The organism is Paenarthrobacter sp. MSM-2-10-13, assembly GCF_011605365.1.
Classification (GTDB): domain Bacteria; phylum Actinomycetota; class Actinomycetes; order Actinomycetales; family Micrococcaceae; genus Arthrobacter.
In genome coordinates, this window is record NZ_JAAOXO010000011.1 from 112,604 (window position 1) to 159,880 (window position 47,277).

48 protein-coding genes and 1 rRNA gene (1 of these 49 running past the window's edge) are annotated in these 47,277 nt (G+C 63.3%); 35 read left to right on the forward strand and 14 right to left on the reverse strand.

Annotated features, from left to right (window positions below):
- Window positions 1-181: the 3' portion of a hypothetical protein gene (locus tag HAV21_RS18295; RefSeq protein ID WP_142937217.1), read on the forward strand. Its footprint begins 50 nt before the window's first position; the window shows 181 of its 231 coding nt (coding positions 51-231); the start codon falls outside the window, past its left edge; it ends in the stop codon at window positions 179-181.
- Here the strand turns inward: HAV21_RS18295 and HAV21_RS18300 are convergent.
- The gene (locus tag HAV21_RS18300) at window positions 178-1,239 is read right to left on the reverse strand and encodes a diacylglycerol kinase family protein (RefSeq protein ID WP_166842674.1); all 1,062 of its coding nucleotides are present in this window, start codon (window positions 1,237-1,239) and stop codon (window positions 178-180) included. The genes HAV21_RS18295 and HAV21_RS18300 overlap by 4 nt on opposite strands.
- 113 nt (window positions 1,240-1,352) lie before the next feature.
- Here HAV21_RS18300 and serS point away from each other — a divergent pair, with 113 nt between their 5' ends.
- Entirely contained in the window at window positions 1,353-2,633 is a 1,281-nt protein-coding gene (gene serS, locus HAV21_RS18305) for a serine--tRNA ligase (protein WP_166842675.1), read from the forward strand.
- Between the two features lie 29 nt (window positions 2,634-2,662).
- On the opposite strand, the gene HAV21_RS18310 is transcribed toward serS, so the two are convergent.
- Complete coding sequence (locus HAV21_RS18310; RefSeq protein WP_166842676.1) at window positions 2,663-3,691, reverse strand: hypothetical protein; 1,029 nt, start codon at window positions 3,689-3,691, stop codon at window positions 2,663-2,665.
- A gap of 219 nt (window positions 3,692-3,910) precedes the next feature.
- On the opposite strand from HAV21_RS18310, the gene HAV21_RS18315 reads away from it, so the two are divergent.
- From HAV21_RS18315 to HAV21_RS18325, 3 genes are all read left to right on the forward strand, one after another.
- A complete protein-coding gene (locus HAV21_RS18315) occupies window positions 3,911-4,753 on the forward strand; it encodes an HAD family hydrolase (RefSeq protein WP_166842677.1) in 843 nt (280 codons plus the stop codon).
- 128 nt (window positions 4,754-4,881) lie between these two features.
- Window positions 4,882-5,763: a helix-turn-helix domain-containing protein gene (locus tag HAV21_RS18320; RefSeq protein ID WP_166842678.1), complete on the forward strand. Its 882-nt coding sequence runs from the start codon at window positions 4,882-4,884 to the stop codon at window positions 5,761-5,763.
- Between the two features lie 80 nt (window positions 5,764-5,843).
- Window positions 5,844-6,239 (forward strand): DUF1761 domain-containing protein, encoded by a 396-nt coding sequence (locus tag HAV21_RS18325; protein ID WP_142937211.1) that lies wholly within the window; start codon window positions 5,844-5,846, stop codon window positions 6,237-6,239.
- Between the two features lie 30 nt (window positions 6,240-6,269).
- Here HAV21_RS18325 and HAV21_RS18330 read toward each other — a convergent pair whose 3' ends face one another.
- Window positions 6,270-7,010, reverse strand: a complete 741-nt coding sequence (locus HAV21_RS18330; RefSeq protein ID WP_142937210.1) for a GAF and ANTAR domain-containing protein — start codon at window positions 7,008-7,010, stop codon at window positions 6,270-6,272.
- Between the two features lie 141 nt (window positions 7,011-7,151).
- Here HAV21_RS18330 and HAV21_RS18335 point away from each other — a divergent pair, with 141 nt between their 5' ends.
- Window positions 7,152-7,928 (forward strand): sigma-70 family RNA polymerase sigma factor, encoded by a 777-nt coding sequence (locus HAV21_RS18335; RefSeq protein ID WP_166842679.1) that lies wholly within the window; start codon window positions 7,152-7,154, stop codon window positions 7,926-7,928.
- Between the two features lie 42 nt (window positions 7,929-7,970).
- On the opposite strand, the gene HAV21_RS18340 is transcribed toward HAV21_RS18335, so the two are convergent.
- Window positions 7,971-8,933 (reverse strand): glycosyltransferase family 9 protein, encoded by a 963-nt coding sequence (locus tag HAV21_RS18340; RefSeq protein ID WP_166842680.1) that lies wholly within the window; start codon window positions 8,931-8,933, stop codon window positions 7,971-7,973.
- Between the two features lie 86 nt (window positions 8,934-9,019).
- Between HAV21_RS18340 and HAV21_RS18345 the strand changes: the two genes are divergently transcribed.
- The 7 genes from HAV21_RS18345 to HAV21_RS18375 are packed head-to-tail and all read left to right on the forward strand — an operon-like array spanning window position 9,020 to window position 15,855.
- Window positions 9,020-9,646 (forward strand): HAD-IIIA family hydrolase, encoded by a 627-nt coding sequence (locus HAV21_RS18345; protein ID WP_166842681.1) that lies wholly within the window; start codon window positions 9,020-9,022, stop codon window positions 9,644-9,646.
- Window positions 9,643-10,731: a glycosyltransferase family 9 protein gene (locus tag HAV21_RS18350; RefSeq protein WP_166842682.1), complete on the forward strand. Its 1,089-nt coding sequence runs from the start codon at window positions 9,643-9,645 to the stop codon at window positions 10,729-10,731. The genes HAV21_RS18345 and HAV21_RS18350 overlap by 4 nt, the downstream gene beginning before the upstream one ends.
- Window positions 10,728-11,741 (forward strand): glycosyltransferase, encoded by a 1,014-nt coding sequence (locus tag HAV21_RS18355; RefSeq protein ID WP_166842683.1) that lies wholly within the window; start codon window positions 10,728-10,730, stop codon window positions 11,739-11,741. Before HAV21_RS18350 ends, HAV21_RS18355 begins: the two co-directional genes overlap by 4 nt.
- Window positions 11,738-13,006, forward strand: a complete 1,269-nt coding sequence (locus HAV21_RS18360) for a glycosyltransferase (RefSeq protein WP_166842684.1) — start codon at window positions 11,738-11,740, stop codon at window positions 13,004-13,006. The genes HAV21_RS18355 and HAV21_RS18360 overlap by 4 nt, the downstream gene beginning before the upstream one ends.
- A gap of 14 nt (window positions 13,007-13,020) precedes the next feature.
- Entirely contained in the window at window positions 13,021-13,707 is a 687-nt protein-coding gene (locus tag HAV21_RS18365) for an SIS domain-containing protein (protein ID WP_166842705.1), read from the forward strand.
- Window positions 13,704-15,131 (forward strand): PfkB family carbohydrate kinase, encoded by a 1,428-nt coding sequence (locus HAV21_RS18370; RefSeq protein ID WP_166842685.1) that lies wholly within the window; start codon window positions 13,704-13,706, stop codon window positions 15,129-15,131. Before HAV21_RS18365 ends, HAV21_RS18370 begins: the two co-directional genes overlap by 4 nt.
- Window positions 15,132-15,159: 28 nt before the next feature.
- Complete coding sequence (locus HAV21_RS18375; protein WP_011772894.1) at window positions 15,160-15,855, forward strand: SDR family oxidoreductase; 696 nt, start codon at window positions 15,160-15,162, stop codon at window positions 15,853-15,855.
- Here the strand turns inward: HAV21_RS18375 and HAV21_RS18380 are convergent.
- Window positions 15,821-16,996 (reverse strand): glycosyltransferase family 9 protein, encoded by a 1,176-nt coding sequence (locus HAV21_RS18380; protein ID WP_166842686.1) that lies wholly within the window; start codon window positions 16,994-16,996, stop codon window positions 15,821-15,823. The genes HAV21_RS18375 and HAV21_RS18380 overlap by 35 nt on opposite strands.
- Window positions 16,997-17,155: 159 nt before the next feature.
- Between HAV21_RS18380 and rfaE2 the strand changes: the two genes are divergently transcribed.
- The gene (rfaE2, locus tag HAV21_RS18385) at window positions 17,156-18,733 is read left to right on the forward strand and encodes a D-glycero-beta-D-manno-heptose 1-phosphate adenylyltransferase (RefSeq protein ID WP_166842687.1); all 1,578 of its coding nucleotides are present in this window, start codon (window positions 17,156-17,158) and stop codon (window positions 18,731-18,733) included.
- Between the two features lie 13 nt (window positions 18,734-18,746).
- Complete coding sequence (locus HAV21_RS18390) at window positions 18,747-19,781, forward strand: NAD-dependent epimerase/dehydratase family protein (RefSeq protein ID WP_166842688.1); 1,035 nt, start codon at window positions 18,747-18,749, stop codon at window positions 19,779-19,781.
- A gap of 2 nt (window positions 19,782-19,783) precedes the next feature.
- On the opposite strand, the gene HAV21_RS18395 is transcribed toward HAV21_RS18390, so the two are convergent.
- Window positions 19,784-20,866, reverse strand: a complete 1,083-nt coding sequence (locus HAV21_RS18395) for an aromatic acid exporter family protein (RefSeq protein ID WP_243753372.1) — start codon at window positions 20,864-20,866, stop codon at window positions 19,784-19,786.
- 183 nt (window positions 20,867-21,049) lie between these two features.
- Between HAV21_RS18395 and HAV21_RS18400 the strand changes: the two genes are divergently transcribed.
- Genes HAV21_RS18400 through HAV21_RS18410 form a run of 3 tightly spaced genes read left to right on the forward strand, consistent with a single transcriptional unit; the run spans window position 21,050 to window position 23,012 of the window.
- Window positions 21,050-21,991 (forward strand): hypothetical protein, encoded by a 942-nt coding sequence (locus HAV21_RS18400; RefSeq protein ID WP_208097091.1) that lies wholly within the window; start codon window positions 21,050-21,052, stop codon window positions 21,989-21,991.
- Window positions 21,988-22,419, forward strand: coding sequence for a phage holin family protein (locus HAV21_RS18405; RefSeq protein WP_166842689.1), 432 nt, complete (start codon window positions 21,988-21,990; stop codon window positions 22,417-22,419). The genes HAV21_RS18400 and HAV21_RS18405 overlap by 4 nt, the downstream gene beginning before the upstream one ends.
- The gene (locus HAV21_RS18410; protein ID WP_142937199.1) at window positions 22,416-23,012 is read left to right on the forward strand and encodes a DUF3618 domain-containing protein; all 597 of its coding nucleotides are present in this window, start codon (window positions 22,416-22,418) and stop codon (window positions 23,010-23,012) included. The genes HAV21_RS18405 and HAV21_RS18410 overlap by 4 nt, the downstream gene beginning before the upstream one ends.
- A gap of 79 nt (window positions 23,013-23,091) precedes the next feature.
- Here HAV21_RS18410 and HAV21_RS18415 read toward each other — a convergent pair whose 3' ends face one another.
- The 7 genes from HAV21_RS18415 to HAV21_RS18445 form a co-directional block, all read right to left on the reverse strand.
- Window positions 23,092-23,568 (reverse strand): phage tail protein, encoded by a 477-nt coding sequence (locus tag HAV21_RS18415; protein ID WP_142937198.1) that lies wholly within the window; start codon window positions 23,566-23,568, stop codon window positions 23,092-23,094.
- A gap of 16 nt (window positions 23,569-23,584) precedes the next feature.
- Entirely contained in the window at window positions 23,585-24,184 is a 600-nt protein-coding gene (locus HAV21_RS18420) for a hypothetical protein (protein ID WP_142937197.1), read from the reverse strand.
- A gap of 71 nt (window positions 24,185-24,255) precedes the next feature.
- Window positions 24,256-24,891: a hypothetical protein gene (locus HAV21_RS18425; protein WP_166842690.1), complete on the reverse strand. Its 636-nt coding sequence runs from the start codon at window positions 24,889-24,891 to the stop codon at window positions 24,256-24,258.
- The gene (locus tag HAV21_RS18430) at window positions 24,878-25,513 is read right to left on the reverse strand and encodes an RDD family protein (protein WP_166842691.1); all 636 of its coding nucleotides are present in this window, start codon (window positions 25,511-25,513) and stop codon (window positions 24,878-24,880) included. The genes HAV21_RS18425 and HAV21_RS18430 overlap by 14 nt, the downstream gene beginning before the upstream one ends.
- Window positions 25,514-25,587: 74 nt before the next feature.
- Complete coding sequence (locus HAV21_RS18435; RefSeq protein ID WP_166842692.1) at window positions 25,588-26,394, reverse strand: hypothetical protein; 807 nt, start codon at window positions 26,392-26,394, stop codon at window positions 25,588-25,590.
- Entirely contained in the window at window positions 26,391-27,371 is a 981-nt protein-coding gene (locus HAV21_RS18440; RefSeq protein WP_166842693.1) for a hypothetical protein, read from the reverse strand. The genes HAV21_RS18435 and HAV21_RS18440 overlap by 4 nt, the downstream gene beginning before the upstream one ends.
- Window positions 27,372-27,593: 222 nt before the next feature.
- Window positions 27,594-28,085 (reverse strand): inorganic diphosphatase, encoded by a 492-nt coding sequence (locus HAV21_RS18445; RefSeq protein ID WP_039239147.1) that lies wholly within the window; start codon window positions 28,083-28,085, stop codon window positions 27,594-27,596.
- Between the two features lie 147 nt (window positions 28,086-28,232).
- Between HAV21_RS18445 and dacB the strand changes: the two genes are divergently transcribed.
- From dacB to HAV21_RS18470, 5 genes are all read left to right on the forward strand, one after another.
- A complete protein-coding gene (gene dacB, locus HAV21_RS18450) occupies window positions 28,233-29,678 on the forward strand; it encodes a D-alanyl-D-alanine carboxypeptidase/D-alanyl-D-alanine-endopeptidase (RefSeq protein ID WP_166842708.1) in 1,446 nt (481 codons plus the stop codon).
- 60 nt (window positions 29,679-29,738) lie between these two features.
- Window positions 29,739-30,860: a zinc-dependent metalloprotease gene (locus tag HAV21_RS18455; protein ID WP_166842709.1), complete on the forward strand. Its 1,122-nt coding sequence runs from the start codon at window positions 29,739-29,741 to the stop codon at window positions 30,858-30,860.
- Window positions 30,861-30,973: 113 nt separating this feature from the next.
- Entirely contained in the window at window positions 30,974-32,044 is a 1,071-nt protein-coding gene (gene tilS / locus HAV21_RS18460) for a tRNA lysidine(34) synthetase TilS (RefSeq protein WP_166842710.1), read from the forward strand.
- Window positions 32,045-32,075: 31 nt separating this feature from the next.
- A complete protein-coding gene (gene hpt, locus HAV21_RS18465) occupies window positions 32,076-32,627 on the forward strand; it encodes a hypoxanthine phosphoribosyltransferase (protein WP_011772910.1) in 552 nt (183 codons plus the stop codon).
- Between the two features lie 203 nt (window positions 32,628-32,830).
- The gene (locus tag HAV21_RS18470; RefSeq protein WP_142937191.1) at window positions 32,831-33,658 is read left to right on the forward strand and encodes a hypothetical protein; all 828 of its coding nucleotides are present in this window, start codon (window positions 32,831-32,833) and stop codon (window positions 33,656-33,658) included.
- 13 nt (window positions 33,659-33,671) lie between these two features.
- Here HAV21_RS18470 and HAV21_RS18475 read toward each other — a convergent pair whose 3' ends face one another.
- Complete coding sequence (locus tag HAV21_RS18475; protein WP_166842694.1) at window positions 33,672-34,649, reverse strand: type IV toxin-antitoxin system AbiEi family antitoxin domain-containing protein; 978 nt, start codon at window positions 34,647-34,649, stop codon at window positions 33,672-33,674.
- A 539-nt stretch (window positions 34,650-35,188) separates the two neighbouring features.
- Between HAV21_RS18475 and ftsH the strand changes: the two genes are divergently transcribed.
- The 12 genes from ftsH to HAV21_RS18535 all read left to right on the forward strand — a co-directional run.
- Entirely contained in the window at window positions 35,189-37,258 is a 2,070-nt protein-coding gene (ftsH, locus tag HAV21_RS18480) for an ATP-dependent zinc metalloprotease FtsH (protein ID WP_166842695.1), read from the forward strand.
- A gap of 9 nt (window positions 37,259-37,267) precedes the next feature.
- The gene (gene folE / locus HAV21_RS18485; protein WP_026005412.1) at window positions 37,268-37,903 is read left to right on the forward strand and encodes a GTP cyclohydrolase I FolE; all 636 of its coding nucleotides are present in this window, start codon (window positions 37,268-37,270) and stop codon (window positions 37,901-37,903) included.
- A gap of 5 nt (window positions 37,904-37,908) precedes the next feature.
- Window positions 37,909-38,814, forward strand: a complete 906-nt coding sequence (folP, locus tag HAV21_RS18490; protein WP_166842696.1) for a dihydropteroate synthase — start codon at window positions 37,909-37,911, stop codon at window positions 38,812-38,814.
- Between the two features lie 12 nt (window positions 38,815-38,826).
- Window positions 38,827-39,186 carry a dihydroneopterin aldolase gene (gene folB / locus HAV21_RS18495; RefSeq protein ID WP_142937187.1) on the forward strand — a complete coding sequence of 120 codons (360 nt, stop codon included), beginning with the start codon at window positions 38,827-38,829 and terminating at the stop codon, window positions 39,184-39,186.
- Entirely contained in the window at window positions 39,183-39,728 is a 546-nt protein-coding gene (gene folK, locus HAV21_RS18500) for a 2-amino-4-hydroxy-6-hydroxymethyldihydropteridine diphosphokinase (RefSeq protein WP_142937186.1), read from the forward strand. The genes folB and folK overlap by 4 nt, the downstream gene beginning before the upstream one ends.
- Window positions 39,725-40,246: a DUF3180 domain-containing protein gene (locus tag HAV21_RS18505; protein WP_142937185.1), complete on the forward strand. Its 522-nt coding sequence runs from the start codon at window positions 39,725-39,727 to the stop codon at window positions 40,244-40,246. Before folK ends, HAV21_RS18505 begins: the two co-directional genes overlap by 4 nt.
- The gene (locus HAV21_RS18510) at window positions 40,227-40,739 is read left to right on the forward strand and encodes a PH domain-containing protein (RefSeq protein ID WP_166842697.1); all 513 of its coding nucleotides are present in this window, start codon (window positions 40,227-40,229) and stop codon (window positions 40,737-40,739) included. The genes HAV21_RS18505 and HAV21_RS18510 overlap by 20 nt, the downstream gene beginning before the upstream one ends.
- Window positions 40,736-42,304 (forward strand): PH domain-containing protein, encoded by a 1,569-nt coding sequence (locus HAV21_RS18515; protein ID WP_166842698.1) that lies wholly within the window; start codon window positions 40,736-40,738, stop codon window positions 42,302-42,304. Before HAV21_RS18510 ends, HAV21_RS18515 begins: the two co-directional genes overlap by 4 nt.
- Window positions 42,297-43,205 carry a DUF2520 domain-containing protein gene (locus HAV21_RS18520; RefSeq protein WP_166842699.1) on the forward strand — a complete coding sequence of 303 codons (909 nt, stop codon included), beginning with the start codon at window positions 42,297-42,299 and terminating at the stop codon, window positions 43,203-43,205. Before HAV21_RS18515 ends, HAV21_RS18520 begins: the two co-directional genes overlap by 8 nt.
- Window positions 43,206-43,210: 5 nt before the next feature.
- Window positions 43,211-44,113, forward strand: a complete 903-nt coding sequence (gene panC, locus HAV21_RS18525; protein ID WP_166842700.1) for a pantoate--beta-alanine ligase — start codon at window positions 43,211-43,213, stop codon at window positions 44,111-44,113.
- Between the two features lie 106 nt (window positions 44,114-44,219).
- The gene (locus HAV21_RS18530) at window positions 44,220-45,737 is read left to right on the forward strand and encodes a DHA2 family efflux MFS transporter permease subunit (protein WP_166842701.1); all 1,518 of its coding nucleotides are present in this window, start codon (window positions 44,220-44,222) and stop codon (window positions 45,735-45,737) included.
- Between the two features lie 962 nt (window positions 45,738-46,699).
- Window positions 46,700-47,277, forward strand: a 16S ribosomal RNA gene (locus tag HAV21_RS18535); the annotation flags it as partial.

Here is a 47,277-nt window from a genome sequence, read left to right on the forward strand (position 1 = left end):
GAAGCCCACTGGCGATAACCAGGACGACTGGAATGGCGATGAAGCTGATCGCGCTGACCGACTCCGCTTTGAAGAAGAACAAGCGATGATCAAGGAGCAGGCTGAGGCCCGCGCTGCTGCCAAAGCGGCCACTGAGGAAGCCGAGAGGGATGCTGCAAAACCGGACGTCGGCGCTCTCTAAACGGTTTTGGCTTTCGGCACCCGCACCAGCAGGGATCCCGGCTCCACTTGCACGGTGACGGTTGTCGCCTCGCCTGAGGGGTCGCCGTCCAGCTGGGTGGCCATGGGTTCCTGGCTGCGGATGATGACCTTCCCTGAACGGTAGAAGCTCATCATCGGCAGGTTCGCTTTGTGCTTGAACAAAACCTTCGTGTACATGGCGAGCCAGCCGAAAGCACTGCGGGGACTCATCACCACAATGTCCAGCATTCCGTCGTCAATCATGGCCTGAGGGATGAAATCAATGCCGCCGGGAATCAGGCCACAGTTGGCAAACAGTACACTGCGGATCTTGCGTGCCTGCTCGGGCTGGTCGTCCATGGTGATGGTGACGCGTTTGCGGCGCCCGGGCAGGTGGCGGACGCCTGCCTCCGTATAGGCGAGCCAACCAACGCTCTTCTTCAGGTCTTCCTTGGTGTCACCCACAACCTCGGCGTCCAGGCCCATGCCGGCGATGACCAGGAACGTGTGTTTCGCTGACTCGCCCGTGTTGTCGTTATCCACGCCCATGGTGGCGGTATCGATGTAGCGCTGGTTGCCGAACAACGCCACTTGGATGCAGTCAGCGAGGTCGGTCACGTCAAGATCCACGTTGCGGGCCAGCAGGTTACCGGTGCCCAGCGGGACAAGGCCCATGGCAACGTTCTTGTGCGCCAGCGACTCTGCCACAACGCGCACTGTACCGTCGCCGCCGCACGCCAGAACGACGTCGGCCCCGTACGCCAGCGCTTGGCGCGACTGACCGTAACCGGGGTCGTCCACGGTGGTTTCAAAGAACTTGGGCGGGTCCCAGCCGGCTAGATCGCAGGCGTCGATGATGGCTTGGCGGGCCTCTTCGGCGTTGTTTTTCACCGGGTTGAGGATGACCGCCACGCGCTGGTCCCCGGGGCCGGGCTTGTGTGAGTCCTCCCGGACCGCGCTCCTGATGTGGCGGGCTTTCAGTCGGCGCACACCCCACCAACTGGAGACGGCAAAAACCACGCCCCCAGCGAGAATCAGGTACAGGATCCAGTCGCTCATGGTGCTCCCACACTATCCTCCCGGGCAGTCTCCTCCTTGCCTCACGCCCGTGACGGAGGGACTTTGCCCGCTGCGGGCCGGAAAACCGCGGCAGATTCGAATACTCTTGTCTGGTGATCGACGTAAAAGACCTCAGCGAAAATCCGGACAAGTTCCGGGCCAGCCAGCGCGCCCGTGGCGCCGACGAGTCCGTTGTGGACGCGATCATCTCCGCTGACTCCGATCGCCGTGCCGCGCTGATTCGCCACGAAACCCTGCGTGCCGAGCAGAATGCTTTCGGCAAGAAGGTGGCTCAGGCCAAGGGCGAAGAAAAGCAGGCCCTCCTGGCCGAGGTCAAAGAGCTGGCCAACTCGGTCAAGGCCGCTTCCGCCGAGGCTGCCGCAGCGCAGGCCAAGCAGGAAGAGCTGCTGCGGGTCATCCCCAACCTTGTTGTTGACGGAGTCCCCGAGGGCGGCGAGGACGACTACGTTGTGGTCAAGACCGTAGGCACTCCCCGCGAGTTCAAGGATTTTGAGCCGAAAGACCACCTGGAAATCGGTGAGCTGATCGGCGCCATTGACATGGAGCGCGGCGCCAAGGTGTCCGGCTCGCGTTTCTACTTCCTCCGCGGCGTCGGTGCCCGCTTGGAAATGGCGCTGCTGCAGATGGCCATGGAGCAGGCGATTGACGCCGGCTTCGTCCCCATGATCACCCCCACTTTGGTGCGCCCCGAGACCATGCAGGGCACCGGTTTTGATGTAAAACACGACGCCGAGATCTACCGTCTCGCCGAAGACGACCTTTACCTCGTGGGAACCTCGGAGGTGGCCCTCGCGGGCTACCACGCAGACGAGATCCTGGACCTCTCTGCCGGCCCCATCCGCTACGCAGGCCAGAGCTCCTGCTACCGCCGCGAGGCCGGCTCCCACGGCAAGGACACCCGCGGCATCATCCGCGTGCACCAGTTCAACAAGGTGGAGATGTTCATCTACACCACTGTGGAGGAAGCCGCTGCCGAGCACGAGCGCCTGCTGGCTTGGGAAGAGGAAATGCTGGCAAAGTGCGAGCTTCCTTACCGCGTGATCGATACGGCTGCCGGTGATCTGGGCATGTCCGCGGCACGCAAGTTCGACTGTGAAGCCTGGGTCCCCACGCAGAACGCCTACCGCGAGCTCACTTCCACCTCCAACTGCACCACGTTCCAGGCGCGTCGCCTCAACATCCGGGAACGCGTGGTCAACGACGAAGGTGTTGCCAAGGGAACCCGAGCCGTTGCCACGCTGAACGGCACGCTGGCCACCACACGCTGGATTGTTGCCATCCTTGAGCACCACCAGAACCCGGACGGCTCCGTCAACGTTCCCAAGGCATTGCAGAAGTACCTTGGTGGACTTGAGGTTCTCCCGGTTCTCTAGTTTCCACTTGTCACCCTCCTACGGACAATTCACCCTCGAGTGCGCGGGTGAATTGTCCGTAGGAGGGTGTTTCGTTGCGGGGTCAGCCCAGCCGCGAGGAGTTTTGCCGTGAACAAGGCGGGATTGTTGGCCGTTGCCCAGTCCCATCGCACTACTTTGAACCCGAGAGCACGCAGCCTGTCCTCACGCTTCTTCTCGGCGAGGACCGCTTCCCTGGCGCTCTGTCCACCCAGATATTCGTCCCTCAAGTACTTTGCATCGCCGTCGAACTCTCCGATTACTCGTTGGTCCCGCCAAAAGAAGTCCGTACGGGCAACGAACCCCATGGCATCGCGGAACTCGCACTGCAACTCCGGAGCAGGGAAGCCGAGAAGGTGCATCTGGGCGCGGCTAAGTGACTCACCCGCGGAGCCGGAATTCTCGTCAGCGAAGCTCAGAATGTGCTCGACGCGTTGTCTCTTGGCCTCGGAAGCAAGGCCCTCGGCTGCCGCGCTAAGTGCCGCTTTGCTCATGAAAAGCGACGGAAACCTTGCTGCACTGATCGCGTGATCGGCCAAGGTGACGCCCTTGGTGAACGAACCCCTGGCCAGGACATCAACGGCCGTTCGCGCCAGTCCTGTGAGTCGCAACCCGCGCAGGTACACGGTGTCGGCTGAATAGTAGTGCCGGTAGATGCCATATCCGCGGATCCGCTCCAGACCGCTGGTTCCCGAGGAATCCAGGGTGGCTGCGCTGGTGCTCGGCTTTCGAGCGCCGGCATGCCCGCGCGAGGCGTTGGCAAGGTGGATGTGCGATGGAACGCCGACCATCTGCAGTCCCCAGAGTAACGCGGCTGTTTCGAAGCAAAACTCCGCGGAAGGGTTCTCCGCTGCCACGGCCCGTGCGGTTGCGGCGTATCGATCCCAGGGTTTGAGCGCGAGCCAATGCTGTTTGTCCACGTATACGCCCTGGCGTACCCGGACAAGTTCGCCCTTCTTGTACCGTCTGCTGAGCTGCCGCGATGCACCTGTTTCCAGTCCATGCCGGGCAGCCACTATGAATTCGTTCTGGTAGTCCATGAACCACTGTTGCTGCATAGGGATTCACGTGACTCCCGCTCAGTAGGGCTATGTGGAAAGGGTTCGGTTGTTCACCGTTATGTGGACAATTCACCGGCGGATGCGGGGGTGAATTGTCCGGTAGAGGGTGAAACTCGGAACAGGTATTCACCGTGCGTTAACGCGCAGCTGTGGCGCCGGTCCTAGTTCAGTGTCCGGGGTGTCTGCTCTACTGTAAGCATGACTATTTTGACTGATACTCCAGTTGCTGGCATCGATGACCAGCCAAATAACAACAAGTACATGGTGGCATTGGACGTGGACGGCACACTCGTGGACCACGACGGCCACATGTCGGAGGGAGTTCGCTCCGCCGCTCAGGCTGTGGTTGCAAGCGGCCACGACGTCATGATTGCCACCGGCCGCTCGCTCAATGCGACGCTTCCCATCATCCAGAAGATCGGCCTCGAGCGAGGCTACGCCGTGTGCTGCAACGGTGGTGTGACCCTCCGCCTTGATCCGTCGTTGGAGAAGGGTTACGAGATCATCCATAAGGCAACGTTCGACCCCGCTCCGGCTCTGAAGGCCTTGCGGGAACGGCTGCCCAACGCCAAGTACGCCCTGGAGGATGAGGACGGAAACTTTCTCTCCACGGAGCGCTTCCAGGATGCCAGTTTCGGTGTGGAGTCCATCGGCGTCGACTTCCAGACCATGTTGGATGCCACGGCAGTCCGCGTAGTGGTCTTCAGCAGCGAGAACACCTCGGATGAGTTCAATGAGGCCATCAGGCACATCGGACTTTCCGGCGTGACGTACTCGGTGGGATGGACCGCCTGGCTGGACATCGCAGCCGAGGGCGTCACCAAGGCCAGTGCCTTGGAGGTTCTGCGCCACAAGCTCGGAACGGACCAGGCCAACACGGTTGCCGTGGGCGATGGCCGCAACGACATCGAGATGCTCACGTGGGCCGGCCGCGGCGTTGCCATGGGGCAGGCACCTGACGAGGTCATTGCCGTCGCGGATGAGGTCACCGCTTCAGTGCTCGACGACGGCGCGGCACAGGTTTTGCGCAGCCTCCTGTAACTGCCGCTCGTCTTAGCCGGGCGAACCGCTGTGGCCAACACACCTCCGGTTCGCAACCCTCACCGCTGAGCGGCGGGGGTTGCGAACAAAGGCGGGCTCCGAGGCGTTGAGCTGCCTAGACTGGGCCTGTGTTCTATGAAGAGTGCCCACCATCTCCCGGGCTCCAGCCGTTCGTCACCGGGCTGTGGTTTCTCCGCGCTGAGCCGCAGGCAAGGTACGAGAAGATCCTCCCCGGGCCGTTTGCGCACCTGATCCTGAACCTCTCCGACCCTTACAGGCTCATCAGCCCGCCGGAAACCGGCATTGCCGCCAACGCCCAGGAAGCCGGCACAGGCACCACCCGGACGGAAGCCGGCTCAACTGAAGTGTCCACGGGTTTCTACGCGGGCCTTCAACGCAGCTACCTGATCAGCGAGAACCCTGCCCAGCTCTTCAACGTTGGTGCCCGCCTGACCCCCTACGGCCTGGCAGCGTTCACCAGCCAACCGCCGTCGGTGTTTCAGAACCGTGTGGTGGACGCCGAGACTGTATTCCCGGGTTTTTCGGAACTACGCACGCACCTCACCGACGCGGAACCCGAGCAGGCGTTTGCGGCCCTGAGCACCTTCCTCCACCAACGGCTAAGGCCCAGCTACCGGGCGGATCCCAGGGTGGAGAAAGCTACAGAAATCCTGGCGCAGGAGGACGTAGCGATCGGCGTGCTGGCCAAGGATCTGGGTGTCAGCCCGTCCACGCTGGAGCGGATCATGATGCGGGACTGCGGAGCCACGGCAAAAGCGTATTCGGATGTATGCCGCTTCAACAGGATGGTAAACCAAGCGGCGGCCCTGCCGAAGGGCTCGGTGCCGGGCCGCGAGCTTCTTCATTTGGCGGACTACTACGATCAGCCGCATCTGATCCGGTCCTTCAGGCGCTTCAGTGGGTACACGCCAACGGAGTACCTGCAGGTGGTGCAGAGCTATGGTGCGGAGTACGCCACGTTCGTCCCGCTGGAGGAAGTCACCAGCTAGCCTGCGGTTTTTTTACAAGACCCCGCGGGCTGAAGCACTTACTGTCATCTCAGGATCTACCCGCTCTTGAGAGGATACCGATGGACCTTCAGATCAATTGGCTCGCCGTGCTGTTGGCTGCGCTGGCGACGTTCGTGGTAGGTGGGCTTTGGTACTCGCTGCTGTTCGCCAAGCCATGGCAAAAGGCGGCCGGTGTCAGCGATGAGCAGCTGAAGTCCGGAACGGTTCGCGTCTTTGTGGGCTCGTTCCTTCTTGCCGTGGTGATGGCTGTTTTCCTGGCCGCGTTCATTGGCCGTGGTGGGCTCGCATTCGGAACCTTCGCCGGCCTGGCCGCTGGACTGGGATGGGTAGCAACAGCGCTCGGCGTGAACTACCTGTTCGAACGCCGAAGCCTGACTCTGTTCGCTATCAATGCCAGCTACAACGTAGTCACGTTCACGGCCATGGGCGCCATCATAGGCGCGATGCAGGGCTAGGAGCTGGGGTGGCGCCTCAAAGCAGCAGCGTTACTTGAAGTATGTCTGAACGGTCCCGCCGCCCGCCGATTCAACAATGGCCTGCGCGACTACCCGGAGCTTGACGTTCCGGTTGCTGGAGGCTTTCTTGATGAGTTCAATCGCTTCCTCCTGGGTACAGCGGTTCTGCGCGATGATGATCCCTGTTGCCACGTCGATCACGGTACGGGATTCCATGGCTGCCCGGAGGTTGTTGGCTGTCTGGCTGTGCTCGGCGATCAGGACAGCCAGGCGCAGGCCCTTGGACGCCTGCTGCACGTAGTCGTTGGCGCGCTGCACGGCGGCTTGGTCGAAGGCGTTGGGGTATTCGGAGTAGAGGTTGAGGCCAGCCCTTGCAGTGTCATCACTGAGGGGGAATGGCACTGCCAAGACGGACCGGATGCCGTGTTCAGTGACGATCTTGTTGTACTCCGGCCAGGTGTTGTCTTTGGCGAAATCAGGTATGTGCACTTGGGTGATTTCACGGCAGGCACGCAAGCACGGCCCGTCGTCGAAGTTGTACTGCAGTTCATCCAGCATCCGGGCGCGCTCACCGCTGCTGGCCACCGTCCCGGCTGAGCGGTGCCGCATAAGCGTGATGCCGCAGTAGACCTCGTTTCCGGGGGTGCTGAACATGCCAGCCGAGTGTCTGGCCAGCTCCTCAAGGAACGCTTCAACGTCAGGGGTATCGAGCAGCAGGTCTTGGATATCGGCCACGACTGTAGTCGGCTCGGCGAGCTGAGGTTCTTCCATGCGGAACTCCAATCCCTGATTTGGCTACCTTTCGAGACTAACCCCGAGAACCCGTTGAAAGCTAATAGTAAGTGTGCTTCTCTTTTTAAGGAGTCTTGCCGTGGGCTCACCCTAACCAGCAGGTCCGAGGATTGAAGCCCCATGCGACAGATCCCACCCTTTGGCGTCCCCACACGTCCCCCCACCCAAGCGCCGGAAGGCAGAATCCGCCAGAGCTTTCAGGACAGCCTGGTCCTGGACCACCTCAATCTGGCAAAGTCCATAGCCGCCAAATATTCCGCCCACACTCACGACCTCGACGACGTCAGGCAGGTTGCGTACATGGGCCTCATCAAGGCGGCGCGCGGCTATGACGAGGCAAAAGGGGGCAGTTTTCCCGCTTACGCCGCACCTACCATCGCGGGTGAAGTCAAACGCTACCTCCGCGACCATTGCTGGGTGGTCCGCCCACCACGGATCATCCAGGATGTCCGGCGCCAAGTGCTGGCCCGGACGGAGGAATTGACCCAAACACTCCAACGCACCCCCTCTCCGGAGGAGGTGGCCGAAGATTTGCAGTTGGAGCCGTGCCAGGCCCGCGAAGCACTCATGGCCGGCACCAGCAAGCGTCCGGATTCCCTCGATGTGCCCGCGTCCGAGGGGCGTGATGGTCTCCAAGGATCGCTTTCAGCGTTCGGCTGCCCCACGGATCGGCTGGAGGACGTGCTGGCTCTCCGCAACGCCATCCGCGGCCTGAGCGCTGAGGACCGGCACTTGCTGTACCGACGCTATTACCGGGAGGAAACGCAGTCCACCATCGCGGAGGGGTTGGGAATGTCGCAGATGCAGGTGTCGCGCAAGCTCTCCAAAATCCTGGTGTCCCTCCAAACACAACTGTTGGACGAAGAAGCCCAACTGCAGGACGGGACGGCGCCCTAGAAGCCTGGAATGACAACCCGGGTTACCGCCGGAAGCGGGTCTCTAACAGCGCAGCCTCTCCACTGCGTCCACAACGTCGCGGACACTGACGGCCAAAAGCGCCGGATCGGGATCCGCTGAAAACACATCACCGCGGCGGAGTTCGACGGCGGTCAGCACCACGTGCGGTCCGGGCGGCGGCCCCCACTCTTCGGCGGGCGCCGGGCCGAACAGCACTACCGAGGGGCGCTCATACGCGGACGCGAGATGCGCCGCGCCGGTATCTGCTGAGATCACGAGGCGGGCTTCGGCGATGGTGGCCGCGAATTCTGCGAGACCTTGCCGACCGGCCAGCAATCCGTCGTCGAGATCTACTCCTTTGAGTTTGGCCAACGCTGCGGTCTCCTCAGCGCGCCCGCGCTCGGACGTGCCTCCTGTGAGAACTACCTCGTGCCCGCCCGCGGCAAGTTCCACGGCAACCTCAGCGAACCGCTCCACCGGCCACAGCCTGCTGCCATAGGCCGCCCCCACATGCACCACAGTGGCGCCGGGACGCGGCGACGAAACCGCGGGACGGTTCAGCCGATAGTCCAGGGGATCGGCGTCGATACCGTGCCAGTTGAGCAGCCTCGTCCAGCGCTCGCGCTCCGGTATGCCGGTGATCCATTCAGGTCCTTCAGTGCCGTGTGAAGCATGCGAAACCACCCGGGTGGCTTGGAGTTCGTCAATCCGCAAACGGCTTTCAGCGCCGTTTCCGTGCAGGTTCACGGCGATGTCCACAGCGCCCCGGGGAACTGTCAGGGGGTCATCGAGCCCTGGGGTTGGCAGGTGGTGAATGCCGCCCACCAACTCCAAAGCCTCGGCAATCCATGCAGGCGCGGCGTACAAGATCCGGTGCTCGGGGAACGCCCGGCGCAAGCCCCGCAGTGCCGGGACGGCAACCAGTAGGTCCCCCAACTTCAGGGCACGCAAGGCAAGCAGCACCGGCTGATGGTTGTTCTCGTCACTGTCCAAAACTGTGTCCAAGGAGGCCTCCCGCTAGGAGTCTAGCTGCAGGAAACTTCTCGGGGCCGCATTGTTTAGCGCCGGGAGAACCGGGGAACGTTGCGGGTATGGGAGGAACCGTAACGTTGAAGGCGGTCCTGTTTGACCGCGACGGAACACTGGTTGTTGACGTGCCATACAACGGCGATCCGCAGCTGGTGCGACCCATGGATGGTGCCCGTGAAGCATTGCAAAAAGTACGCCAGGCAGGGCTGGCCACGGGAGTGGTAACCAACCAGTCGGGCGTGGCGCGTGGGCTGTTGACCGTGGAGCAGATGCACTCCGTCAACCACCGGGTGGATCAGTTACTGGGACCGTTCGACGTGTGGGAGTTCTGTCCACACGGATCAGAGGACGGTTGCGCCTGCCGCAAGCCCCGGCCGGGAATGATCCTGGACGCCTGCCACAACCTGGGTATCAGCCCGGAGGAGGCGGCCTTCGTTGGCGACATTGGTGCTGACATGGAGGCGGCTGCTGCTGCGGGTGTCAAGGCTGTGTTGGTGCCAACGGAAGTCACGCGGCGCGAAGAGATCGAGGCGGCCCACCGTGTTGCGGAGGACCTGGGCCATGCGGTGGAGCTCCTGCTGACGGAGGCACCGGACCGGACTCTGGACGGAACTCCGGACCGGACTCTGGACGGAAATCCGGACCGGACTATAGCCCGGACCTTGGACGAGCAGGATGCCCCTGTATGAGCCGCGTCCTGGTAGCCCGGCTGGACAGTATGGGCGATGTCCTCCTTTCCGGACCCGCCCTGCGGGCCGTGGCGAACGGAAGCCGCCCCGATGGCAGCCGACCCAATGACGTGGTTCTGCTCTGCGGTCCCGAAGGATCGAGCGCAGCGGAGCTACTGCCAGGAGTCACGCAAGTGCACACGTGGGCGTGCCCGTGGATTGTGAATCCCGCGCCGCCTGTCACGGATGAGATGACCCGGGGCTTGATCGGGTTTGTCCGCAGTTCGCGGATTCAGGAAGCGGTCATTCTTACCTCCTTCCACCAGTCCCCGCTTCCGCTGGCGATGCTCCTTCGCCTGGCCGGCGTCAAAAAAATCACGGGTGCATCAACGGACTACGCGGGCTCGCTCCTGGATGTCCGGCTCAAACCTGGCGAGGATTTCCCGGAGGATCAACCGGAAGCGATCCGGGCGCTCACCATCGCGGAGGCCGGCGGGTATGTGCTGCCCAACGGAGATGATGGGAAGCTTCGCATCACCACCGGCGAGGACCCTGAAGGTGTGGCTGATGAGCTGGCTGATGAGGGCCGGTACATTGTGGTTCATCCGGGATCTGCCGCACCGGCAAGGGCATGGCCCGCACTTCACCACGCAGCAGCTGTGGAACTCCTGGAGGCGTACGGGCACCGGGTGGTGGTGACAGGAGGCCCGGACGAAACTTCGCTCACGGCAACGGTGGCCGGCCCCGCCGCCCGGAACCTCGGCGGTGGAACCAAGCTCCGGACGCTCGCAGCGGTACTGGCGGGAGCCGCCGTCGTAGTCACCGGCAATACCGGTCCCGCCCATCTGGCGGCAGCGGTGGGAACGCCGGTAGTGTGCCTGTTCGCCCCGGTGGTTCCAGCCATCCGATGGGCACCGTACGGCGTCCCGCTGGAACTGCTGGGCGACCAGGAGGCGCCCTGCAAGAACTCCCGTGCCCGTGTTTGCCCTGTCGCCGGGCATCCCTGCTTGAGCTCAGTGACCCCGGAACAGGTTGTGGAAGCTGTTGAACGGCTCCTGGGAGGCGTGTCATCGCTGTCCACCCGACGAAAGGTGTGGAAGCCATGAGGATCCTGGTGTGGCACGTCCACGGCGGGTGGATGGAGGCATTCGTCCGCGGCCGGCATGAGTACCTGCTGCCGAAAACGTCCGACGGCGGCGCGTGGGGTTTGGGGCGAGGCGGCCGTCAGTGGCCTGCCCCCGCGCAGGAAGTGGACTTGGAAACCCTGGACCCTGGCAGTGTGGACGCTGTTGTCCTTCAGCGGCCGGAAGAAATCGCAGCAGTTGCCCGAACCCTTGGCCGCAGCCCCGGCGTTGACCTCGCGGCCGTGTACCTGGAACACAACACCCCCAAGGGCGACGTCCCATTCACGCTGCACCCGTTGGCGGACCAGGGCGCCATTCCAGTGGTCCACGTGACCCATTTCAATCAACTCTTTTGGGACACGGGAACGGCAACCACCACGGTGATTGAGCACGGCATCCCGGACCCCGGACACCTGTACACGGGGGAGCAGGAAGAGATGGGCGTGGTGGTTAACGAGCCTGTCCGGCGTGGGCGGGTCACGGGAACGGACCTGCTCCCGGGCTTTTCCGGTGTGGGGCCGCTGCGGGTCTTCGGCATGGGGACAGAGGCCCTGCCCGAAGCACTGAACCTCAAGGGATTCGGCCTCAGCGAGGAAAGGCTACGCATCGCCGGTGACGTCCCCGCCCCGAAACTCCACCAGGAACTTGCCCGCTGCCGCCTGTACCTTCATCCCCTGCGCTGGACCTCGCTCGGGTTGGCGCTGCTGGAAGCCATGCACCTTGGCATGCCCGTCCTGGCACTAGCCACCACCGAGGCGAGCCGCGCCATTCCGCGCGGTGCAGGCTTGGTTTCCAACGACGTCGGCGATCTCCAGAGGTTCGCCCGGCGGCTGCTGGATGACCCCGACGACGCCTACGCCATGGGCATGGTGGCCCGCGAGGCCGCGCTGCAACGCTATGGGCTGGACACGTTTCTTGGCGCCTGGGACCGACTCCTGGCTGACCTCCCCCAAGGTGCCCGCCGCCACCACACAGAGAGGACGCACCCATGAAAATCTCCATGGTCTCCGAACACGCCAGTCCGTTGGCCGCCTTGGGAGGCGTTGACGCCGGAGGGCAAAACGTCCACGTGGCGGCGTTGTCTTCAGCGCTGGCAGACCGCGGCCATCAGGTCACGGTGTACACGCGGCGCGATGACCCCGATCTACCTGCAAAGGTGCAGGTTGGGCCGGGACTCAGCGTTGTTCACGTGGATGCCGGTCCGGCCCGGCGCATTCCCAAAGACGATCTCCTGCCGTACATGGGAGAGCTGGCAGACGGGATCTGCGTAGACTGGGCCGGCCACCTGCCGGACGTGCTGCATGCTCACTTCTGGATGTCCGGACTCGCTGCCATCCAAGCGTCCCGCCGGGCACAAGCAGCGGATCCCGTGCCAGTGGTGCAGACTTTCCATGCCCTCGGATCGGTGAAACGCCGCCACCAAGGGGCCGCGGACACCAGCCCGCCGGCCCGGGAATGGCTGGAACCGTGGGTAGGACGCACCGCGGACTGGGTCATCGCCACGTGCCCCGATGAGGTCTTCGAACTCAAGGCCCTTGGCATCAGCCGGTCCAAAATTTCAGTCGCACCCTGCGGTGTGGATCTCACGTTGTTCCCGGGAACGTCCGACGCCGAAACCAAGTCCCGCACGCATCGCATCCTCAGCGTGGGACGCCTGGTGCAACGCAAAGGCGTGGACTTGATCATCCAATCCCTGCCGCTGCTGGCAGAGGCGGGCTTCAACGACGTGGAACTGCTGATTGTGGGCGGTTCCGGTGACGCCCTGACGCTTGAAGAAGACCCGGAAGCCCAGCGCCTCCATACCTTGGCGAAGGAACTTGGCGTCGAGGACAAAGTGAGCATGCGTGGCCAGGTCCCGCGGGATGCGATGCCCGGAATTTTCCGCAGCGCCGACGCCGTGGTCTGTGCTCCTTGGTATGAGCCGTTCGGCATCGTGCCCCTTGAAGCCATGGCTTGCGGCGTGCCTGTGGTGGCAGCAGCTGTGGGCGGGCTGCGGGAAACCGTGGTGGATCAGAAGACCGGACTGCATGTCCCGCCCCGTGACCCCGAAGCCTTGGCCGAGGCGCTGGGAAAGCTGCTGGCAGATCCTGATCTTCGCGCCGACATGGGCCGTGCCGGTGCTCGGCGGGCCCGTTACCGCTACTCCTGGGAACGCATCGCCGCAGACACCGAGAAAGCCTACCGATCCGTTCTGGCGGCAGGACTGTCCCGGCAAGCCGGCGAACGCTTGGAACCATTGGAAGGAACGGCACTGTGACTATCAAAGGCCTTATGGCCCAAGAATCCACCCTCCCGTCGGCACTCCCGGATAACGTGCCTGCCCGGTGGTCCCCGGACGCCAGCAATTCCAACCACATCGCCGAGGTCACCAAACACCTGGACAACGTCCTGCCCGCTCTGGAATCCCTGCGCTCGCAGTCGGGACGCTTATCCGAGTGGGGCACCGAACTCGCCAAGAGGCTGCTATCCGGGCAACGGTTGCTGGCGGCTGGCAACGGCGGTTCAGCTGCTGAGGCGCAACACCTCACCGCCGAGCTGGTGGGCCGGTTCGACGAGGAGCGCGCGCCCTTTTCCGCGATCTCGCTCCACGCAGAGTCCTCCGCCGTCACTGCACTCTCCAACGACTACGGCTTTGAGGAAGTCTTCGCCCGCCAAGTCAGGGCCCACGGCCGCGCCGGGGATGTTCTTATCCTGCTCTCCACCAGCGGCCGCAGCCCCAATCTTCTCAAGGCAGTGCGGGCCGCCAAAGAACGCGGCATCTCTACGTGGTCGCTGACTGGCGCCGGTCCCAACCCTCTTGCCGATGCCAGCGATCAGGCCATCACCGTGGACGCTATTGCCGCGAATGCCCAGGAAGGACACCTCATCGCTATCCATGCCGTGTGCCGGGCCTTTGATGCCGAGGTAGCCCGACGGGCCGGCTCGGCATTGAAATCCTTCGGAGGGCGGCAGCCTTGAGGATCACCGTGGTTGGGGATGTCCTCCTCGACGTCGACATCAACGGGACCGCCACGCGGCTCAGCCCCGACGCGCCGGTGCCGGTGGTGGACGTGGCCGACATCCGGCGTCGTGCAGGTGGCGCGGGTCTGGTGGCTACCGTGCTCGCGCGCGACGGCCACGACGTCGCGCTGGTCACCGCGTTGGGGAACGACGACGGCGCCAGCCACCTCAGGCGAGCACTGACCGGCGTGTCTGTGCTCGCCGGAGCCCCGCTCGCCCCGACGCCCACCAAGACGCGCGTGAGGATCGGGACGCATCCGATGGTCCGGTTCGACGAAGGATGCGCGCCGGTTCCCGTCCCGGCCTGTACGGAAGAAATGCTCCATGCCATTGCCTCGGCGGATGCCATTGTGGTGTCCGACTACGGCCGAGGAATCGCCGCCAGCGCCGAGATTCGTTCCGCCCTCATAGATACTGCCAAGCGCGTCCCTGTGGTGTGGGACCCGCATCCTGCCGGTTCCCAACCCGTGGAGGGGGTCGCCGTCGTGACGCCCAACCTTGCCGAAGCGTTGACCTCTGCCAAAGCGGGAGGCTTGGACCCGTCCCCTACCGGTGCCGAAGAAGCTGGCCAACACCTGCTCCAAAAGTGGGGAAGCGGCGCCGTTCTGGTGACCAAGGGTGCAGGCGGGGCGTTCCTGCTCTCCGCCGATGGCGCGGCGCAGGGCTTCCCCGCACCCAGGACCACTGTCAGTGATCCTTGCGGGGCCGGCGACCGACTCGCCGCGAGCCTCGCCGTGTACTTGGGGCTCGGGCTCGGCCTCGCGCAGGCTGCCACCAAGGCAGTGGAGGATGCGTCGGCATTCCTGGCAGCGGGCGGAGCGGCATCGCTGGCGGTGGTGACCGAAGCGGCGGCGTCAACTTCCGGGAACCCGGCGAGTCCCGTCGTCGAACTTAAGAGTCTTGAAGTGGTGGACCCCGGTGACCTGCATCCGGACGGCGTCCAACTGGCCCGGGCCGTGCGGAGCAGAGGAGGCACGGTGGTGGCCACTGGCGGGTGCTTCGACCTCCTCCACGCCGGCCACGCCCGGACGCTGGCTGCCGCGCGCAGCATGGGCGATTGCCTCATCGTGTGCCTGAATTCCGATGAATCGGTCCGGCGGCTCAAGGGCGCACACCGGCCAATCGTCAGCGTCGAAGACCGGGCGGAGTTGCTGCTGGCACTCGAATGCGTTGACGCCGTGGTGGTCTTCGGCGAGGACACCCCCGAAGCCTGCCTCAGCGAAATCCGGCCCGATATCTGGGTCAAGGGTGGCGACTACACGCCCGAAGAATTGCCGGAAGCCCGCCTGGTGGCGGACTGGGGAGGGCGCTGCGTGACAGTGCCCTTCCACCCGGCACGCTCCACCAGCGGCTTGGCTGCAGCGCTTGCCAAGGTCAGCTGACCAATCACCCATCACCGAGAGGAACCGCATGAACACGCAAACACCCGGCCGCGTCATCGTCACTGGAGGCGGCTCCGGACTTGGCGCTGCGATCGTGGAAGCCATCCGCGACGCCGGCGGCACACCCTTCGTCTTCGACCGCGACGTCAGCAACGTCTCCGGCGCCAAAGCCTTGGAAGTGGACGTCTCCAACCGCGAAGCAGTGGAAGCTGCCGTCAAAGAGGCCGCCGAAACCCTGGGCGGCCTGGACGGGGTGGTCACTGCCGCAGGCATTGATCGCTGTGGCAAGTTGGGCGACGTTCCGGCAGAGGAGTGGGAGAAGGTCATCGGAGTGAACCTCCTAGGCACCGTGTCCGTCATCCGGGCGGCTTTGCCGTACCTCAAGGGATCCCGGGGCCGGGCCATCACCATCGCCTCCACACTCGGGCTCCGGGCGCTGCCTGATGCCACGGCATACTGCGCCTCCAAGTTCGGAGTGATCGGCTTCAGTCGGGCCTTGGCCGCAGAAACAGGGGGAGTCATCGGCGTCACCACCATCATCCCTGGCGGCATGAAAACGCACTTCTTCGATGACCGCGACGAACAATACAAACCGCAGGACGATTCCAAGCTCAACGATCCCGCCAACGTGGCGCAGGCCGTGGTGTTCGCCCTCTCCCAGCCGTTCGGCAGCGAGGTCCGCGAACTCCTTATTTGCCCCGCAGAAGAAGGCTCGTGGCCCTAAGGTCCAGGACGTCCTGAACAACGTCGGCCACGGCGATGCCCCTGATAAGGGTGTCGTCGTGGCCGCAATGCGGTGCCGTCCAACCAACTTGGGTGACGTCCGAGCCACAACGCGGGCAGCGCGTCACCCAGGACATGTGGACGCGATGCAGGCTCCGACCGCGCGGACCGGCGTTTAGGGCGTTGCCTACCCAGAAGATTCCTACCGTAGGCGTCCCCAACGCCTGCGCCAGGTGCCGCGGACCGCTGTCGCTGGCGAGCATCACCGTGGCGTCCGCCAAGAGCGCAGCCAAGTCTCCAATGTCCAATTCGCCAGCCACGGAGCGCACGGCGTTGCTGTCCACCTCAGTGAGACTCCGGACCGCCGATTCCGCCACTTCCTGCGCCAAGGCCTTCTCTGAGCGGTCACCCACTATCAACACCTGCGCCCCTTCGGCTGCTGCTGCGGCCACTGCTTCAGCGAAGTACGACGCCGGCCATCGCCTTCGCGGATCGGTGGCACCCGGGTGGACCACCACCAAAGACCTCCGTTGAGGGTCCCTGAATCCCGCGATGTTCCTTTGATGTTCCGGTAGCGGGCGAAGGGGAGGAGCGATGATCGGCGGAGCTCCGGCCAAACCTGCGAGCTCCAGCCAGCGGTCCGGTTCGTTCTGGTAGTAGACGTAGTCCAGATTCCGCTCCAACCGATCCGCGTCCTTGGTGCGCGTGCCCACTGTGTGGCGCGCACCAAGGCGGAGCAGGAAAGGGTTGGAGAAGCGTCCGCCGCCATGCATCTGGAACGCAACATCAAACTCCTTGGCCCGCATCGCCTCTACAAAGGCCTCCTGCGCCGCAATATCCTCCGCATCGTCCTCAAAGCGCTCGCCGTTCCGTGGACCGTCGTGGACGCCGCGCGCCACGGGCAACATCTGGACGTCGTCAACGGGACCTTCCGTTGCGGCCACCACTGCCGCGTGGATGGGTGTGCCCAAGAGCGTGATGGTGGCGGCGGGGTATGCGTTCTTCAACGCAGAGAGGGCGGGATAGGTGTAGATCAGGTCACCCAAACCACCGCCCCTGAGGATCGCAATTCGCTTGACGTCATTGAACTTTTCCAGGATTGGACCCACGCCGGGGCTCGGAGTCGTCAGCGGTTTCTCCATGGAGTGATTCCTTTCGCTGGCTGTGCTTCGGGCTGGTTCTTCCGTAGCTCCGGGGCCGTAGTGATTCCGGGCGGAAACTCCCGGGCTCAGCGTGTGAAGCCCGCGCCGCGGGGTACCTGAGGGGAACAGGAAACTGTGAGCCCAATCGGAAGGTACCCCATGGCACGCCTATCCAATCAAGAAGGCCTGGCCAATCAAGAAGGCTTGGCTGACTGGTTGCCGGGTCGCTTGGCCGAGGAACGTCCTGTTGTGACGGTCATCGGAGACTCCATTCTGGATGGCTGGTGGGATGGAACCATAGACCGATTCTGCCGCGAAGCCCCGGCCCCTGTGGTCCAGGTCCAGCGCCGCGATTTCGCCCCGGGAGGTGCCGCCAATACGGCAATGAACCTCGCCGCGATGGGGGCGGACGTTCGCTTTGTTTCACTGGTGGGAGAGGACCCCGGAGGCCACACGCTCCTGGAGCGGCTCAGCTCGGCGAGAGTGGACGTATCGCGCGTCGTCGCCCATGCAGGCATGACAACTACCACCAAATTCCGGGTGAGCAGCGGCGGGCAGGTGATGCTGCGCCTGGACGATGCCTCCAAGGAGCTCCCCGCTGATGGCCTCCGCCAAATGGCCGCTGCTGTCCCGGAAGCCCTCCGCGGCTCATCAGCCGTGGTTCTCTGCGACTACGGAGCCGGGGCTTTGGACGGTGCGGTGCGGGACGCAATTTTCGATCACCTGGGTCCCCGAAACGACGGCCCGGATTCCAATGAAGCAGGCTCTGCCAATGCCCGGCAGGACACGCTGCTGGTAGTGGACGCCCACCATCCAGGACGATGGGCCGGGCTCAAGCCGGACCTCGCCACCCCGAATGCGCAGGAGGCCGCCGGGCTGCTGGGGACCGAGTTTCCCGGAGGCGCTGCCAGGTGTCCCTTTGTGGAAGCCCACGCGGACCAGCTCCTGCGCGCCTCAGGTGCGGCCGCCGTCGTCGTGACTTTGGACCGCGAGGGAACCTTGACGATCCGGCGTAACGACACCTTGCAAAAGCCGGCTACCCACCGGACCTGGGCGCGGCCGCAGGCGGAGAAACAAGCTTCGGGTGCCGGCGATACGTTCGTGGCGGCGTTGACTATCGCCCGGGCCGCGGGAATGCCGCTGACCAGTAGCGTGAACCTGGCTCAAGCGGCCGCCGATGTGGTGGTCCACCGGCCAGGTACCTCCGTTTGCACCACCGTCGAACTGGCAAAGCACCTGCGGGGATTCGCCGATACAGCACTGACGGACGCCGATTTGGCCCGTCAGGTGGACGAGCACCGCCGGCAGGGAAAACGGATTGTGCTGACCAACGGCTGCTTCGATGTACTCCACCGCGGCCACACCCGGTACCTCAACCAGGCCAAGCAACTGGGTGACGTGCTGGTGGTGGCGCTGAACAGCGATTCCTCCGTGCGGAAACTCAAGGGCCCGGACAGGCCGGTCAACCATGAAGCGGACCGGGCGGCAGTCATTGCGGCACTCAGCTGCGTGGACCATGTCACGGTCTTTGATACCCCCACGCCCATACCGCTCATAGATCTCCTGCGGCCGGATGTCTATGCCAAAGGCGGCGACTACACACCGGAGATGCTCCAGGAAACCGAGGCGGTGGAACGCTACGGAGGCACGGTGACCATCCTGGACTACGTGCCCGAACACTCCACCACAGCGGTCCTGGAACGCATCCGTTCCACGGGCGAAGCCCCGCAGACCTGAGGAAGAAGCAGACATGCGTATTGTGATCATCGGTGCAACAGGACACGGCGGTACTGAACTGCTGAAACGGCTCCAGAGGGCACGTTCTGAAGAGGGCGCGGACTTGGAGCTGGTGGGTGTGGTCCGGCGGCAACCTGATCAGGACGCCGCCCCGTATCGCGGAGTCGAGTGGCACACCCTGGACATCAGTGCCGCTGAGGATCAACCCGCCCTGGAAGCAGCGTTGGCAGGGGCCGATGCACTGGTTCATCTGGCGTGGCTGATCCAGCCGAACCACAACCGGGAGATGCTCCGCCGGACCAATGTAGCCGGGACAGCCCACGTGTTGGCCGCCGCCCGCAAGGCCGGAGTGGGACACGTGGTGTGCGCATCATCGGTGGGAGCCTACTCCCCTGCCCCCAAGGACCAACGAACCACGGAAGACTGGCCTGCCGGCGGGATCCGCAGCTCGCACTACAGCGTGGACAAGGCGGCGCAGGAGAGGCTCCTGGATGGTTTTGCCAAGGAAAACCCCGGCATTGTGGTGGCACGGCTCCGCCCGGCGCTGATGTTTAGTGCCGGTGCGGGGAGCGAGGTTGGCCGCTACTTCCTGGGACGGTTTCTGCCCCGGCTGGTTCCGCGTAAGCCTTGGTTGCCGTTCCTCGCCGTCCCCAAAGAGATGGTGTTCCAGGCAGTCCACACGGCAGACGTCGCCGATGCCTACTGGCGAGTGGTGGAGCGCAAAGCGCAAGGCGCATTCAACATTGCCGCCGAGCCAGTCATCGACCCCAACGCCTTGGCGTGGATTATGAACGCCCGGCGGGTGATGCCGTTCCCGCTGCCGGTGCTCCGCGCCGTCGTCGAGGTCAGTTGGCGACTCCGCCTGCAGGTGACCGACGGCGGCTGGGTGGACATGGCGGCCAACGCACCAATCATGGACACCGCCCGGGCGCACGCTCTTCTGGGTTGGTCGCCCACGCATTCTGCGCTGGAGTCACTGACAGAAATGCTGGATGGACTCGGCGCAGGAAAGGGGCGGGAGGCGTCTCCTCCGCTGAGGCCGCGGTAGCCCTATTCGGCAGACAGCACCACGGTCAGGATCCGGCGCAGGCTCATGGCCACGGACGCCGGCGCGTTGACGGGGGATTGGTCAGCGGCGGCCTCGGCCACGGCGTCGCTGAGTAAGCCGATGCTGTCCTTCGCTTGCGCCAGACGGTTGGCCAACTCACCGTTTTCGGCGTCGCGCCAGTGATCGACCACCGCCGCCACGGACTCCAAAGCTTCCGAAAGGGGGCCCACGACGGCATCCGGGATGACCGTCCCTGCCCCCTCCTCCCAGATGGCGCTGGCGAGGACGTCGGTGATGTCCTGGACGTGGAAGGTAAGGCGTTCCAGGGTGCGCAGACCGGCGAGGTCGCTGGGCAGGCGGGTTGCACGACGGCGGGACCTGGGGTTCGCTTTGGCGCTCAGTTCAGCTTGATGCACCGCCGTCCGGACGCCGGCTGCCGTGAGTGAAAGTTCGTCGCTGCGGCTTGCCCAGGCCTCATGGTTTGGTGGCCAGGACTCTTCCATGGCCCGGGCCATGTCCTTGAGCTGGCGGGACAACGCGCCTTGGTGCCCCGCGATGGCGGGATCGATGTCATCCAGGTGAAGGGGCGGAAATATGAGCCAGTTCACCGCGAATCCAACGCTGACGCCCAGGGCCATCTGGAGGACATAGGCGAACGAGAATCCCTCCGCATTTGAATCACCCAGCACCAGCACGAACAGTGCGGCCATGGGAATCCACTCGGAAGCCGTGCCAAGCCGGGGAAGGCCGCCGATGAGAACGCCGAGTCCCACCACCACCGCGACGGCAAGGGCAGTAGGGGCGGCCACGGTGGTGATGGCGAAGGCCATGCCGATGCCCAGCACCAACCCTGCCAGGCTCTGTAGGCCATGTTTGGCGGAGTCGGCCACTGTGGGGTGCATGCTCACCAGGGCGCCCAGTGGTGCGTAGTACGGATATTCGGCGGCCGGTCCGGGCATAAACGGTGCGAGGTACCAGGCCAGTCCGGCTGCAACAGCCGTTTTGGCGGCAAACAAGAGGCGGTGGCGGGTCACGGTTTTTCGTAGCGCGGGAATCAGCCGTCGCCTATTGGGCAATTGGCTCATCAAACCAACGTTGACAGGTCTGTCCTCCCGTGTCGAGCGAATAGTGGCGAAAGTGGGTCACGGCATCTTTTGCAGATTCAGGCGATTAGAACCGGGTCAAGCGGGTACACACCCATTGATAGTAACGATACTTACTATCCCGGCTGCTGTCCGCAGCCTGCCAACTGTGGAAAGAGAGCGATAATGACTGAGAGCAAATCGCCGCAGGACGGAAGCTTCGCGGCGCCAACCACCGGTGCCCATGTAGGCACCGAACCGTTCACGGGAAATTACTTGGACTCGGCCGATGGTGAGACCCAAACTGCAGGAACCACGGGAATCAGTGGAACCCCTACGGGCTCAGGTTCCGCCAGCTCAGGCAAGGTGGATACTGCCAAGGAAGAAGCTGCGGGAGTCGCAGGCGCCGTAAGTGAGGCTGCCGGCGGAGTCGTGGACACCGCCAAGACCGAGGCCGGTCACGTGGCTCACGAAGTCAAGGTCAACGCCCGCCAACTGCTGACGCAGACCAAGGGTGAGCTGGCCGATCAGGCTCAGGCCCAGCAGCAGCGTGTTGCAGAAGGCTTGCGGTCCATCTCCGACGAACTTTCCACCATGGCCAACTCGACTGAAAACGGTGGCGTAGCAACCGATCTGGTCCAGCAGGCGGCGCAGCGATCCTCCTCGATTGCCCAGTGGCTGGAAGGTAGAGATCCAGGATCGCTGCTGGATGAAGTCAAGGGCTTCGCACGTCGCAAGCCGGGAGCCTTCCTCATGATCGCTGCGGGTGCGGGCATCCTTGCCGGCCGCCTGGGCCGGGGCATGGCAGGCAACGCCTCCGATGCGGCCTCCACAAGCGGCGTGCCAGCCACCACGGAGACGCCTCGCGCCGCGTACTACCCCACCCAGGGCTACCCCACCCAGGGGGGTGCGGTGAGTCCGCCGGCGGTGGACCTCCCCGGACCGACGGCCACCACCGCCGGATACGGTTCGGCCACCACCACCGGCTACGACGCGGGAACCACCGGTGGCTACGACGGGTCCACGCTCCCTTACCCGGAGACCGAGGCTGGCGGCGTTAAGGCCCAAGGCGACCCGCTGGCAGGACCGCTTCACCCCGATGACCCCCAGTATGGAGGTCACCGATGAGCAGTTCCGCCGATCTACCTCCCACAGAAGCGCACATGAAGGCGGAGACCCTTCCCCTGGGTGAGCTCCTGAGCGACCTGACGCGTGATGTTTCAACGTTGATGCGTCAGGAAGTGGAGCTGGCCAAGGCGGAACTCAAGGAGTCCGCCACCAAGGCAGGCAAGGGCGCAGGGATGCTGGGTGGGGCTGCATACGCCGGCCACATCACCGTGCTGTTCCTGTCCATTGCCCTCTGGTGGGCTTTGGGCCAGCTTGTTGGCCTCGGGTGGTCCGCCGTAATCGTCGCGGTCATCTGGGGAATCGTCGCAGCCGTTTTGGCTGCCAAGGGCCGCAAGGAACTCAACGCCATCAAAGGCATGCCCCAGACCGCTGAGACGGTCAAAGAAATACCCCCCGCATTGAAACCGAACACTGAGGAGACACGATGACGCAGAACCCCGACGCCCTGCGCGCCGATATCGAAGAAACTCGCCGGCGGCTCAGTACCAACGTTGACGCCGTGGCTGACAAGGTCACGCCGTCGCACATCGTCAACCGCCGGGTGGACAAGATCAAAACCGCTGTGTTCGGCGCCCGCGATGACGTCAGTGATGCTGCCGGGAACGCTGCACACCGAGCCGGGGACGCTGTTTCCGGTGTGGCCAGCAATGTTTCCGGTGCAGTCTCGGACATCGGGGACGCCCCGCAGGTCATCACCCGCAAGGCACAGGGCAGCCCGATCGCGGCCGGCCTGATCGCTTTCGGCGCGGGCTTGCTGGTGTCCTCCCTGTTCCCGGCTTCGGAAAAGGAACGCGAAGCTGCCCAAGCGGTCAAGGACGCAGCTCAGCCCCTCACCGATGAGTTGAGTCACGCGGCCCAGGAAGTTGCCGAGCACCTGCGCGAGCCAGCACAGGATGCCATGCAGAACGTCAAGGACAGCGCCACGGAAGCCGCGGCCAACGTCAAGGACGAAGGCCAGGCAGCTGCCGCTGACGTGCAGGACCGCGCCGGCACCGCCAAGGACAACATCAGCAACCAGTAACTTCCCGCGCTGACCCAACTGAGTCGCAGCAGAGCGCGTTTTGAGCCCTCAAAACGCGCTTAACTGCGACTCAGTTGGGTTATGCAGGGGTGGGTGGGTACTCACCCTTGATGACAAAGTAGGAACCCCGGATAGTCCCGGCAAGCTTTGACTTCTGCCGGGCAAACTTGAACTTCGCTTCCAACTCGGCAGGGACCTCCATCCCGTCGGCCAGCTTGAAACCAACCGCCCTTTTCCCGTCTTCAAGGCTGTACATCACGTTGATGGCCAGGCCTGATTCGTAAAAGACGTAGGCCATATGAAGGTCTTCAACCTGGAACGCAGTGGCTTCCAGGGGGCGGGACTCAATGACCAGGTCGCGTTCTTCGCGAAGGATCCGGCTGACGCGGTCCACCACGTCCGGAACCTCATTTGCCGGGCTCACCTCAAATACGTGGTTGTACTTATTGTGGAAGTAGCGGGCCTCATTGGCGCGCAACCCAGCTGCAGCCTCGGCTACCGGCGACGATTCCAAGCCGACTGTGGATACAGTCTTGAAATCAACGGTGTACGGCATGGGCCCTCCTGGTCAGTCAGCGAACTTCGAGAATCATCTGCAACAAACGGGCCGCTGCGGGACGGGCGGCGTGTTCCTCTGCCCACTGTGCCCGCGCCAGCGCCTTGCTGACTGCTTGAGTGGTGATGCCGAGCTCCTGGGCAACGGCTCGCTGTTGACCCCGGACACCCGGGGTGAGCAGATCCAACACCCGCCACTCCGCTGCACTCCGGTGCTGCACTATGTGCCCCAGGAGTCGCAGCACGGCTTCAGCCTCTGAAGCGAGGGCGGCAAGGGGGCCGTCCACTGCCACGGGAACACGTTCTTTGCCGTTGCGAAGACGGTCCACCGCCCTGCGGGCGTAAACGAGGCCATGTCCGGAGGCGTCTTTGACCAGGTTGGGCAAGGGCTCGTTAATGGGCCCCACCCCGATACCCACGTACCACTGGCCCGTACGGAGCGCGATCAGGGCCGTCTCCACGGCTTGATGGCTGCACTCCACGATGCCTTGGACCTCGTCTTCAACCGAGCGGTCAAAGTCGAGCCGCGCAGGAATGTGCCGCAGGTCCTTGAGCAATTGCGGCACAAGATCGCCGTCGTGGCGACTGTCGCGTTGGTTGATGGTGAGAGTGAACATAGTGGATCACATGCTACCGGCTGGTAGTCGGTCTGCAAGGGCCAAATTTGCCCACTGGTGAGTCAAACCGGTCAGTCAAGCGCCGTTTGTCCCGTCAGTACGACGGCGGGCAGCGCACCTGCCGCCGCCCGCGCGGCGTCGGGTATTCCGGCGTCCTGCATGGCCCCTTGGATGGCTAGGACCAAAGGGGCGGGGTGGTTGTTGGAGGCAAAGACCCAGAAGGTGTCGCGGGCCCGGAAAACCACCGCAAACTGGCCTCCGGCGCCCAGAGAAACCTTGCTGCGTGCCACGAGTCTGTGATCTGGGTCGGTGCCATCGGTGGTGGTGACAGCTTTGATGCTGCCGGGCACCACGTCATTCCAGCGGAGCACCAAAGTGGTGTGTTTCTGCGAGAACTTGGCCACCACCCCGGCATCAAACACCAAGAGTTTGCGGAAGCTCCCCAGGAAGGTCATGGTCCACAGCAGCAGGCCGGTCAGGATGCTCGTCAACGCAAAGAAGGCGGGATCGTTAAAGTGTCCGGCCTCCCGAGTGGAGCGGATGGGACTGATGAACTCAGCAACCGTTCCGAAGACGAAACCCACAACAAGGCAGGGGATTAGGACCTTCCAGAAGATCTTGCGCGAGGAGGCTACATAGCGGAGCCGCCCCAGTTCAGGGCCGAGCCTGCGCTCAACCCGGCGAACCAGCCAGTTACGGCCGTGCATCCGGGCGCTGGCCGTAGAGGTTGGGCAGGTTCTGCCGCTCTGCGGCGGCCGCCTGCTCTGCCGCCGCTACCTTGGGGTCCGGGATGGGCTGCTGGCCTTGCGCGATTCCCGAGCGCCGGTCCATGGCTGCAAACTTCGGGTCCCAGGTGTCATCTCCGCCGCCGCTGATGGCGGAGGCAATGAGCATCACCACGAAGAACGGGAAGAAAGACCAGCAGATGGCGCGCCAACCGCCCAACCAGGCTCCCGCCGTCGTGCCGTTCTTGATACGCACAGAGCGCATACCGGCTGCGGCGTCGCCTACGCTGCCCACGGATCCCCAGATCATGCCGTATATGAAAAGCCCAACAAACCACAGGACCACGTAGAGCGTCAGCCACAAACCGTCGTTGTATCCCAAGGCCGAGCCGCTGTTCATCATGGCCTCCCGGATCACTACGGCGATCACGGCCAGGACCGCGTAGCCCACCAGGAACACCACGGCATCCAACACACGGCCCCAGAAGTGCGCAGTGCCGCTGGCCTTAACGAAGTACGCGCCGGTGTCCGTGTGGCGGCGGACAGGGCGTCCGGTCAGCGAATCCACCAAGCCGGTGGAAGTTGAGGGTTTAGGAGTGCTCATGAGGGGCTTTCAGCTCGACGGCGGGATGCGGCTTTGGGCGGCACGTTCTGGAGCGGAACGTCAGGACCGGAACGTCAGGCCATCCCGGCCAGTCCGCCCAGGACGCGGGCCAAGGAAGGGGCGGAAGTTTCCTGCAACTCGAAGGTCACGGCTCCGCCCTGCTCCGGCAGATCGGATTCCGGCGCGCCCTCCACACGAGGAGTCAGCACGTGGACGCCCGACGGGCCGGTATACACAGTGACGGTGGGGAAATCGTTGGTGTCGGAGTTGAATGCCACCACGTTGCTTGCGGCTTGGGTGTCAGCCAAGGCTGTGGCTGCGTGGGCCTCGAACTGGGCCTCGGTGTAGAGGGCAGGGTCCGTGTCGTGCGCGGCAGCCTTTTCCGGGTCCACGAATTCCGCCAGGCGCGGTACCAGTTGTTCGCGGGTGATCACCGTGAAGCCGTGCAGTCCGCTCTCGTCCACTTCCTCCAGCAGTACGCCGTCGTCGTGGAGGTAGCTGTAGAGCCAACGCTTGCCGGTGGAGACGGTGCGCTCCACGGATACGATGCTGCTTCCGCTGCGGCGGAGGGTGAGTGCGCCCGTGATTTCCTCGGTGGCGTGCAGTCGCGAGGGTTCAGTTTCGCCCTCGAAGACCACCGGGTACACGATCTCCTTGGCCAGCAGGCCGCGCAGGGCAATAGCGCACATGAGCTCCTTGCTGGCGTCCTGGGCCGAAAGCCACGGCAGGGCCACCAGCTGTTCGTGCTGAACGCCGTCCAGTGCCACAATCTCTTCATCGGTCAGTGTGGGCAATGGCGCTCCGATCGCACTGGCCGAAGCCAGGACCTTCGCTGCGGCCTCAATGTCCCGCTGGGTCCATTTCATGGTGCTGGTGGTCATCCGAATATCCCTCCGACAAAGTTTCCGACTGACTTGGCGGCGTCACTGACCCCGTCTGCCACCTTACTGCCTACGTCCTTCGCGAAGCCCGCCACCTCCTTGGCGCCGTCGGCAATGTAGCTGCCGGGGTTGCGGGCGAAGTTGCTGATGGAGTCCCAGTTGTCGGCCACGAGGTTGCCCAGAGCCCAGGCGCCGGCAACGATTCCGGCACCAATGACGATCGGCGCACCGATCGGGCCCAGCAGGGCTGCGCCACCGGCCGTCATGAGCATGATGCTGCCAACGCCACCCACGACGGACAGGCCGCCGGCCACGCGGTCGCCGGTGCCGCGCCAGCCGTCGTGCTGGGGGTTGATCATGTCGCTGATGCCGCCAACGATGTTCAGCGGTGCCGCCAGCGCTCCGGCTATCCGGAGGCCTTTGGAGAACTTGCTGGCGTCCTGGAATGCCTGGCTGTAGGGGATGCTGGCCCTGGCGTCGTTGAGGACGTCGGTGACTTTCTCACCGTTGCGCAGCGCGGTCATGGCGTCCCGGATGACGGTCCCGCCTGCCCGCCAGTTGGTCAGGACTTCGCGGGTCTTCACCCATTCGGCGTTGCCAAGCTTGAGGTATTTGTACGCCGTCCACAGCGGGGCGGCCAGTCCTTTGACGCCCATTGCTGTGTCATAGACGTCCTTGAGAACACCCACCGAGGTGCCGGAGCCGTCATTGTGGCTGGCGAATTCCTGCTGGTTGGCGTGCTTCTTCAGCTGGCTCGCGTTCTCACGGAGCATGTTGGCGGCCTTGACCAGGCTCTGCCGGTGCTGGGAGTTCCAATCACCCTTGAACACGGTGGCATCGCGGCCTTGCCATGCCGTGGTGGAGTTGATCGCGTTGGACAACTGTGTGCTTTGCAGGCTGATGGCGTCGGCAGCTTTGCCCATCACGCCTGCCAGACTGCGAAGCTGCGCTATGTCCGCGCCATAGAACCCAGCCATGTGGAACCCCCTGTAAACAAGCATCGAAAAGTCTCGTCCCAGCCTAAAGGGACCTGCGAGCTGCCGCGATGGGGAGACATGCCCATGTGCATAAAAAAGAACGACGGCGGCCGGTGCGGTTCGCAGGAACCGCACCAACCGCCGTCGGGACCCAACTGAGTCGCATTAATGCGCGTTTTGACCGCTCAAAACGCGCTTAACTGCGACTCGGTTGGGGAAGAATCAGTGTCCGGCAGCCGGGACGTAGCGTTTGATGGAAGCTTCCAGCTCGGCTTCGGCAGCGGCACGGTCGCCCCAGCCTTCAGCCTTGACCCACTTGCCCGGCTCAAGGTCCTTGTAGCGGGTGAAGAAGTGCTCGATTTCCTTGATCAGGAATTCGCTGACGTCGCTGACTTCCTGGATGTGGTCGAAACGTGCGTCCACGGGAACGCAGAGGACCTTGGCATCTCCGCCGCCGTCGTCGGTCATGTTGAACACGCCGATGGGGCGGGACTCAACAATGACGCCCGGGTGGAGATCGAAGTCCTGCAGGAGCACCAATGCGTCCAACGGGTCGCCGTCTTCGCCCAGGGTGTTCTCGAAGAAACCGTAGTGCGTGGGGTACTGCATGGAGGTGAACAGGACGCGGTCCAGGCGGACACGGCCGGTTTCGTGGTCAACTTCGTACTTGACGCGCGATCCCTTGGGGATCTCGATGGTCACGTCGTGCTTCATGGAATGCTCCTTGACGGGTGTGGGTGGGGCGCGGCAGGCAAAAGCACGGCCGGCGCCGCCGACTACTATTGAGGATATAGCGAGAGGCCCGGGTTTCTTGAACCGGCGGGGACATTTCAGGACTGACAGGACCAAGCAACTTCCATGATGGGCGTTAAAAACGGGGGTGCCCGCAAGCGGGATACGCCGGTGTGGGGGCGCTTTGCATGGCCGCTGCTACTGACCACAGTTTTGTTGTGCCTTGGCGCCGTAGTGGTGGTGGGGATGTTTCCGGGCCTGTTCACTGTCCAGAAGCCCGTGCCTGCAGTTCCCGCCTGGCATAAGGTGCCGGACCGTCTGTCCGATGTCAACAGTGTGCTTCCCTTGGATGCGAAGGCTCCTATTCCTGTGCCTGCCCAGGTGGCAAAACTCCTCAACGCCACCCTCACACCGGATGGTGCCGGCAGCATCAGCGGCGTGGTGATGGACGCCTCCACGGGCCAAGTCCTTTTTGATCGCGACGCCAACGCCAACCGCATCCCGGCCTCGAACATGAAGCTGCTGACCGCCGTCGCCGCGCTAACGGCGCTGGGCCCAGAGTCCCGGTTCACCACCCGCGTGCTCGCATCCGACAATCCCTCAACAGTGGTGCTGACCGGGGGAGGGGATGTGCTGCTGGGTTCCGGCGCCTCCGAACCCTCAGCCGTTCTTGGCCGTGCCGGCCTGGCATCGTTGGCTGCGGACACGGCCGCCGCTCTGACTTCGGCCGGTGTGAACGGACCGATTACCGTACAAGTTGACGACTCACTCTTCAGCGGCGCGCCCCTTAATCCCGCCTGGAGCCTGGACGACGTCGCTGCCGGCGAAACCGCGCCCCTGTTTTCCTTGGCGTTGAACTCCGGCCGCTATAACCCTGAGGTTTTGACCGGTCCCCGGCCCCAGGATTCGGCCATCACCACCGCCCAGGCGTTCGCCGAGCAGTTGGCGGCCGCGGGCGTCCCGGTGAGTCCCGGCGTCGAACGCGGCAAAGGCCTCCCCGCCAAGGTGTTGGCTGCTGCTGAGTCGGCCACCGTCAGCGAGCAAGTGGACCTCATGCTCGAGTCTTCGGACAACTTCCTCGCCGAAGCGTTGGGGCGCATGACCGCTTTGGCGTCCGGCCAGGCAGGGGCGTACGACGGCGCCACTGCGGCCGTGCGGCAAAGGCTGGGGGAGCTGGGAATCGCCACGGATTCGATGCAGTTGGCCGACGTTTCCGGCCTGGCCTTGGAGAATCAGGTCACCGCCCACCAGTTCGCCGAGGTTGTCCGTGCCATCACCAGCGGACCTGACCCTGCCTTACGGACAGCGCTCGATGGATTTCCGGTAGCCGGACTCACCGGAACCCTGGATAACAGGTATGTGGACGCCGGCACGTCCGAGGGCGCCGGGCTGGTACGCGCTAAGACCGGGACGTTGAATACCGTGCTCGCGTTGAGCGGTTACGTTGTGGACGCTGATGGCCGGCTGCTGGTGTTTTCGTTCATCGGCAATGGGCTGGATCCCGGTGCCGCGGGCAACAAGGTGGCCTTGGACCGCTCTGCGTCGGTGCTTGCCGCGTGCGGCTGCCAAGGCTGAATCCTCAGCGCGGAGCGAACTTAAGGCTCACTGTCAGAGACGTGTGGTGTGATGGACCGTATGGTGTCATCTGCCCGCGATTCGTCAGCAGGGGCCCCGGCCCTGATCAATTGGGACCTGGCCGCCTCTACGGCTGCCCGGCTTGCCCCTCCAGGTCCGGAGCTTAGCGCCGGGGAAATCGGCAAGGCCGTGGATAATCTGCGCTTCAACGCGGATATCTCCGTCCCGCACGTGCACGACATCACCGGCTTGGATGCCGCGAAGGACCTGCGCGATTCGCACGTCCTGGTGGTGGACAGGGCCTCATGGTCCAAGGCCAACACGCAAAGTTTCTCAGTGATGCTCCAGCCGGCCCTGGAGAAGATGCTGGAGAGCCGCAACGGGGTGGCAATGACCCCGGCTGCGACTGCTGCCAGCGGCGCCATCACCGGCACCCAACTCGGTGCCGTGCTGGCGTTTCTCTCCAGTAAAGTCCTCGGCCAGTACGACCCTTTTGCTGCGCTGGCCCCGGATTCGAACGTTCCCCCGGGCGGCCGACTCTTGCTGGTGGCACCCAACATCATCTCCGTGGAGCGCGAACTCAACGTCCACCCGGACGACTTCCGTCTCTGGGTTTGCCTGCATGAACAGACCCACCGGGTCCAGTTCGCGGCTGCGCCTTGGCTCCGGCACCACATGCTGGACGAGATCGAGAAGCTCAGCGGCAATCTACTGGGCAACATGGATACGTTGGTTGAACGCGCCGGCGCTGTGGCCAAGTCACTGCGCGACCGTAACCCTTCCGAGAAGACGCCGGGCCGTGGCGCCATCCTGGATCTCCTCCAGAACCCGGAGGAAAAGGCGTCCCTCTCCCACATCACGGCTGTCATGAGCTTGCTCGAAGGTCACGCCAATGTGGTCATGGACGCCGTGGATTCGAGCATCGTCCCCTCCGTGAGGACCATCCGCCAGCGCTTCAACGAACGGGGCAAGGACCGTGGCGTGGTGGAGAAGTTCATCCGCAACCTCCTCGGCCTGGACGCCAAGATGCGCCAGTACACCGATGGCGCCAAGTTCGTCCGCGAAGTAGTTGCCGTGGCCGGCATGGAGGGCTTCAACCGGGTGTGGGAGTCCGCCGAGTACCTCCCCACCGAAGAAGAGATCCACAACTCCAAGCTGTGGCTTGAGCGGATGGGACTTTGAGCGTTCCTGTTGGTTCTGGTGGTTCCGCCAGCGGGTCCGCTGCGGGCGCTGTAGCTAAGGGTCGACGTCGGCCCGGGCGTTTGGCGCCTGTCGTCGGCAAGGCCCGGAAGCAATTGCAGAACGCCCTGTCCTCCGCCGGCTATCCCTCACGTGTGCTTGTAGCCTGCAGCGGAGGCCCGGATTCATTGGCTTTGGCAGCAGTTGCCGCCTACTTTGCCAGACGAGGCCATGTAGACGGGCATCCAGTGTCCGTGGCGGGCGTAGTGGTGGATCATCAACTGCAGGCCGGCTCCGCGGAGGTGGCTGCCCGTACCGCTACTGTGCTGCGCGAGCTGGGGCTTTCTCCGGTCGAAGTGCGGACCGTGGAAGTCGCCGCCACTGGTTTTGGACCGGAAGCCGCAGCCCGGGACGCCCGTCATGCTGCGTTGGAGTCTGCCGCATCCCGGCTGGACTGTGATGCGATCCTGCTGGGTCACACCTTGGACGATCAGGCCGAACAGGTACTTCTGGGCTTGGCCCGTGGGTCCGGAACACGATCCCTGGCTGGCATGAGGCCCGCACGGGGACGCCTGCTCCGGCCCTTCTTAGGCCTCCGCCGTGAGGAGACGCTGGAAATTTGCCGGGTGGAGGAGCTCTCCCCCTGGCACGACCCCAGTAATTCCGATCCCGCCTTTGCCCGCTCCAGGACGCGTGTTGAAGTGATGCCGGTTCTGGAAGAGAAACTCGGCCCGGGTGTTGCAGAATCGCTGGCCCGGACCGCGGCAATCCTGCAGCAGGACGCGGACTTTCTTGAAAAGCTGGCCCACGAGACCTATCTCTCACTTGTGCAGCGCGTGGATGACGGCGCGTGGTTGCCTGAAGACGCCGTTCGTGAGCTGCCCGCAGCGCTCAGGTTCCGTGTCATCGCGAAGGCGGCGGCCGACGTCGGCGGTCAACAACCCGGCTACGGGCGCCTCCAAGCTGCGGAAGCACTGCTTCGCAGGCAAGGCTCGGCAGGGCCCGTGGAACTGCCCGGCCACGTCAGTGTGTACCGCCTGTCCCTCAGCGATCTGGAGCAGGAAGGACCTGTTTCCGCGGGTGCTTTGTCCGCGTTTTCGGCGGGCGCTGCGGCTGACGGCGTTCCCCGACTAGCCCCCCGCTGTGGGAAGCTAGTATTCCGGCATCAGAAATCGTCCCAACAGTAGCCGCACCCGAGCATCAAAACAGGAGCCATTGGTGGATTCAAACGACGTCCAGGCAGATCTCAAGCACGTTCTTTACACCAAAGAGCAGATCCAAACGCGTATCGCGGAACTCGCGGCGCAGATCGACAAAGACTACGAAGGCCGCGACATCCTTATTGTCGGTGTCCTCAAGGGTGCTGTCATGGTCATGGCTGACCTCGCACGTGCGCTGCACAGCCACGTCAGCATGGACTGGATGGCTGTCTCGTCCTACGGTTCGGGCACCCAGTCCTCCGGTGTAGTCCGGATTCTCAAGGACCTCGACACCGACCTTATGGGCAAGGACGTGCTCATTGTTGAGGACATCATTGACTCCGGCCTGACCTTGTCCTGGCTCAAGTCCAACCTTGAATCCCGTGGCACGGCCAGCGTCGAGATCTGCACAGCTTTCCGCAAGCCGACCGCCGCCAAGGTGGAAATCGACGTGAAGTACGTTGGCTACGACATCCCCAACGAATTCGTCGTAGGTTACGGCCTCGACTACGCCGAGAAGTACCGCAACCTGGACTTCGTGGGCACCCTGGCCCCGCACGTTTACGAGTAAGCCCTTCCGCTTAGCCCGTTAGCCCTGTTTGTCCTGTTTTGTCCCGCCGCGCCCTTTCCCGCCGTCTGCACCCGTAACTTCTGGTGCGTTTGGCGGGTGTGGGTGCGGCGTTGGCGCTTAAGGGGTGCGCCCGGCGGGCGCGGGTGCGGTCATAGGGGACCCGAAGCCTGACGCCGCAACGGCTCCTCGCGCTAAACTGGACCATGACCGGTGCTCCCGCCCGTCTCTTGACGTGGCTCGCCGTCATGGCGACTCTCCTCACGGCCTGCACTCCTGCGGTCGATCTCACTGAGACCGATGCCGGACAGCCCATCGCGTCCTCTTCCGCCATGCCGACTACGGGTGACCTCCAGGCGGTCCCGTCAACGAGCGCCACACAGACCCCTGTGGCACCGCAACCCGCACCGCCGCCACCGCCGCCCGCTGTTCCTCAGGCTTTCGCTTTGAATCTCTACCAAGAGGGGGACTTTGTCCCGCAGTACACCTTTGACTGGTGTGTTGCGGCGAGCATCCAAATGGCACACAACCTCGTCGATGACACCGGCGGCGGAACGTGGGCAACCTCCGCACAGCAAAGCGAGCTGTGGGAGATGGCCCGTGCACGGTCATCGAATTCATTCAACGGGGCCAACCCGCGGGGCTGGGCGCAGGTCTTGACCGAGGTTGGAATGGGCCCATATGCGGTGGTCAGCATTGCCACCTACGAGGACACGCTGCAGACGGCGGCGCGTGCAATAGCCGAAACCGGGCGGCCTGTAGGGCTCGTCATGTGGAGCGGTCGGCATGCCTGGGTAATGAGTGGCTTTGAATCCATGGGTGATCCCACGCAATTCGCGGAGTTCCAAGTGACGGGGATTCGTGTCTTGGATCCGCTCTATCCCCATGGCAGTGGGCAGTGGGGCCCTTCTCCGGAGCCCAATAGTCTGCTTACTCCGGAGCAGCTTGCCACACAGTTCGTGGTCCGTGAGCCCCGGCGCTGGAGCTCAGACCTGCCCACTGGTTACTTGCTGGTGCTCCCGGTCGCGGCCTGATTCAACCGGACTCTCAGGCCGCCCGCAGGGAGCGCAGGCCGCCGTCGTTCAGAATGCGTGCGAATGCTCGCGGGTTCATCATCTCGGACCAGTCCCAGCGAACCACAGTGAGGCCTAATGCCCGCAGCCCATTTTCGCGGGCCTTCTCAGCCATGATTGCCTGCTGGATGGTCTGGTTTCCCCGCAACTCGTGTCTCAAATATTTTCCGTGCCCATCGAATTCCCCCACAAGACCGAGTTCAGGCCACCAGAAATCGGTTCTGGCGGTTCGCCCGTTCCCCAACGTAAAAGAGCCCTGAAGGCTAGGCATGGGGAAGTTGAGCAAGATCATTTGGGCTCGACTCATGGATTCCCCCACCGATTCGGGCTTTTCCGAGGAGAGATCCAGAACCGATTGGGCACGTCGCTGCCTTGAGACGCTGGTGAGAGCGGAGGCAGCTTCAACCAGTTCGTCCATTGGCGCCGGCGGACCCCATGCCTTGTCCTTGTTCCAATCGTCGGCCGTAAAGGCGTCGCCCCACCTTTGGTTTCGGCGGCTGGAGTCCACGAGGGCCAAGGCTTCGGCAAAGTTCAGGGCAGCTGCCAGCTCCACTGTGGTGCGGACCTTGTCTGTGACTTTGAAGCCGCCCAGTTGGGTTACCCCAGTGTCGAGAGGTCCCAGGCTTCTCCTAATTCCGTGCTTTGACCTGCCACCCGTTGGGTCGCCTGTGACGGTGCATAAGCTCCGCGGCACACCCACTACGCCGAGGCCCCAGAGGAGCGCTGCCGTCTGCAAGTTGAAGAGGGGCGCCGTATTGGTCGTATTGACCAGCGCAGCGGCTTGGAGGCCGTGCCGCTGACGCTCGTTCAATTCCGCCCAATAGGCAGCGCGAATATAGGCTCCGCGTCGAATCCGAACGAGCTCGCCACGTTTGGCCTGCTTCGCGAGCTGGCGCGCGTCCTGTCCAATGCGTGTCGCATCTGAAGCAAGTATGAGTTCCGGAATGACCATAGGTTCCACGCTTCCTGTTCTTCTGCGAAGGCGAAAGCACCCGTCCGAGGTATGTGGAAAGCCGAGCTATGTGGAAAACGGCATCGAGACCACTCGGACGAGACCCAAAATGGCGCACACCAACGTGGCCCAGTTGTTCGCAAGCTCCTCCCAAGCCGGCACCCTCTTCCGCCGGGCGCGCCTGTTCTTCAACAAGTGCGCACCCTTTTCCGCCGTTCGCTCCAGAGGTTACGGGTGCGGATGGCGTGAACGGGTGCGCGGGCGGTGGGGGTGGTGGGAGCCGGATGCGGAAGGGGTGCGGATGGCGTGAACGAGTACGCAGCAAGGCGACGCCGCACCCGCACCCAACGAGAGTGCATAACCCCTGTTCCAGCGCACCCAACGCGAGTATCCTGTGTACGCCCAGAGGGAACTTTTGGACTTTCCGATGCGTGAGTTACTGGGAACGGTGTATAGCTAGAAACTGAAGCAGCACCACTCGCGCGCAGAAGTTGCGCCTCGCCGCACTACCAGGAGGGACGGGGCAAAACCCCGATCAGATGAAAGCTAAGAGTTTCTTCAAGGGCCCGGGCATCTGGATTGTTGTCGTCGTTGGCTTGCTCCTGGTGGCATTCGCAACGCTGGCTCCGGGCGGTTCCACGCGCATTGACACCAAGGAAGGCCTCGAACTCCTTTCCCAAAGCGGGAAGGTTGAGCAGGCCAAGATTTTCGACGCCGAGAACCGCGTTGACCTGGTGCTCAAGGACAACCTGAACCTGGACGGCCAAGATAAGGGCAAGAACGTTCAGTTCTTCTACGTCACAGATCGCGGTCCGGATGTGGTTAAGGCTGTCACCAACGCCAACCCGGACAAGGGCTTCACGGACCAGCCGGTGGAGAACAACTGGTTCTCCGGCCTGTTCTCCCTGCTCATCCCTGTGCTGCTGCTGGGTGTCCTGTTCTGGTTCCTGCTTTCCCGCATGCAGGGCGGCGGCTCCAAGGTGATGCAGTTCGGCAAGTCCAAGGCCAAGTTGGTCAATAAGGACATGCCGCAGGTGACCTTCTCTGACGTCGCGGGTGCGGACGAAGCCGTGGAAGAGCTCCAGGAAATCAAGGAGTTCCTCCAGGAACCGGCCAAGTTCCAGGCCGTGGGTGCAAAGATCCCCAAGGGTGTGCTGCTCTACGGCCCTCCGGGTACTGGTAAGACGCTGCTGGCCCGCGCTGTAGCTGGCGAGGCCGGCGTTCCTTTCTTCTCCATCTCCGGCTCGGACTTCGTGGAAATGTTTGTCGGCGTTGGTGCTTCGCGTGTTCGCGACCTTTTTGAACAGGCCAAAGCGAGTTCCCCGGCCATCATCTTCGTTGACGAAATCGACGCCGTTGGACGTCACCGTGGTGCCGGCATTGGCGGCGGCAACGATGAGCGTGAACAGACCTTGAACCAGCTCCTCGTTGAGATGGACGGCTTCGACGTCAAGACCAACGTCATCCTTATCGCTGCCACCAACCGCCCCGACGTCCTGGACCCTGCGCTCCTGCGCCCGGGTCGTTTCGATCGGCAGATCACCGTGGAAGCCCCGGACATGATCGGCCGCGAACAGATCCTCAACGTCCACGCCAAGGGCAAGCCCATGGCACAGGGCATCGACCTCAAGGCCGTGGCCAAGAAGACACCGGGCTACACCGGCGCCGATCTTGCCAACGTGCTGAACGAGGCTGCCCTGCTGACGGCGCGTTCAAACGCCAACCTGATTGACGACCGCGCGCTGGACGAGGCGATCGACCGCGTCATGGCGGGCCCGCAGAAGCGCAGCCGGGTCATGAAGGAACTCGAGCGCAAGATCACTGCGTACCACGAAGGCGGTCACGCCCTTGTTGCTGCCGCACTGCGTAATTCTGCCCCGGTCACCAAGATCACCATCCTTCCCCGTGGCCGTGCTCTCGGGTACACCATGGTGATACCTGAGGATGACAAGTACTCGGTCACCCGCAACGAGCTGCTGGACCAGATGGCCTACGCCATGGGCGGCCGTGTTGCTGAGGAAATCGTGTTCCACGACCCCTCAACAGGTGCATCCAACGACATCGAAAAGGCCACCGCCACGGCCCGGAAGATGGTCACCCAGTACGGCATGAGCGAACGCGTGGGTGCCGTGAAGCTGGGCCAGGGCGGCGGTGAGCCGTTCCTGGGCCGCGACGCCGCGCAGGAGCGTAACTTCTCCGACCAGATCGCCTATGTTGTGGACGAGGAAGTGCGTCGCTTGATCGACCAGGCACATGACGAGGCTTACGCCATCCTCACTGAGAACCGCGACGTCCTGGACCGGTTGGCCTTGGAGTTGCTGGAGCGCGAAACCCTGAACCAGCAGGAAATCGCTGACATCTTCCACGACATCCGGAAGCGCGATTTCCGCGAGATCTGGCTGTCCAAGGAATCCCGTCCGGTGCAGTCGATTCCTCCGGTGGAGAGCCGCGCCGAGAAGGCTGAACGCGAAGCCCAGGAAGAGGCCAAGCAGGCCCGATTGGATGAGCCTTTGGACGTCGTGGCACCGCATGCCCAGGGAGTCAGCAGCCAGGAGTCGTTCCAGTCCCCGCAGCCCGACGGCGGCAACGACCACCCGCATCACGGCTAAGCTTCTGCTGTGACTCATTTCGACGACGACGACGACCTCGCCGCCGCCCACGGTTCCGCCGCGGGCTCCAAGCACGGACACAAAGTGGACCGTCCGCGCATTGAAGCGGCTGTCCGTGAGATCCTGCTGGCTATTGGTGAAGACCCTGACCGCGGAGGACTCCTGGACACGCCTAAGCGCGTAGCCAAGGCTTACGCTGAGGTCTTCGCAGGTCTGCACCAGCACCCTGCGGATGTCCTCTCCACCACTTTTGACCTGGACCATGAAGAGCTTGTTTTGGTCAAGGACATTCCCTTCTACTCGACGTGCGAGCATCACTTGGTGCCGTTCCACGGAGTGGCACATGTTGGTTACATTCCGTCACATGACGGCAAGGTGACCGGCCTGAGCAAGTTGGCACGACTGGTGGATATTTATGCGCGGCGGCCCCAGGTGCAGGAACGCCTCACTACGCAGATCGTCGAGGCGCTGGTGAAGCACCTCAATCCGCGCGGCGCGATTGTCGTCGTCGAATGTGAACACATGTGCATGTCCATGCGCGGCATTCGCAAGCCCGGCGCGAAGACCGTCACCAGTGCGGTGCGCGGTCAACTCCATGACCCGGCCACCCGCGCCGAGGCCATGAGCCTCATACTCGGAAGGTAAGCACTATGGACTCCCTCGCTGCAGCACCCGGAACCGGCCCGGCCACAAGCCCTCTGCCGATTCTCCGCAAACCGCGACCCGCGGCCAGGTTCGAGGACCTGCCAACGGACCGCACGCTCGTTATGGGAATCCTCAACGTCACCCCGGATTCCTTCAGCGACGGCGGTACTCACCGGACGCCGGACACTGCCATCGCACTCGGCCTGCGCATGTTTTATGCAGGTGCGGACATCATCGACGTCGGTGGCGAATCCACCCGCTCGGGTGCTGAACCGGTTTCCCCTGAAGAAGAACAGCGCCGCGTCATTCCCGTGATCCAGGCGCTGGTCAAGGCCGGTGCGCTGGTCAGCATTGACACCATGCACACGTCCACCGCGGCTGCTGCCATTGAGGCGGGTGCGGCCATCATCAATGATGTCTCCGGCTTGACCATTGAACCGGACATGCCCGAGCTCGTGGCCCGGACCAAGGTTCCGTACATCCTGACGCACCGCCGGGGCGACGCCCTGACCATGGACAGCCTCACGGACTACAAGAACGTGACGGAGGACGTGGTGGCTGAGCTCAGCGGCGTCCGCGACAAGCTGTACGCCGCGGGTGTTGCGCCGGAGCAGATCATCATCGATCCCGGCGTCGGTTTCTCCAAGAATGAGGACCAAAACTGGGAAATCCTGAAGAACCTGGACCAGCTTTTCTCACTGGGTCACAAGGTGATGGTGGCTGCTTCCCGTAAGCGGTTCCTCGGCTCGCTTCTCACAGTGGCGGGTAAGTCCGCTGCACCCTTGGAACGCGATGCGGCTACCGCTGCCATCACCGCTTTGAGCGCCACGAAGGGTGCTTGGGCTGTCCGGGTTCACGACGTCGGCCCGAGCCTTGACGCCGTCAAGGTCGCCGCCCGCATTTCCCGCTGATTGGATACCGCTGTGGACAGGATCACGCTGACCGGCGTCACCGCCGTCGGTTATCACGGGGTGTTCGATTTCGAACGCCGTGACGGCCAGCCTTTTGTGGTGGACGCCGTGCTTTACACGGACTTCACCAAGGCAGCTGAGACGGATGATCTGCAGTACACAGCCCACTACGGCGAAGTGGCTGAGCTGATTACCAAGCACATTGAGGGCGAGCCTTTGAACCTCATAGAGGGCCTGGCTGTGAGGATTGCCGAGGGCATCCTCGAGAACTACAGTGTTGCCGCCGTTGATGTCACGGTTCACAAGCCCAAGGCGCCCATCGAGGTACCGTTCGGCGACGTTACTGTTAGCGTCCACCGGGAGCGATCATGACGTCCGGCTATACCAAGGCCATCCTGGCCCTTGGCAGCAATCTGGGGGAGCGTAACGACACCTTGTCCACTGCCGTCGCGGATCTGGTGGATCCGCCGGAGGTGCGTCTGTTGGGTGTCTCGCCGGTGGTGCAGACCAAGGCCGTCGGTGGTCCGGAGGGCCAGCCTGATTTCCTGAACATGGTCATGGCGGTGGAGACCACGCTGACACCCCTGGAACTCTTGAAGCACTGCCATGCAGTGGAGCAAAAGCATCACCGTACCCGCGAGGTGCGATGGGGTCCCAGGACCCTGGATGTGGACGTGATCGTATTCGGTGACGTCGCCAGCGAGGACCCCGTTCTGACGATTCCGCATCCGCGGGCAGCGGAGCGCGCTTTCGTGCTGTACCCATGGTCCCTGCTGGATCCGCACGCCACACTGAATGGCAGGAGCGTGGCTGAACTGGCCGCCGTCGCCGCCGACATGCCGGACATTCGGCGCTTCGACGGTTTTGGTGACGTAGCCGGTGTGCCGGCCGCCGGAGCAGTGGAGCAGCCATGAAAGCAATGCGCCCCGTGGTTCTGATGCTCATCGCTGTGATCGCTGCCGTGATTGGTTGGTTGGCTACGGTGGCTACCAACCGTTTCAGCATGCCAACCCCTGTGCTGCCCGTTTCCGCGCTCATCACCATGGCGGTCATCGCCGGGCTGACGCTGGTCATGGGTATCAGAGTATTGCGTTGGCGTAACGGTAAGAAGAAAAACCTGCTTGATCCGATCCTCGCGGCCAGGACGCTGATTCTGGCTCAAGCCTGCGCCTACGCGGGGACTCTGCTCCTGGGTTGGCATGCGGGAATCGCCACGGACCTTCTCCGTATTGGTGGCTTGCGTGGCGGCGAGGGAATTCTGTGGAATGCCCTTTTGATGGGCGGCGGCGGCGTAGTGATGGTTGTGGTTGGTCTGGTGGTGGAGCGGTTCTGCCGCATCCCGCCGGAGGACCTGGAAGGTGGGACCGCCGGACCGGAAACCCGTCGAGGCGAAACTAAAGGTGAAGGCGAGTATGCATACCGAGGCGATTGATCCTCCCGGCGTCCAGTGGCTGCGGGTATCCCCAAAGTACGTCACCGTTCGCTTAGTGGAGTGGGCTATCGGCAACGTTGTGATGCTGGTAATCCTCAGCCTGCCTCTCGTTTTCGTGTTGCTCGGCTGGTGGCGGTGGCCGCCTCTGTGGCTGGCGATCACGGTTCCCGCGGTAGTGCTGGTGTTGGCCTTGTGGAGGCTGGTGCTGATTCCGCGCCAAGTTCGCGCAATCGGGTACGCCGAGCGCGACGACGACCTCCTTATCCGCCGCGGTATTTTCTTCCAGCGAACCATGGTGGTCCCTTACGGCCGGATGCAATATGTGGACGTTGCGGTTGGGCCCGTTGAACGCAGCCTGGGGTTGTGCACGCTCAAACTTCACACGGCCTCTGCGGGAACCAATGCGCAGTTGCCTGGGCTTCCGGCGGTAGAAGGGGCACGCTTGCGCGAGCAGCTTTCGGCTCGCGGAGAAGCCAGGTTGGCCGGGCTGTGAGCCTGGAAAACAACGCCACTGAGAGCCTGCCGGGCAAGCCGGAAACAACGGTCGACGGCGACTGGAACCGCGTCCACCCTGCGTCACCGTTCGTTCGCGGCTGGGTGGCGCTTGCCGCCGTCGGGTTCTTCTTTGGTCGTGACGCTTTCGAGCGAATGCTGCAGGGCCGGGATTTCGTGGATCCGAACCTCAGCGGCCGGGCGCCGTGGCTGCTGGCCGGGGGCGCCGTCGTGTTGCTGTTGACGGTTGGCGGGTTCATTCTCAGCTGGTACTTCACGCGCTACCAAGTGGCGGAGGGGTATGTCCGTGTCAACACCGGCTTCCTGTTCAAGCAGCAACGGCAGGCCCGTTTGGATCGCGTTCAGGCGATCGACATTGTGCAGCCGCTTTTGGCGCGGATCTTCGGGCTCGCTGAACTGAAGTTTGAAGTGGCCGACGCCGGTGAATCGGCCGTGCGGCTCGCTTACCTCCCGCTGGACCAAGCTAAGCAGCTGCGTGCCACCATTCTTGCGCGGGCGGCAGGTGTAGTCAGCGGACCGGAAACCGCAGCGGAAGTCCCGGAAGCTCCAGAGCATGTTGTGTTGTCGGTGCCGCCGTCCCGGCTTATTGGTTCCCTGCTGCTCAGCGAGCAGACTGTCGGCATTTTGTTTGGGGCCGCAGTTGTTGTCACAACGTCTGTGTTGTTTGACAACAACGCTATTTTCCTGGCGCTCATCCCCGGCATCCTGGGTATCGCTGCGTCTTACTGGAGCTCCTTCAACAAGGGCTACAACTTCACCGCCGCGATTTCCCCGGACGGCATCCGCCTCCGGTACGGGCTTCTTGATACGCAGGCGCAGACTCTTCCGCCCGGGCGGATCCAGGCGCTCATGGTGGCGCAGCCGCCCCTGTGGAGAATCTTTGGCTGGTACCGGATTCACGTCAACGTGGCGGGTTACGGCCTGGCGGCCAGTACTGATGGCGCCCGAACGATGTTGCTTCCCGTCGGACTGAAGCCGGAGGTGTTGCGGATGATGTCTTTGGTGTTGCCTGATCCTGGAGTTGAGGATCCGGAACGGCTTTTCACCGCGGGACTTGATGGGCTTGGGCCGGTTCAACCCAACACCGCCACGAGTGACGGCTTCACCACCACTCCCCGCCGCGCAAGGTTGTTGGCCCCGCTTGGCTGGCGGCGCAACGGTTTCCTTGCCACCAAGACTGCGTTGCTGATCCGTTCCGGCCGCTGGTGGCACACGCTTGTGATGGTTCCGCATCAACGGACACAATCCATGGCACTGCACCAGGGCCCGTGGGCGAGGCGATTCCGCGTGGCCGATCTTGTCCTCCACACCACGGCAGGGCCGGTTTCCCCGCGGGTGTTCCAAGCCGACGTGGAGCAGGCAGTGGAGCTTTTCGATCAGCAGGCTGCCCGGGCCCGGGAGGCACGGAAGCGGCAAACCAGCGAACAATGGCTGGCGCAGGTGGCACCGCAAGCCCCGGAGCTCGCAGCCACACTAACGGAACAACCCGCCCAGCCCGCACCACCCCAGACTTCACCGCAACAGGAGGACCGCCACGATGGCTAGGCCAGGACGACTCGGTGTCGGGATCATCGGCGCTGGCAAGGTGGGTGCCGTGTTGGGTGCCGCTTTGCGCGCGGCCGAGCACGCCGTCGTCGGGGTTTCTGCTGTCTCCGAGGCGAGCCGCGAGCGTGCGGATAACCTGCTTCCCGGCGTTCCGGTCCTGGAAATCCAGGACATCGTGGAACGCTCGGAGCTCGTTTTGCTGGCCGTCCCGGACGATGCCCTCGGCGAGTTGGTGGCGGGGTTGGCCAAGCTCGGAGCGTGGCAGCCCGGGCAACTGGTGGCGCATACGTCGGGCCGGTTCGGCGTCGGAATCCTCAACCCGGTCCGGGCAGCGGGTGCGATTCCGCTGGCGCTTCACCCGGCCATGACCTTCACCGGCATGAGCCTGGACCTAACCCGTCTCATGGATTGCACGTTTGGTGTCACGGCGGATGCTGCCATGCTGCCGATCGCCCAGGCACTGGTAGTGGAGATGGGCGCGGAACCCGTGGCCATTGCTGAGGCCGATCGCACGCTCTATCACGCATCACTCGCGCATAGCTCGAACCATATGGTCACGCTGGTGGCGCAGGCATCGCAAATGCTGCGGGAGATCGGCGTCGAAACCCCGGAGGCCATGCTTGGTCCGCTGCTGCGTGCGACTCTCGAGAACGCCCTCGCGTCCGGCGAATCTGCGCTGACCGGTCCTGTTGCGCGAGGGGATGTGGGTACCGTTTCCGCGCACGCCCAGGCATTGAAAGAGTACGACGGCGGTGCAGGCGGCGACGTCCTTGAGGCCTACCGGGCCATGGCCCGGGCGACTGCGCGCAGGGCAGGAAACCGCGGGCTGCTGCGTCCCGAACAACTGATTGAGATTGACGAGGCCTTGGGCGCCGAACCCAAGGCACCGGAAGGAAACTGAACAGCATGGCCATCAAACTCGTGACCACGGCGGCGGAATTACGGGCCGAGAGTGCCCGGCTCCTGACTCTCAAAGGTGGAAATTCGCAAGGACTTGTTCCCACCATGGGTGCTTTGCATTCGGGCCATGCCGCGCTGGCCCGGACCGCTGCGGCGGAGAACGACGTGGTGGTGGCCACCATCTTCGTGAACCCCTTGCAGTTCGGCGATGCCGTGGACCTTGACCGCTACCCGCGCACCCTCGACGCTGACATGGCCTTGCTTGATGCCGAAGGCGTGGACTTGGTGTTCGCGCCGTCCGTGGACGAGGTGTATCCCGGCGGCCAGCCCTTGGTGCGGGTGACATCCGGTCCGTTGGGTGAAAAGTGGGAAGGCGCCTCCCGCCCGGGACATTTCGACGGCGCCCTCACCGTGGTGGCCAAGCTGTTGCACTACGGACTCCCCGGAGGTGCTGCGGCTGACGGCACGACGGCGGCCTACCGGGCCTATTTTGGCCAGAAGGACGCACAACAGTTGGCTTTGGTGAAGCGCATGGTCTCGGACCTGAACTTCCCGGTAGAGATTGTGCCCGTGCCCATCGTTCGCAGTGAGGACGGTTTGGCGCTCTCCAGCCGCAATAGGTTCCTGTCCGACGAAGAGCGTGAAGCAGCGCTGGTGTTGTCGCGGGCTTTGCGCCTCATTGAGTCCCGCGCGAACGCGCATGAACCGCTTGACCTCGATTCCGCCGTCGCGCTTGTTGAATCGCAGCCGCTGGTGGAACTGGACTATTTCGACGTCGTGGATCCCACTACACTGGAGCCGCTCGCAGAGAACTGCAAGGAGACTCCCTTCCGCGGTGAGGGATTGGCGATCATTGCCGCCAAAGTGGGGCCGGTGCGGCTCATCGACAATGCCCCTTTGTTCTCCTAGCGTTAGGAATTTTTCTACTGACGGGAATTGGATGGGAGTTTAGACTGTTCTAGTCTTCACCGGCATAGATCGCCGGACACCAAATCCAAACCCTTGGGGAATCCTCATGTCTACCGACGTCACGTCCGACGCCAACGGCAAGCCTAGTTCGGGCGCTTCCGGCTCCGTCACCTCCACCGAGGCGGCGCCCCCGGTAGTGCCGACGGCCCAGGCTCCCGGGTCCCAGGCCCCGGTGTCCGGGAAGATGTCACGCGAATCCGTGACGGTCATTGTCACGCTGTTGGTGGCAACCTTCGTGGTGATCCTCAACGAGACCATCATGAACGTCGCCCTGCAGCGCCTCATGACGGACCTCCAGGTGAGCGCGTCCACTGTGCAGTGGCTGGCCACGGGCTTCATGCTGACCATGGCAGTCGTCATCCCCACCACGGGTTTCATCCTGCAGCGGATGAGTACGCGCGGGGCTTTCATGCTGGCCATGGGGCTGTTCAGCGGTGGAACGTTGCTGGCCGCACTGGCACCGGGATTCCTGGTGTTGCTGCTGGCGCGCATAGTACAAGCAGGTGGCACTGCCATCATGCTGCCGCTGCTGATGACCACCATCCTCACGCTGGTTCCGATGTCCAAACGCGGTGCCGTGATGGGCAACGTCAGCATTGCCATCTCGGTGGCACCCGCCATGGGACCAACCGTTTCAGGCATCATCCTGGACCACTTCTCCTGGCGCTTCATGTTCGTGTTCGTGCTGCCGGTTGCCCTGGCTGCGTTTGCGATCGGCGCCAAGTACCTCACCAATGTGGGCGAACGGGAGAAGACCACGCTGGACGTGCCTTCTGTCATCCTTACCGTCCCTGCCTTTGGTGGGCTGGTTTACGGTTTGAGCCAGATCGGTGGAGCCGAGGCTGGCGTTGTTCCCGTCATCGCGCTGGTAGTAGGCGTCCTCTGCCTTGCACTGTTTGTCTCCCGGCAGCTCAAGCTCCAGAAGTCCGACGCCCCGCTCTTGGACCTTCGCGCTTTCAAGTTCCGGATGTTCACGGTGTCCACGCTGCTGATGGTCGTCGCCATGATGGCCCTGTTCGGCGGGGTCATCCTGTTGCCGCTGTACCTCCAGAACACGCTTCACCTTCAGCCTTTGGAGACCGGACTGGCTCTGCTGCCGGGTGGTTTGGCCATGGGCCTGTTGGGTCCGGTCATCGGGCGGATCTTCGACAAAGTTGGTCCCCTGCCGCTGACTGTCACAGGCTCGGTGCTGATGGTCCTGACTCTCTGGCAGTTCTCGCGTCTGGATGAGGCAAGTTCCCTTGGCTGGGTTATTGCCCTGCACGTCACACTGAGCCTTGGCCTCGCCTTGCTCTTTACGCCGGCCTTCACCACAGGCCTGAACCCACTGCCGCCGCACCTCTACTCCCATGGTTCAGCGATTATCAGCACGGCCCAGCAGGTTGCGGGTGCTGCCGGCACTGCGCTGCTGGTGTCCATTTACGCCGTGGTTTCTGCATCCTCCGGGTTGGTGGCGGGCATGCAGGCGGCATTCCTGGCCGCGACCGTTATCGCGGTGGCGGCTGTGGTCCTTGGCGCCATGATGCGCAAGACGGAAGGCGCCGGAGGCCACGGCGGCCACTAAGCCTCCGTTTGGCCCCTCCGACGCTCTCTCACATCCCTCGAGTTTGAGCGGGACGCTCTCTCACATCCCTCGGGTTTTGGCCCAACGCTCTCTCACTTCGGTGGGGGAGCGTTGTTGTTTAAGGGTTGGGTGTCGGGCGGCTGGTTGTGGGGTTCGATGGCGCTGGTGCGTGGCGGTTGGAGCGGCGGGTGGGGTTGGAGCGGTGGGTGTGGTTGGTGGCGGTCATCCTCTGTGCGCTCGGTCGTTCCTCCCTTGGACGCGCGCTGCCGGATAACCGCCGCCACCCTCCGACGCTCTCTCACTTATTTGCCGTTTTTGGGCGTCGCTCTCTCAGGTTTTGCGGGTTGGGTGGGTGTTCGACGGCGGGTGGTTGTGGTGTGTTCGACGGGGGTGCTTGGGTTTTGGCGTTTTGGTTGGCGTGGTTGGGGGGTGTGATGGGCTTCACGGGAGGTTTCTGTTGGGGTTGGGGGGTGTTTTGGGGGTGGTTTGGGGTTGTTTTCTTTGTGTTGGCGGGTTTTTTGGGTGGTGTTGGGGTGGATTTGGTGTGGGGGTTGGGCGCGTGTAAAGTTATTCGAGTCGCCGCCGCTGATGCGGAAAGATAGCGACCGACTCCCTTTCAAATTACCGGTTCCGGTTGTGCTTTTGTGCGCTTCTGGTTGGTGTGGGAGGCCCGGATTCTGGTTTGCTTTGTGCGGCTGGTTCGGGTAAGTTTGAAAAGTTGCTCCGGAGCGATCCAGTTGAGGCTGGTGGTACTGCTTTGGAATAGTGACCTGTTGTTTGAGAACTCAATAGTGTGCCAAGTTTGTTGATACCGATTGTTTTATTGATTGGTTGAAATTATGGCTGGATCATTGCGCACCCCCGTGTGTGGTGGTCTGGTTTTCAGCTGGTTTCGAATTTTGTGCAGCCGCGTTTACCGTTATTTCCGGTGGGTGTGGTTGTGTCTGTTTGATTTGTTTTTTTCAACGGAGAGTTTGATCCTGGCTCAGGATGAACGCTGGCGGCGTGCTTAACACATGCAAGTCGAACGATGATCCCAGCTTGCTGGGGGATTAGTGGCGAACGGGTGAGTAACACGTGAGTAACCTGCCCTTGACTCTGGGATAAGCCTGGGAAACTGGGTCTAATACCGGATACGACCATTCCACGCATGTGGTGGTGGTGGAAAGCTTTTGTGGTTTTGGATGGACTCGCGGCCTATCAGCTTGTTGGTGGGGTAATGGCCTACCAAGGCGACGACGGGTAGCCGGCCTGAGAGGGTGACCGGCCACACTGGGACTGAGACACGGCCCAGACTCCTACGGGAGGCAGCAGTGGGGAATATTGCACAATGGGCGCAAGCCTGATGCAGCGACGCCGCGTGAGGGATGACGGCCTTCGGGTTGTAAACCTCTTTCAGTAGGGAAGAAGCGAAAGTGACGGTACCTGCAGAAGAAGCGCCGGCTAACTACGTGCCAGCAGCCGCGGTAATACGTAGGGCGCAAGCGTTATCCGGAATTATTGGGCGTAAAGAGCTCGTAGGCGGTTTGTCGCGTCTGCT

What these genes read in the sequence shown, in the direction of transcription:
- HAV21_RS18475 (WP_166842694.1), bottom strand. Translation starts at nt 34,649, where the DNA reads ATGGTCATTCCGGAACTCATACTTGCTTCAGATGCGACACGCATTGGA.
- HAV21_RS18510 (WP_166842697.1), top strand. Translation starts at nt 40,227, where the DNA reads ATGCATACCGAGGCGATTGATCCTCCCGGCGTCCAGTGGCTGCGGGTA.
- HAV21_RS18410 (WP_142937199.1), top strand. Translation starts at nt 22,416, where the DNA reads ATGACGCAGAACCCCGACGCCCTGCGCGCCGATATCGAAGAAACTCGC.
- HAV21_RS18380 (WP_166842686.1), bottom strand. Translation starts at nt 16,996, where the DNA reads ATGGAGAAACCGCTGACGACTCCGAGCCCCGGCGTGGGTCCAATCCTG.
- HAV21_RS18365 (WP_166842705.1), top strand. Translation starts at nt 13,021, where the DNA reads ATGGCCCAAGAATCCACCCTCCCGTCGGCACTCCCGGATAACGTGCCT.
- HAV21_RS18400 (WP_208097091.1), top strand. Translation starts at nt 21,050, where the DNA reads ATGACTGAGAGCAAATCGCCGCAGGACGGAAGCTTCGCGGCGCCAACC.
- HAV21_RS18330 (WP_142937210.1), bottom strand. Translation starts at nt 7,010, where the DNA reads ATGGAAGAACCTCAGCTCGCCGAGCCGACTACAGTCGTGGCCGATATC.
- rfaE2 (WP_166842687.1), top strand. Translation starts at nt 17,156, where the DNA reads ATGGCACGCCTATCCAATCAAGAAGGCCTGGCCAATCAAGAAGGCTTG.
- HAV21_RS18375 (WP_011772894.1), top strand. Translation starts at nt 15,160, where the DNA reads ATGAACACGCAAACACCCGGCCGCGTCATCGTCACTGGAGGCGGCTCC.
- HAV21_RS18445 (WP_039239147.1), bottom strand. Translation starts at nt 28,085, where the DNA reads ATGAAGCACGACGTGACCATCGAGATCCCCAAGGGATCGCGCGTCAAG.
- ftsH (WP_166842695.1), top strand. Translation starts at nt 35,189, where the DNA reads ATGAAAGCTAAGAGTTTCTTCAAGGGCCCGGGCATCTGGATTGTTGTC.
- HAV21_RS18310 (WP_166842676.1), bottom strand. Translation starts at nt 3,691, where the DNA reads ATGGACTACCAGAACGAATTCATAGTGGCTGCCCGGCATGGACTGGAA.
- HAV21_RS18505 (WP_142937185.1), top strand. Translation starts at nt 39,725, where the DNA reads ATGAAAGCAATGCGCCCCGTGGTTCTGATGCTCATCGCTGTGATCGCT.
- HAV21_RS18440 (WP_166842693.1), bottom strand. Translation starts at nt 27,371, where the DNA reads ATGGCTGGGTTCTATGGCGCGGACATAGCGCAGCTTCGCAGTCTGGCA.
- HAV21_RS18520 (WP_166842699.1), top strand. Translation starts at nt 42,297, where the DNA reads ATGGCTAGGCCAGGACGACTCGGTGTCGGGATCATCGGCGCTGGCAAG.
- HAV21_RS18325 (WP_142937211.1), top strand. Translation starts at nt 5,844, where the DNA reads ATGGACCTTCAGATCAATTGGCTCGCCGTGCTGTTGGCTGCGCTGGCG.
- HAV21_RS18335 (WP_166842679.1), top strand. Translation starts at nt 7,152, where the DNA reads ATGCGACAGATCCCACCCTTTGGCGTCCCCACACGTCCCCCCACCCAA.
- HAV21_RS18350 (WP_166842682.1), top strand. Translation starts at nt 9,643, where the DNA reads ATGAGCCGCGTCCTGGTAGCCCGGCTGGACAGTATGGGCGATGTCCTC.
- HAV21_RS18390 (WP_166842688.1), top strand. Translation starts at nt 18,747, where the DNA reads ATGCGTATTGTGATCATCGGTGCAACAGGACACGGCGGTACTGAACTG.
- HAV21_RS18455 (WP_166842709.1), top strand. Translation starts at nt 29,739, where the DNA reads ATGGTGTCATCTGCCCGCGATTCGTCAGCAGGGGCCCCGGCCCTGATC.
- HAV21_RS18300 (WP_166842674.1), bottom strand. Translation starts at nt 1,239, where the DNA reads ATGAGCGACTGGATCCTGTACCTGATTCTCGCTGGGGGCGTGGTTTTT.
- HAV21_RS18355 (WP_166842683.1), top strand. Translation starts at nt 10,728, where the DNA reads ATGAGGATCCTGGTGTGGCACGTCCACGGCGGGTGGATGGAGGCATTC.
- HAV21_RS18420 (WP_142937197.1), bottom strand. Translation starts at nt 24,184, where the DNA reads ATGTTCACTCTCACCATCAACCAACGCGACAGTCGCCACGACGGCGAT.
- HAV21_RS18360 (WP_166842684.1), top strand. Translation starts at nt 11,738, where the DNA reads ATGAAAATCTCCATGGTCTCCGAACACGCCAGTCCGTTGGCCGCCTTG.
- HAV21_RS18530 (WP_166842701.1), top strand. Translation starts at nt 44,220, where the DNA reads ATGTCTACCGACGTCACGTCCGACGCCAACGGCAAGCCTAGTTCGGGC.
- dacB (WP_166842708.1), top strand. Translation starts at nt 28,233, where the DNA reads ATGGGCGTTAAAAACGGGGGTGCCCGCAAGCGGGATACGCCGGTGTGG.
- HAV21_RS18470 (WP_142937191.1), top strand. Translation starts at nt 32,831, where the DNA reads ATGACCGGTGCTCCCGCCCGTCTCTTGACGTGGCTCGCCGTCATGGCG.
- HAV21_RS18415 (WP_142937198.1), bottom strand. Translation starts at nt 23,568, where the DNA reads ATGCCGTACACCGTTGATTTCAAGACTGTATCCACAGTCGGCTTGGAA.
- HAV21_RS18395 (WP_243753372.1), bottom strand. Translation starts at nt 20,866, where the DNA reads ATGAGCCAATTGCCCAATAGGCGACGGCTGATTCCCGCGCTACGAAAA.
- HAV21_RS18425 (WP_166842690.1), bottom strand. Translation starts at nt 24,891, where the DNA reads ATGCACGGCCGTAACTGGCTGGTTCGCCGGGTTGAGCGCAGGCTCGGC.
- folK (WP_142937186.1), top strand. Translation starts at nt 39,183, where the DNA reads ATGACGTCCGGCTATACCAAGGCCATCCTGGCCCTTGGCAGCAATCTG.
- HAV21_RS18345 (WP_166842681.1), top strand. Translation starts at nt 9,020, where the DNA reads ATGGGAGGAACCGTAACGTTGAAGGCGGTCCTGTTTGACCGCGACGGA.
- folP (WP_166842696.1), top strand. Translation starts at nt 37,909, where the DNA reads ATGGACTCCCTCGCTGCAGCACCCGGAACCGGCCCGGCCACAAGCCCT.
- HAV21_RS18405 (WP_166842689.1), top strand. Translation starts at nt 21,988, where the DNA reads ATGAGCAGTTCCGCCGATCTACCTCCCACAGAAGCGCACATGAAGGCG.
- HAV21_RS18430 (WP_166842691.1), bottom strand. Translation starts at nt 25,513, where the DNA reads ATGAGCACTCCTAAACCCTCAACTTCCACCGGCTTGGTGGATTCGCTG.
- HAV21_RS18315 (WP_166842677.1), top strand. Translation starts at nt 3,911, where the DNA reads ATGACTATTTTGACTGATACTCCAGTTGCTGGCATCGATGACCAGCCA.
- panC (WP_166842700.1), top strand. Translation starts at nt 43,211, where the DNA reads ATGGCCATCAAACTCGTGACCACGGCGGCGGAATTACGGGCCGAGAGT.
- HAV21_RS18435 (WP_166842692.1), bottom strand. Translation starts at nt 26,394, where the DNA reads ATGACCACCAGCACCATGAAATGGACCCAGCGGGACATTGAGGCCGCA.